At 71.7% G+C, this 57,671-nt stretch carries 50 protein-coding genes and 1 pseudogene (1 of these 51 cut by a window edge); 9 read left to right on the forward strand and 42 right to left on the reverse strand.

Features of this window, described 5'->3' with window-relative positions; translation table 11 throughout:
* From alaS to ABD352_RS35980, 8 genes are all read right to left on the reverse strand, one after another.
* Positions 1-2,650, reverse strand: a 2,650-nt coding sequence (gene alaS, locus ABD352_RS35945) for an alanine--tRNA ligase (RefSeq protein WP_344616998.1), incomplete at its 3' end; no start/stop codon positions are given.
* Positions 2,647-2,913 carry a hypothetical protein gene (locus ABD352_RS35950; protein ID WP_344616999.1) on the reverse strand — a complete coding sequence of 89 codons (267 nt, stop codon included), beginning with the start codon at positions 2,911-2,913 and terminating at the stop codon, positions 2,647-2,649. The genes alaS and ABD352_RS35950, both read right to left, overlap by 4 nt.
* A 39-nt stretch (positions 2,914-2,952) precedes the next feature.
* Entirely contained in the window at positions 2,953-3,399 is a 447-nt protein-coding gene (locus tag ABD352_RS35955; RefSeq protein ID WP_344617083.1) for a DUF948 domain-containing protein, read from the reverse strand.
* A gap of 202 nt (positions 3,400-3,601) precedes the next feature.
* The gene (locus ABD352_RS35960; RefSeq protein WP_344617000.1) at positions 3,602-4,372 is read right to left on the reverse strand and encodes a hypothetical protein; all 771 of its coding nucleotides are present in this window, start codon (positions 4,370-4,372) and stop codon (positions 3,602-3,604) included.
* 2,387 nt (positions 4,373-6,759) lie between these two features.
* Complete coding sequence (locus ABD352_RS35965; protein WP_344617001.1) at positions 6,760-8,193, reverse strand: replication-associated recombination protein A; 1,434 nt, start codon at positions 8,191-8,193, stop codon at positions 6,760-6,762.
* Positions 8,194-8,218: 25 nt separating this feature from the next.
* On the reverse strand, positions 8,219-10,048 hold the full coding sequence (gene aspS, locus ABD352_RS35970; RefSeq protein ID WP_344617002.1) for an aspartate--tRNA ligase: 1,830 nt from the start codon (positions 10,046-10,048) through the stop codon (positions 8,219-8,221).
* Positions 10,049-10,088: 40 nt separating this feature from the next.
* On the reverse strand, positions 10,089-11,465 hold the full coding sequence (gene hisS / locus ABD352_RS35975) for a histidine--tRNA ligase (protein ID WP_344617003.1): 1,377 nt from the start codon (positions 11,463-11,465) through the stop codon (positions 10,089-10,091).
* A gap of 24 nt (positions 11,466-11,489) precedes the next feature.
* On the reverse strand, positions 11,490-12,173 hold the full coding sequence (locus ABD352_RS35980) for an MBL fold metallo-hydrolase (RefSeq protein ID WP_344617004.1): 684 nt from the start codon (positions 12,171-12,173) through the stop codon (positions 11,490-11,492).
* Between the two features lie 202 nt (positions 12,174-12,375).
* Here ABD352_RS35980 and ABD352_RS35985 point away from each other — a divergent pair, with 202 nt between their 5' ends.
* Positions 12,376-13,293 (forward strand): peptidylprolyl isomerase, encoded by a 918-nt coding sequence (locus ABD352_RS35985; protein ID WP_344617005.1) that lies wholly within the window; start codon positions 12,376-12,378, stop codon positions 13,291-13,293.
* 51 nt (positions 13,294-13,344) lie between these two features.
* Entirely contained in the window at positions 13,345-14,217 is an 873-nt protein-coding gene (locus ABD352_RS35990) for a peptidylprolyl isomerase (RefSeq protein WP_344617006.1), read from the forward strand.
* A gap of 75 nt (positions 14,218-14,292) precedes the next feature.
* On the opposite strand, the gene ABD352_RS35995 is transcribed toward ABD352_RS35990, so the two are convergent.
* The 8 genes from ABD352_RS35995 to ruvC form a co-directional block, all read right to left on the reverse strand.
* On the reverse strand, positions 14,293-16,815 hold the full coding sequence (locus ABD352_RS35995) for a RelA/SpoT family protein (protein WP_344617084.1): 2,523 nt from the start codon (positions 16,813-16,815) through the stop codon (positions 14,293-14,295).
* A 136-nt stretch (positions 16,816-16,951) separates the two neighbouring features.
* Positions 16,952-17,476, reverse strand: a complete 525-nt coding sequence (locus tag ABD352_RS36000) for an adenine phosphoribosyltransferase (protein WP_344617007.1) — start codon at positions 17,474-17,476, stop codon at positions 16,952-16,954.
* A gap of 71 nt (positions 17,477-17,547) precedes the next feature.
* Positions 17,548-18,711, reverse strand: a complete 1,164-nt coding sequence (secF, locus tag ABD352_RS36005; RefSeq protein ID WP_344617008.1) for a protein translocase subunit SecF — start codon at positions 18,709-18,711, stop codon at positions 17,548-17,550.
* A 2-nt stretch (positions 18,712-18,713) separates the two neighbouring features.
* Entirely contained in the window at positions 18,714-20,549 is a 1,836-nt protein-coding gene (gene secD / locus ABD352_RS36010; protein WP_344617009.1) for a protein translocase subunit SecD, read from the reverse strand.
* Positions 20,550-20,630: 81 nt separating this feature from the next.
* Positions 20,631-20,987 carry a preprotein translocase subunit YajC gene (gene yajC / locus ABD352_RS36015; protein ID WP_344617010.1) on the reverse strand — a complete coding sequence of 119 codons (357 nt, stop codon included), beginning with the start codon at positions 20,985-20,987 and terminating at the stop codon, positions 20,631-20,633.
* Between the two features lie 123 nt (positions 20,988-21,110).
* A complete protein-coding gene (ruvB, locus tag ABD352_RS36020; protein ID WP_344617011.1) occupies positions 21,111-22,175 on the reverse strand; it encodes a Holliday junction branch migration DNA helicase RuvB in 1,065 nt (354 codons plus the stop codon).
* On the reverse strand, positions 22,172-22,780 hold the full coding sequence (ruvA, locus tag ABD352_RS36025; protein ID WP_344617012.1) for a Holliday junction branch migration protein RuvA: 609 nt from the start codon (positions 22,778-22,780) through the stop codon (positions 22,172-22,174). Before ruvA ends, ruvB begins: the two co-directional genes overlap by 4 nt.
* 67 nt (positions 22,781-22,847) lie before the next feature.
* Entirely contained in the window at positions 22,848-23,360 is a 513-nt protein-coding gene (gene ruvC / locus ABD352_RS36030) for a crossover junction endodeoxyribonuclease RuvC (RefSeq protein WP_344617013.1), read from the reverse strand.
* A 141-nt stretch (positions 23,361-23,501) separates the two neighbouring features.
* Here ruvC and ABD352_RS36035 point away from each other — a divergent pair, with 141 nt between their 5' ends.
* On the forward strand, positions 23,502-24,296 hold the full coding sequence (locus tag ABD352_RS36035) for a 3-hydroxybutyrate dehydrogenase (RefSeq protein WP_344617014.1): 795 nt from the start codon (positions 23,502-23,504) through the stop codon (positions 24,294-24,296).
* 11 nt (positions 24,297-24,307) lie between these two features.
* Positions 24,308-26,197: a helix-turn-helix domain-containing protein gene (locus ABD352_RS36040; RefSeq protein WP_344617085.1), complete on the forward strand. Its 1,890-nt coding sequence runs from the start codon at positions 24,308-24,310 to the stop codon at positions 26,195-26,197.
* 1,130 nt (positions 26,198-27,327) lie between these two features.
* Here ABD352_RS36040 and ABD352_RS36045 read toward each other — a convergent pair.
* From ABD352_RS36045 to ABD352_RS57815, 19 genes and pseudogenes are all read right to left on the reverse strand, one after another.
* Positions 27,328-27,939 (reverse strand): TetR/AcrR family transcriptional regulator, encoded by a 612-nt coding sequence (locus tag ABD352_RS36045; RefSeq protein ID WP_344617015.1) that lies wholly within the window; start codon positions 27,937-27,939, stop codon positions 27,328-27,330.
* Positions 27,940-27,996: 57 nt separating this feature from the next.
* The gene (locus ABD352_RS36050) at positions 27,997-29,598 is read right to left on the reverse strand and encodes an MFS transporter (protein WP_344617016.1); all 1,602 of its coding nucleotides are present in this window, start codon (positions 29,596-29,598) and stop codon (positions 27,997-27,999) included.
* Between the two features lie 112 nt (positions 29,599-29,710).
* Positions 29,711-30,631 carry a branched-chain amino acid ABC transporter permease gene (locus ABD352_RS36055; RefSeq protein ID WP_344617017.1) on the reverse strand — a complete coding sequence of 307 codons (921 nt, stop codon included), beginning with the start codon at positions 30,629-30,631 and terminating at the stop codon, positions 29,711-29,713.
* Positions 30,628-31,500, reverse strand: coding sequence for a branched-chain amino acid ABC transporter permease (locus ABD352_RS36060; RefSeq protein ID WP_344617018.1), 873 nt, complete (start codon positions 31,498-31,500; stop codon positions 30,628-30,630). Before ABD352_RS36060 ends, ABD352_RS36055 begins: the two co-directional genes overlap by 4 nt.
* Before the next feature lie 6 nt (positions 31,501-31,506).
* Positions 31,507-32,748 carry an ABC transporter substrate-binding protein gene (locus ABD352_RS36065; RefSeq protein WP_344617019.1) on the reverse strand — a complete coding sequence of 414 codons (1,242 nt, stop codon included), beginning with the start codon at positions 32,746-32,748 and terminating at the stop codon, positions 31,507-31,509.
* 16 nt (positions 32,749-32,764) lie between these two features.
* Entirely contained in the window at positions 32,765-33,457 is a 693-nt protein-coding gene (locus tag ABD352_RS36070) for an ABC transporter ATP-binding protein (RefSeq protein WP_344617020.1), read from the reverse strand.
* Positions 33,444-34,202, reverse strand: coding sequence for an ABC transporter ATP-binding protein (locus tag ABD352_RS36075; protein WP_344617021.1), 759 nt, complete (start codon positions 34,200-34,202; stop codon positions 33,444-33,446). Before ABD352_RS36075 ends, ABD352_RS36070 begins: the two co-directional genes overlap by 14 nt.
* A gap of 184 nt (positions 34,203-34,386) precedes the next feature.
* On the reverse strand, positions 34,387-35,481 hold the full coding sequence (locus ABD352_RS36080) for a branched-chain amino acid ABC transporter permease (protein ID WP_344617022.1): 1,095 nt from the start codon (positions 35,479-35,481) through the stop codon (positions 34,387-34,389).
* The gene (locus ABD352_RS36085; protein WP_344617023.1) at positions 35,478-36,365 is read right to left on the reverse strand and encodes a branched-chain amino acid ABC transporter permease; all 888 of its coding nucleotides are present in this window, start codon (positions 36,363-36,365) and stop codon (positions 35,478-35,480) included. The genes ABD352_RS36080 and ABD352_RS36085 overlap by 4 nt, the downstream gene beginning before the upstream one ends.
* Complete coding sequence (locus ABD352_RS36090) at positions 36,362-37,081, reverse strand: ABC transporter ATP-binding protein (protein WP_344617024.1); 720 nt, start codon at positions 37,079-37,081, stop codon at positions 36,362-36,364. Before ABD352_RS36090 ends, ABD352_RS36085 begins: the two co-directional genes overlap by 4 nt.
* Positions 37,078-37,821: an ABC transporter ATP-binding protein gene (locus ABD352_RS36095; protein ID WP_344617086.1), complete on the reverse strand. Its 744-nt coding sequence runs from the start codon at positions 37,819-37,821 to the stop codon at positions 37,078-37,080. Before ABD352_RS36095 ends, ABD352_RS36090 begins: the two co-directional genes overlap by 4 nt.
* Before the next feature lie 64 nt (positions 37,822-37,885).
* Positions 37,886-39,094 carry a substrate-binding domain-containing protein gene (locus tag ABD352_RS36100; protein WP_425553799.1) on the reverse strand — a complete coding sequence of 403 codons (1,209 nt, stop codon included), beginning with the start codon at positions 39,092-39,094 and terminating at the stop codon, positions 37,886-37,888.
* A gap of 244 nt (positions 39,095-39,338) precedes the next feature.
* Positions 39,339-40,562: a glycoside hydrolase family 5 protein gene (locus tag ABD352_RS36105; RefSeq protein WP_344617025.1), complete on the reverse strand. Its 1,224-nt coding sequence runs from the start codon at positions 40,560-40,562 to the stop codon at positions 39,339-39,341.
* 138 nt (positions 40,563-40,700) lie between these two features.
* Positions 40,701-41,372, reverse strand: a complete 672-nt coding sequence (locus ABD352_RS36110) for a response regulator (protein ID WP_344617026.1) — start codon at positions 41,370-41,372, stop codon at positions 40,701-40,703.
* On the reverse strand, positions 41,369-42,388 hold the full coding sequence (locus ABD352_RS36115; protein ID WP_344617027.1) for a sensor histidine kinase: 1,020 nt from the start codon (positions 42,386-42,388) through the stop codon (positions 41,369-41,371). The genes ABD352_RS36110 and ABD352_RS36115 overlap by 4 nt, the downstream gene beginning before the upstream one ends.
* A 5-nt stretch (positions 42,389-42,393) precedes the next feature.
* On the reverse strand, positions 42,394-43,860 hold the full coding sequence (locus ABD352_RS36120) for a hypothetical protein (RefSeq protein ID WP_344617028.1): 1,467 nt from the start codon (positions 43,858-43,860) through the stop codon (positions 42,394-42,396).
* Between the two features lie 8 nt (positions 43,861-43,868).
* On the reverse strand, positions 43,869-45,380 hold the full coding sequence (locus ABD352_RS36125; protein WP_344617029.1) for a glycosyltransferase family 39 protein: 1,512 nt from the start codon (positions 45,378-45,380) through the stop codon (positions 43,869-43,871).
* A gap of 85 nt (positions 45,381-45,465) precedes the next feature.
* Positions 45,466-46,767: a glycosyltransferase gene (locus tag ABD352_RS36130; RefSeq protein WP_344617030.1), complete on the reverse strand. Its 1,302-nt coding sequence runs from the start codon at positions 46,765-46,767 to the stop codon at positions 45,466-45,468.
* A gap of 13 nt (positions 46,768-46,780) precedes the next feature.
* Positions 46,781-47,218 (reverse strand): annotated as a pseudogene (locus ABD352_RS57815) (GtrA family protein); the annotation flags it as partial.
* A gap of 66 nt (positions 47,219-47,284) precedes the next feature.
* Between ABD352_RS57815 and ABD352_RS36135 the strand changes: the two are divergent.
* From ABD352_RS36135 to ABD352_RS36150, 4 genes are read left to right on the forward strand one after another with little or no spacing between them, the layout of a single operon-like run.
* Entirely contained in the window at positions 47,285-47,932 is a 648-nt protein-coding gene (locus ABD352_RS36135; RefSeq protein WP_344617031.1) for a response regulator, read from the forward strand.
* Positions 47,929-48,807: a sensor histidine kinase gene (locus ABD352_RS36140; protein ID WP_344617032.1), complete on the forward strand. Its 879-nt coding sequence runs from the start codon at positions 47,929-47,931 to the stop codon at positions 48,805-48,807. The genes ABD352_RS36135 and ABD352_RS36140 overlap by 4 nt, the downstream gene beginning before the upstream one ends.
* A 35-nt stretch (positions 48,808-48,842) precedes the next feature.
* A complete protein-coding gene (locus tag ABD352_RS36145) occupies positions 48,843-50,423 on the forward strand; it encodes an FAD-dependent oxidoreductase (protein ID WP_344617033.1) in 1,581 nt (526 codons plus the stop codon).
* On the forward strand, positions 50,420-51,574 hold the full coding sequence (locus ABD352_RS36150; protein ID WP_344617034.1) for a cytochrome P450: 1,155 nt from the start codon (positions 50,420-50,422) through the stop codon (positions 51,572-51,574). Before ABD352_RS36145 ends, ABD352_RS36150 begins: the two co-directional genes overlap by 4 nt.
* On the opposite strand, the gene ABD352_RS36155 is transcribed toward ABD352_RS36150, so the two are convergent.
* Together ABD352_RS36155 and ABD352_RS36160 are read right to left on the reverse strand one after the other, a co-directional pair.
* A complete protein-coding gene (locus ABD352_RS36155; protein ID WP_344617035.1) occupies positions 51,555-52,232 on the reverse strand; it encodes a response regulator in 678 nt (225 codons plus the stop codon). The genes ABD352_RS36150 and ABD352_RS36155 overlap by 20 nt on opposite strands.
* Positions 52,233-52,311: 79 nt before the next feature.
* Positions 52,312-53,364, reverse strand: coding sequence for a sensor histidine kinase (locus ABD352_RS36160; protein WP_344617036.1), 1,053 nt, complete (start codon positions 53,362-53,364; stop codon positions 52,312-52,314).
* Positions 53,365-53,496: 132 nt separating this feature from the next.
* Here ABD352_RS36160 and ABD352_RS36165 point away from each other — a divergent pair, with 132 nt between their 5' ends.
* Positions 53,497-54,735 carry a hypothetical protein gene (locus tag ABD352_RS36165; protein WP_344617037.1) on the forward strand — a complete coding sequence of 413 codons (1,239 nt, stop codon included), beginning with the start codon at positions 53,497-53,499 and terminating at the stop codon, positions 54,733-54,735.
* A gap of 61 nt (positions 54,736-54,796) precedes the next feature.
* Here ABD352_RS36165 and ABD352_RS36170 read toward each other — a convergent pair whose 3' ends face one another.
* From ABD352_RS36170 to pdxS, 5 genes are all read right to left on the reverse strand, one after another.
* Positions 54,797-55,204: a PIN domain-containing protein gene (locus ABD352_RS36170; protein ID WP_344617038.1), complete on the reverse strand. Its 408-nt coding sequence runs from the start codon at positions 55,202-55,204 to the stop codon at positions 54,797-54,799.
* Entirely contained in the window at positions 55,201-55,443 is a 243-nt protein-coding gene (locus ABD352_RS36175) for a hypothetical protein (RefSeq protein ID WP_344617039.1), read from the reverse strand. The genes ABD352_RS36170 and ABD352_RS36175 overlap by 4 nt, the downstream gene beginning before the upstream one ends.
* 130 nt (positions 55,444-55,573) lie before the next feature.
* Positions 55,574-56,329 (reverse strand): YebC/PmpR family DNA-binding transcriptional regulator, encoded by a 756-nt coding sequence (locus tag ABD352_RS36180; protein ID WP_344617040.1) that lies wholly within the window; start codon positions 56,327-56,329, stop codon positions 55,574-55,576.
* Positions 56,330-56,331: 2 nt separating this feature from the next.
* A complete protein-coding gene (gene pdxT, locus ABD352_RS36185) occupies positions 56,332-56,955 on the reverse strand; it encodes a pyridoxal 5'-phosphate synthase glutaminase subunit PdxT (protein ID WP_344617041.1) in 624 nt (207 codons plus the stop codon).
* A protein-coding gene (pdxS, locus tag ABD352_RS36190; protein ID WP_344617042.1) for a pyridoxal 5'-phosphate synthase lyase subunit PdxS crosses the window boundary here: on the reverse strand, positions 56,952-57,671 show its 3' portion. 180 nt of this gene lie beyond the right edge of the window; 720 of the gene's 900 nt are visible here — the last part of the coding sequence; the start codon falls outside the window, past its right edge; its stop codon occupies positions 56,952-56,954. The genes pdxT and pdxS overlap by 4 nt, the downstream gene beginning before the upstream one ends.

Genomic DNA, 57,671 nt, shown 5'->3' on the forward strand with positions numbered 1-57,671 from the left:
TCTCGACCGCCAGCAGGAGGTTCGGCGCCTCGGCCGCCGGCACGCCGCCGCCCTGAGCCAGGTCAGCGTTGCCGCCGCCCCGCCCGGACAGCGCGCCCTTCACCAGGTCACCCGCGGAGAGGCCGCGCGACTTGCCGGCCGCGTTCACCGCGACGACCAGCGACGCCTTGCCGCCCGCCCGCGAGGTCACCGCGACCACCGCCGGGCGCTCGGCCGGGATGCGGCCCCGGATCTCCTGCACCAGCGTGCGCACCTCGTTGGCCGAGGTGCCCTCGGGCGCCTCGGTGGCCACGAGGGCCACCCCGCGCACGTCCCGGGCCGAGTCGGCCAGGCCGGCCGCGCCGGAGAGGACCAGCTGCGTGCGCAGCTTCTCCAGCTCCCGCTCGGCGTCGCGCAGCTGCGCCACCGTCTGCTCCACCCGGTCGGCGACCTGGTCGCCGGGGACCCGGAAGAGCTCGGCCAGGCGCGAGACGAGGACGTGCTCGCGGGCGAGGTGGCCGAAGGCGTCGAGGCCGACGAGGGCCTCGACCCGCCGTACGCCGGAACCGACCGACGCCTCCGAGAGGATCTTCACCAGGCCGAGCTGCGACGAGCGCTCGACGTGGGTGCCGCCGCACAGCTCGCGGGCGTAGTCGCCGACCTCGACGACCCGGACCTCGTCGCCGTACTTCTCGCCGAAGAGGGCCATCGCGCCGAGCTTGCGGGCCTCCTCCTGCGACGTGATGAACGCGTGCACGAGGAGGTCGCGCAGGAGTACCTCGTTGACCTGCTGCTCCACGTCGTGCAGGACGCTCGCGGGGACCGCGGACGGCGTGTTGAAGTCGAAGCGCAGCCGGCCCGGCGCGTTCAGCGAGCCCGCCTGGGTCGCCGACTCGCCGAGGAAGTTGCGCATCGTCTGGTGGATCAGGTGGGTCGCGGTGTGCGCGCGGGAGACCGCCCGGCGCCGGTCGACGTCGATCTCGGCAAAGGCGGTGTCGCCCGCGCGGACCTCGCCGGCGAGCACCTTCGCGCGGTGCACGACGAGGCCGGGCAGCGGCGACTGCACGTCGAGCACCTCGACCTTGCCGCCGCCGAAGGTGATGACACCCAGGTCGGCGAGCTGGCCGCCGCTCTCGGCGTAGAAGGGGGTGGCGTCGAGGACGATCGAGACCTCTTCGCCCTCGCCGGCGACCGGGGCGCCCAGCAGGGAGCGCACCCGCGTTTCGCGGGAGACCTCGCGGTACCCCGTGAACTCCACCGGGCCGCCCTGCTCCAGCGCCGAGCGGTAGACGGACAGGTCGGCATGGCCGGTCTTGCGCGCCTGCGCGTCGGCCTTGGCGTTGGCCTTCTGCTCGGCCATGAGCCGGCGGAAGCCGTCCTCGTCCACCTGCAGGCCCTGCTCGGCCGCGATCTCCAGCGTCAGGTCGATCGGGAAGCCGTACGTGTCGTGCAGCTGGAACGCCTTGTCGCCGGCGAGCACCTTCCCGCCCTTGGACTTGGCGTCGGTCACCGCCAGGTCGAGGATCGTGGTGCCGGCGCTGAGCGTGGCCAGGAAGCGCTCCTCCTCGCCGTACGCGTACTGCGAGATCCGGTCGTACTCGGCCGCGACCTCTGGGTAGGACGGCGCCATGCAGTCGCGGGCGATCGGCAGCAGCAGCGGCAGCGCCGGCCCCTCCTGCCAGCCCAGGAGGCGCATCGAGCGGATGGCCCGGCGCAGGATGCGACGCAGCACGTAGCCGCGGCCCTCGTTGGACGGGATGACCCCGTCGGAGATGACCATGAGGGCGGTGCGCACGTGGTCGGCGATGACCCGCAGGCGTACGTCGTCCGGGTGGCTCTCCGCGGCGACGTGCGAGACCGCCTGGCCGTACCGCTTGCCGGTCAGCTCCGCCGCCTTGGCCAGGATCGGCTTGACCTCGTCGATCTCGTACAGGTTGTCGACGCCCTGCAGCATGGAGGCGATGCGCTCCAGGCCCATGCCGGTGTCGATGTTCTTGTTGGGCAGGTCACCGACGATGTCGAAGATCTCCTTCGACTTCACGTTGGTGATCTCGTGCTGCATGAAGACGAGGTTCCAGTACTCCAGGTAGCGATCCTCGTCGACCTCCGGCCCGCCCTCCTTGCCGTAGGCGCCGCCCCGGTCGTAGTAGAGCTCGGAGCAGGGGCCGGCCGGGCCCGGGATGCCCATCGACCAGAAGTTGTCCTTCTTGCCGCGGCGCACGATCCGCTCGGCCGGCAGCCCGGTGCGCCGCCAGATGTCGATGGCCTCGTCGTCGTCCAGGTAGACGGTGGCCCAGATGCGCTCCGGGTCGAGCCCGAACCCGCCCTTGTCCGCCGGGTTGGTCGACAGCTCCCAGGCCAGCTTGATGGCGCCTTCTTTGAAGTAGTCGCCGAAGCTGAAGTTGCCGTTCATCTGGAAGAAGGTGCCGTGCCGGCTGGTCTTGCCGACCTCGTCGATGTCGGGCGTGCGGATGCACTTCTGGACGCTGGTGGCGCGGGTGTACGGCGGGGTGCGCTGGCCGAGGAAGAACGGCACGAACTGGACCATGCCCGCGTTGATGAACAGCAGGTTGGGGTCGTCGACGGCGGGCAGCGGGGCGGAGGGCACCACCGTGTGCCCGTTGGCCTCGAAGTGCGCCAGGTAACGTCGCTTGATCTCGGCGGTTCTCATCGGTCCTGCCGGCCTTCCGGGTATAGGTCCTCGTCCAGGGTCAAGCCTTCGGCGAACGCGGCGTGGATCTCGGCCTCGCGCTCTGCCATGCCGTCGCGCACGTCGTCGACGAACCCGCGCACGCTGGCCGCCAGGCCCACAGCCGAGTCGCGCGCCGATGCCGCGATGCCCTGCGGGGTGAAGGCCTGAGCCTTCTTGGTGACGGCCCGCACCACCAGTGCCCCGACGGCGAGTCCGATTCCGAGCCACAGCAGACGCCGCATGGCTCTCGCCCTTTCTACGATATTGGATGTTGTACCGCGTCAGCCCCGCCGGCGACGCTGCTTGATCTGCTCACGCACCTCGGCCTCGTCCGCCTCGCGGCGCCGGTTCGCGGCGGCCTTGCGCACGCCATACCCGAACGCGGCGACCTTCACCAGCGGGTTGGCGGCGGCCGCACTGACCACCGTGGACAGGTTCGCAACGTTCGCGCTCACGTGCGACACGTTTTCGGTGATCGTGTCGATCCGGGCGAGCTGCATGTTGACCCCGTCGAGGGTCGTGTGGACCTGCGTCAGCGCGGTGTTCACGTTGTCGATCGTGGTGTTGACCCGCTCCAGCATCGGCGTGGTCTGGTTGGCGGCGTCGCGCAGCGCATCGGTTGCCGCGTCGATGGTGTGCCGAGCCCGCAGGATCGGCACGGCGAGCACGAGCACGAGCACGAAGAACCCACCCGACGCCACCAGCGCCGCGATACCGCCAAGGGACACGGTCACGCCGTTTCCTCCTTCACCGCATTGACCTTCACCCGTGTGGAAGCGCATTTCCAACGGAGGAACCCTACCCTCCGTGATGCGGGGCCGCGCTTCGACCGGCCGCTGCGGCCGCTTTTCGGCCGCACCGACCCGGTTCTGTAGTCCACTCCCGGCCAATCACACGGGTTGTTCCCCGGTTTCCGGGCTCGCTTCGGGGTCAGGGGCCGTCCTGGCCGCCGCCCCCCGGGTCGTAACTGATCCGGTTGAAGACCTTGATGGTCGTCACCGCGAGCGGGCAGATCGCCGCGGGCGCGGCCGTCCCGCCGTCGCCGTCGCCGGGCGGAGGCGCCGACGGCGAGGGCGCCGCCGCCGAGGAGGCCGCCTTCGTCGGCGGCTTGGCGGTGGCCGACTTCCCGCCGGACGGCACCGGCGCCGGGCTGATCGTGGGCCGCGTCCCCTTCACGTCGCAGACGGCCGCGCGCACCCAGAGGTCGAGCACGTACTCGTCGCGCTGCCAGCACGTCTCGATCCCGTCGACCCCTTCGGCCTGGCAGTCGGGGATGTTCCACTCGATCCACCCGGCGTCGCGCAGCTTCCCGACGAACGCCCGGTTGGTCTCCTCGGGCCCGCGCGCCGACTCCCACGTCCGCTGCCGCGACCGGCACTCCCGGATGCACCACCGGCTCCCGAGCGCCCCGTCGGCCGCGTTCCGCGCCGCCCACTCGGGCAGGTGCAGGTCATCGAGCTCCACGAACACCGGATCGCGGGACAGCTCCCGGATCACGAAGAACATCGCCGGCGCCAGCACCACGGCCAGCACGACGAAGATCACGGTCGCGTACCTGAGCTGCCGCACCCGCTTCGCCTGCGCCCGCTGCAACAGCCCGAACGGCGCGATCTGCGTCGTCGACTCCCAGTCGAAGGCCATCGGCGAACTGGCCGTGCCGCGGTACGTCACCGGGTTGGGATCGAACCGCGCCAGGTCCACGAACGGCTTCGGCGGCGGCCCGTCGCCCGGGAACCGCCCGCCGGGCGTGCGCCCGCCCCCGTACGGACCCGGCCTCCCGCCGGGACCGCCCGGCCCACCCGGTCCACCGGGTCCGCCCGGCCCGCCGCGCTGACCGGGCCCGCCACTCGCGCCGGGTCCGCCGGACCTGCCGCGCTGACCGGGCCCACCACCGGCGCCGGGTCCGCCCGGTCCCCCAGGTCCGCCGCTCGCGCCGCGCCCGCCAGGTCCACCGGGTCCGTCGGGCCGCCCGAGCTCCCCGGAACTGCCGCCGCGACCACCCTGAGCACCGGAAGCGTTGCCGCCCCGCTGCGGGCCGGGACCACGGCCTTCCCCGCTGCGCTCGCCACCGCGCACATCACCCGTGCGCGCGTCACCGCCACGGGGGTCGCCACCGCGCGGCTCGCCACCACGAACGTCGCCCGTACGCGAGCCGCCGCCCCGCACGTCCCCGGTGCGCGCGTCGCCACGGACGTCACCGGTGCGCGCGTCGCCACGGACGTCACCGGTGCGCGCGTCGCCGCCCCGTGCATCACCGCCACGGACATCGCCACTGCGCGGCTCGCCACCACGAACGTCGCCCGTACGCGAGCCGCCGCCCCGTGCATCACCGCCACGGAGGTCGCCACTGCGCGGCTCGCCACCACGAACCTCACCGGTACGCGGGCCGCCGCCGCGGATGTCGCCGCTGTGCAGGTCGCCACTGCGCGGGTCGGGCACGCGGGGTTCGGCGCCGCGGGGAGCGGCTCCCGGGCCGGTGCGGAACGCGGCGGGCTCGTCGGGTTCGGCCGCGCGGCGGCGCCCGCCGCCGGAGGCCCGGCCCGATTCGGCAGCCCGGCCGGCGCCGGCCTGTCCCGGCTCGCCCGAGCGCGGCTCTGGAAGCGCGTGGGCCGCCCGACGGGCGCCGCTCGGCGACTCGTGCTGCTCGTCGTCCCGCGCACGCCGACGCCCGCCGGTGGACGACTCCTGCGCCTCGTCCCCGGACCCACGCCGGCCGGTGGGCGACTCCGCCTCCGGACCGCCGGACGCCCGCCGCCGCCCGCCCGTCGGAGATTCCTGCTCCTGGCCACCAAAAGCACGCCTGCCGCCAGTCGCGGACTCCTGCTCCTGGCCACCGAAAGCACGCCGACCGCCGGTCGCAGACTCCTGCTCCTGGCTACCGAAGGCCCGCCGGGCGCCGGGCGGGGATTCCTGTTCCTGGGCACCGGAGGGTCGCCGGCCGCCGGTGGGTGGCTCCGCCGCGGAGCGCCAGGACTCGGCGTCCTCTCGGGCGGCCCTGCGTCCGCGCCGTGACCCGTCCGGCATACCCGAAATATCGGGCGTGGTGGAAGCGTCCGGCATGCCCGATGCGCCCGCGGACGGTGCGGAAGAATCCCCGGAGGGCCCCGCCAGGCCGCTGAACCGCGTTGCCCCGCCGGACGGGGCCGAGGCACCGCCATAGGAGGCGCCGCCCGAAGCCGACCGACCGGGCGGCACGGCCGCGCCGCCCGAAGCCGACGCACGCCCGGACGCCCCGGCGCCGCCGGAAGCCGGCGCGCGACCGGATCCCCCGGCACCACCGGGCGGAGTGCCCGCGCCGCCGGAAGCCGGCGCGCGACCGGATCCCCCGGCACCACCGGGCGGAGTGCCCGCGCCGCCGGAAGCCGGCGCGCGACCGGAAGCCCCAGCGCCGCCGGGCGGAGTGGCCGCGCCGCCGGAGGCCGACGCGCGACCCGAAGCCGCGGCACCGCCGGGCGGAGTGGCGGCGCTGCCGTATGCGGTGCCGCCGGACGCCGCCGGCGAGCCCCCGCCCGAGGCCGGGCCGCTGGGGGCCGTGCGGCGGGACCCGGCCGGCGACTCGCGCACGGCATCGCGCAGCGCCCGCCAGTCCTGGGGCGGCTGCTCCCCCTCGGGGCCGGGACGGGAACGCTCGCCATCCCGGGGCGGCCGCCAGGCCTGCGGCGGCTCGGCGGCGCCCCGCTGGGGTGCCACCGGCGCGGCCCCCGCACCGGGCGGGCCGGAAGACGCGTCGCGGTCGCCCTTGCGCGGCAGCCGCCAGGCCTGAGTCGGCTCCGCTCGGGGCGGCGGCGGGCCCTCGGGGGCCGGGCCGGACCCGGAGGGGGCCGAAGGAGCGGGCGCCGAAGGCGGACGGCCGAACGGCGGCGGGCCGGGCTGGGCCGGGATCGGGGCCTGCGGCGGCGCCGGGCGCCGCGGGTTCACCTGATCGAGCACGTCGGCGGCGGGCGCGGGGCCGAAGCCGCCCAGGTCGTCGCCGCCGGGCTCGGGGCCCGCGCTGCGCAGCTCCGCCAGCCAGCCCAGGTCCTCGTCGCTCGGGCCCACTTCGGCCTTGCCGCGGCCGCGCCGCTTCTTGGCCTCGTCCCGACCCGATGTCACCGGCGCCGCTCCTCCGTGCTGTTCGGTTCCGAAGCGTCACCCGCCTCGACAGACGCTACGGTCCCCCGCACGATACGCCGCAGCTTGGGCAATCGTTCCGCCACGGCGCGCTCTGCGCCATGGCCCGTAGGGCGGTAGTACTCCCGGTCGCCAAGCCCTTCCGGGGCGTACTGCTGCTGCACCACGCCCATGGGGTGATCGTGCGGGTAGCGGTAGCCCTTCCCGTGCCCCACCCGGCTCGCCCCGCTGTAGTGGGAATCGCGTAAATGCGCGGGAACTGCACCGCCGTGCCCGGCCCGCACGTCGGCCATCGCGGCGTTGATGGCGGCGACGACCGCGTTGGACTTCGGGGCCAGGGCAAGATGGATCACGGCCTGGGCGAGGACGATCTGGACCTCGGGAAGTCCGACGTACTCCACGGCGTGCGCGGCCGCGGTGGCGATCGGCAGCGCGGTCGGGTCGGCCATGCCGATGTCCTCGCTGGCCGAGATGACCATCCGCCGGGCGATGAACCGGGCGTCCTCCCCCGCCGTGATCATGCGGGCGAGGTAGTGCAGGGCGGCGTCGACGTCCGAGCCGCGGATGCTCTTGATGAACGCGCTGACCACGTCGTAGTGCTCGTCGCCGTCGCGGTCGTAGCGCAGCGCGGCCACGTCGACCGCCTTCTCCGCCGTGGCGAGGTCGATGCTCGGGCTGCCCTGCGCGATCGCGGCGCCCGCGGCGGCCTCGAGGGCGGTGAGGGCCTTTCGCACGTCGCCGCGGGCCAGCCGTACCAGATGCGCCTCGGCATCGTCGTCCAGCGTCACGGCGCCGTCCAGGCCCCGCTCGTCGGTCACCGCCCGGCGCAGCAGCGCCCGCACGTCGTCGTCGGTGAGCGGCTGCAACGTGAGCAGCACGCAGCGCGACAGCAGGGGCGAGATGACCGAGAAGTACGGGTTCTCGGTGGTCGCGGCCAGCAGGGTCACCGTGCGGTCCTCGACGGCGGCGAGCAGCGAGTCCTGCTGGGTCTTGCTGAACCGGTGGACCTCGTCGATGAACAGCACCGTCGGCGGGCCGCCACGGCGGCGCTCGCGGCGCGCGGTGTCGATCACCGCGCGGACGTCCTTGACCCCGGCGGACAGGGCCGAGAGGGCCACGAAGCGCCGGTCGGTCGCGCCGGCCACCAGGTGCGCGATGGTCGTCTTGCCGGAGCCGGGCGGGCCCCACAGGATCACCGACATGGGCGAAGCGCCGCCGACGAGCTGGCGCAGGGGCGCGCCCGGGGCCAGCAGGTGCTGCTGGCCGACGAGCTCGTCGAGGCTGACCGGGCGCATCCGCACCGCGAGCGGCGAGTCGGCCGCGACGTCGGTGAAGCCACCGGGTGCGACCGGGTTCTCTTGTGGAGGGACCCAGTCGCCGCCCGGTGGTTGAACTTCAAACAAGCCGTCCACGGGCCCAGACCCTACAGTCCGGAGCTCACTTCGAGCGCTCGACCGGGACCTTGACGTCGGCGGACGCGGGCGCGGGGGCCTTCGGCTTGGCGTCGACGCCCGCCTCGGCCCGCTGCTCGGCCGTGATCGCCGTGGGCGCGCCGGTCAGCGGGTCGTAGCCGCCGCCCGTCTTCGGGAAGGCGATGACCTCGCGGATCGAGTCGGCGCCGGACAGCAGCATGCAGATGCGGTCCCAGCCGAAGGCGATGCCGGCGTGCGGCGGCGGGCCGTACTTGAACGCCTCGAGCAGGAAGCCGAACTTGTCGGCGGCGTCCTCGGCCGTGATGCCGAGCATGTCGAAGACCCGGCGCTGCACGTCGCCGCGGTGGATACGGACCGAGCCGCCGCCGATCTCGTTGCCGTTGCACACGATGTCGTAGGCGTAGGCGAGGGCCTCGCCCGGCGCCTCCTCGAACCGGTCGATCCAGTCCCTGTTGGGCGAGGTGAACGGGTGGTGCACCGCGGTCCAGCCCTTCGCCCCGCCGCCGGTGCCGCCGGCCTCGGGGTCGGTCGGCTCGAACATCGGCGCGTCGACGATCCAGCAGAACGCCCACGCGTTCTCGTCCACCAGGTTGGCCCGCTTGGCGATCTCGACGCGGGCCGCGCCCAGCAGCTCCTGGGCCCCGCGGCGGTCGGTCGAGGCGACGAAGAAGACGGCGTCGCCCGGCTTGGCCCCGACCGCGTCGGCCAGGCCGGCCAGGTGCGCCTCCGAGAGGTTCTTGGCCACCGGGCCGCGGGCCTCGCCGGTCTCGGCGTCGAGGACCACGTAGGCCAGGCCCTTGGCGCCGCGCGCCTTGGCCCAGTCCTGCCAGCCGTCGAGCTCCTTGCGGGTCTGGGCGGCGCCGCCGGGCATCACGACCGCGCCGACGTAGCCGCCCGCGTCGATGGCGCCGGCGAACACGCGGAACTCGGTGCCGCGCAGGTACTCGGTCAGCTCGGTGAGCTCCACGGAGTACCGCAGGTCGGGCTTGTCGGAGCCGTAGCGCGCCATGGCGTCGTGCCAGGTCAGGTGCGGGATCGCGCCGGAGATCTCGTGCCCGGCGAGGTCGGACCAGAGCGCGCGGACGATCGACTCGCCCAGCTCGATGATGTCGTCCTGGGTCACGAACGACATCTCGATGTCCAGCTGGGTGAACTCCGGCTGGCGGTCGGCCCGGAAGCCCTCGTCGCGGTAGCAGCGGGCGATCTGGTAGTAGCGCTCCAGGCCGCCGACCATGAGCAGCTGCTTGAACAGCTGCGGCGACTGGGGCAGCGCATACCAGGTGCCGGGCTGCAGGCGCACCGGCACCAGGAAGTCGCGGGCGCCCTCCGGCGTGGAGCGGGTCAGCGTCGGCGTCTCGACCTCGACGAAGTCGCGCTCGGCGAGCAGGTTGCGGGCGATCTGGTTGGCCCGGCTGCGCAGCTTCATCGCCTTGTGCGGGCCCGAGCGGCGCAGGTCGAGGTAGCGGTAGCGGTAGCGCACGTCGTCGCTGGCCGCCTCGCCGTCGTCGATCGGCAGGGGCAGCGGCGCGGCCTCCGAGAGCACCTCGAGCCCGGTGGCGACCACCTCGACCTCGCCGGTGGGCAGGTCGGTGTTCTCGTTGCCGGCCGGGCGGGCCCGCACGTCGCCGGTGACGAGCACGCAGTACTCGTTGCGCAGCGCGTGCGCGGCCTCCATCTCCTCGCGGAAGACCACCTGGACGACGCCCGAGGCGTCGCGGAGGTCGACGAAGATGACCCCGCCGTGGTCGCGGCGGCGGGCCACCCAGCCGGCCAGCGTCACGGTCGTTCCGGCGTCGGCGCCACGCAGGGTGCCGGACTCATGGGATCGGATCACGGGGTCTCCTTCGGCGAACTACGCAAGACGCCCCATTCTTTCACTGCAGGGTCGGGGCCATGTCCGCGGCCGGGGGGTTCCACTCGCCGCTGTCCGCGGCCACCTGCTCGCCCGAGCGGATGTCCTTGACCTGGTCGCCACCTTCCGCGGAGGCGCTGGCCGGGAACCACACGAACGGGATGCCCCGCCGCTCGGCGTAGCGGATCTGCTTGCCCAGCTTGGCCGGCACGGGCGCGACCTCGGTGGCGATCCCCCGGGCGCGCAGGGCGGCGGCGATGCGGTTGCTGGCCGCCCGCTCCTCCTCGCTCCACAGCGCGACGAGCACCGCGGTCGGCGTGGGCCGGCTCACGGCCAGGGCGTCGCTGTCGAAGAGCAGGCCGAGCAGGCGGGACACGCCGATGGAGATGCCGACGCCGGGGAAGACGTCCTTGCCGGCACTCGCGAGGTTGTCGTACCGGCCGCCGGAGCAGATCGAGCCGTACTGCTCGTAGCCGGCCAGCTCCGTCTCGTACACGGTGCCGGTGTAGTAGTCGAGCCCCCGGGCGATCTTCAGCGTGGCCTCGACCAGCCCCGGCGAGTGCTCGCGGGCGGTCTCCACGACGGCGGACAGCTCCGCGATGCCCTCGTCCAGCAGCGGGTGCTCGACGCCGAGGGCGCGCACGGCGTCGGCGAAGGACGTGTCCTGCGAGCGGATCTCGGCCAGCGCCAGGCAGGCCTTGGCCTGCGACTCGGTCCCGCCGGCCCCGATGATCAGCTCGGCCACGGCATTCGGGCCGATTTTGTCCAGTTTGTCGACTATCCTCAGGATTTCCTCGGGATCCTCCAGGCCGAGGCCACGGTAGAAGCCCTCGCAGAGCTTCCGGTTGTTCACCATGATCCGGACGGCCGGAATCGGCAGCGAGCGCAGCGCGTCACCGATGACCAGGGGGATCTCGGCCTCGTAGTGGGGCGGGAGGGTGTCCCGGTCGACGATGTCGATGTCGGCCTGGAGGAACTCCCGGTAGCGGCCGGCCTGCGGCTTCTCGCCCCGCCACACCTTTTGGATCTGGTACCGCCGGAAGGGAAACTGCAGCTTGCCGGCGTTCTCGAGGACATAACGGGCGAACGGAACGGTCAGGTCGAAGTGCAACCCCAGGCTCACCTCGTCGTCTGCGCCCAGTCTGGCTCCGCCGGGCTCCGCGCTGGCGGACCCGGACTGGGCCCCTTCGACAGCCTGGAGCCGCCGGAGGATGTACACCTCCTTGGAGGTCTCCCCCTTGCGCAGCAGCTGGTCGAGCGGCTCGACCGCGCGGGTCTCCAGCGGCGAGAAGCCGTAGAGCTCGAACGTGCGGCGCAGCCGGTCCAGGACCTGCTGCTCGGCGAGGCGCTCGGCGGGGAGCCACTCCGGGAAGCCGGACAGCGGCGTGGGTCGGGTCATGGGTCTCTACCAGCTCTCTCGGTCTCAGAAGCCCCGCCGGGGCGCCTGCAGCGCCTCACGAAGATACGGGTTGTGGGCCCGCTCACGTCCGATGGTGGTCTCGGACCCGTGGCCGGGCAGGACGACCGTGTCGTCGGGCAGGGTCAGCACCTTGTCGCGCAGGCTCGCCATCATCTGCGCCATGCTTCCGCCCGGCAGGTCGGTGCGGCCGATCGAATCGCGGAAGAGCACGTCGCCGGAGAAGACCAGCCGCTCGCCCTCGTCTTCGCCGCGGAACATCACGGAGCCGCGCGTGTGCCCGGGCGCGTGGTCGACGGTCAGCTCCAGCCCGGCCAGCTTCAGCACGAGGCCGTCGTCGAGCGGCTTGACGTCCTCCGGCTCGCTCCAGGCCAGCCGCCCGCCGAAGAGCGAGGTGAGGTCCGCGCTGAGGCCCTTGGCCGGGTCGGCGAGCATCTCGCCGTCGTCCGGATGGATGTAGGCGGTGATTCCACGGGCCTTGCAGACCGGGGTGACGGAGAACGTATGGTCGAGGTGACCATGCGTGAGCAGCACCGCAACCGGCTGGAGCCGATGCTCGGCGATGACCTCGTCGAGCCGATCGGCGACCCCGATGCCCGGGTCGACGATGACGCACTGCTCTCCCGGCGCGGGGGCCACGACGAAGCAGTTGGTCCCGAACGCCTCGGCGGGGAACCCGGCTATCAGCACGGGGGTGCTCCTCCCTGTCGATGTCCCGCTGACGCCCGGCTGCGACGGGCGTCAAACCAAAGCGGGCAGCAGGTAGACCCTATCCGGAGGTCAGGCACAGCGAACCGTGACCGGGCGGCGACCCGCATTCCGGGTTCTACCCGTACACTCTGGCGGGCGTGTGACGTGGCACCCAAATGTACTTTCCTGGAGGGGAGCACCGGTGGCTTCCAGTAAGAGCCGGCAGCGCGCTTTGGCGCGGGCCAAGGCCGAACGACAGATCGCCCGGCGGGCAGCGGCGGCACGCCGCCGTCGCCAGTGGCAGGCAGGAATTGGCAGCGCCGTGGTGCTCGCGCTGCTCGTCCTGTTGGTGGTCTGGAAGACCGGCGGCTTCTCCTCGACCCCCGCCAGGGTCGCGGACTGCGCATACACCTCCGTGGACGCGGGCAGCGGCGTCACCGACGTCGGCAAGCCGCCGACGAACGACGTGGTCAAGAACGGCGTCAAGACCATGACGATCAGCCTCGGCCAGGGCACCGTGACCGCCAAGCTCGACCCGAGCAAGGCGCCGTGCACGGTCAACAGCTTCACCTACCTGGCCGGCAAGAACTTCTTCAACAACACGACCTGCCACCGGGTGACCGACGCGATCCTGCAGTGCGGCGACCCGTCCGCCACGGGCAGCGGCGGCCCGGCCTACCGCTTCCCGAACGAGAACGTGCCGTCGCCGATGGCCCCGTCGGCGGCCCCGAGCGCGGACGCGGCCCCCTCGGCCGACGCGAGCACCAACGCGCTGTACCCGATGGGCACCATCGCGATGGCGCACTCGGCGCAGCCGGACAGCAACAGCAGCCAGTTCTTCCTGGTCTTCAAGGACGTGCAGTACCCGGCCGACTACACCGTCTTCGGCACCATCACGGGCGGCCTGGACGTGCTGCAGAAGATCGGCCAGACCGGCACCGCCGACGGCTCGGCCGACGGCAAGCCCAAGGAGGACGTGAAGATCAGCTCGCTGACCGTCACCGACACCGCGCCGGACGAGTCCCAGCCGACCCCGGTCCCCTCGACCTCGGCGGCGCCGTCCACGGCGCCCGGCACCTCGGCCGCTCCCTCGGCCGGCACGCCGAGCAGCAAGTCGTAGTCGTAGTCGTAGTCATCCCATCCCTTCCCTGTTGAGCAAGGAGTACAGACCGTGACCACCAACCGGGACCGCCAGCGCGCTGCAGCGCGTGCGCGGCTGGAGCGGGAGATGGGCGTACGCGCCGAGCAGTCCCGGCTCCGGCGGCGTCGGAACACGACGATCGCCGCTGGGGCGGGCGCCCTGATCGTGCTGCTCGCCGCGGCGTGGGTGGTCATCGCGGTGACCAGCAACGGCGACAAGAAGGAACAGGCCGCGGCCGACCCCTCGGCCACGCCGACGACCTGCTCGTTCCTGCCGCTGGCCGACCCGAGCGCCTCCGCCTCGCCGGACCCGGAGACGGCCAAGTACACCAAGGACGTCGGCATGCCCCCCGCCACCGGCGAGGCCCGCACCGGCACCCAGACGATGACGCTGGACACCTCCGTCGGCACCATCAAGGTCGAGGTCGACACCGCCCACGCGCCGTGCGCCGCGGAAAGTTTCACCTACCTGGCGAGCAAGAAGTTCTTCGACAACACGAGCTGCCACCGCCTCGTGCTGCAGCAGGTGTACGTGCTGCAGTGCGGCGACCCGTCCGGCACCGGCTACGGCGGCCCGAGCTACCGCTACGCGCAGGAGAACCTCCCGACGGACAAGCGTCCGGCCTACGGCGAGGGCGTGGTCGCGATGGCGAACAACAGCCAGCCGGCGTCCACGGGCAGCCAGTTCTTCATCGTGTACAAGGACATCGAGGACAGCGCCCAGCTCCAGCCGGCCTACACGGTCATCGGCCGCGTGACCGAGGGCCTCGACCTGGTCAAGAAGGTCGCCGCGGCGGGCGTGCAGGCCGGGCCGTCGGCCGACCCGTCGACCCCGCCCGCCGAGGGCAAGCCGAAGACCGAGGTGAACATCAAGTCCCTGACGATGAGCGCCCCGCAGCCGTAACCAGCTCAGACGAAATGAGGGGCGCCCCCGCGTGGGGGCGGCCCTCATTTCGTCTCAGGCGCCGCAAGCGACGTCTCAGGCGCCGGACGTGACCCGGTAGGCGTCGTAGACGCCGTCGATGCGCCGCACGGCCGCCAGCAGGTGGTTGAGGTGCTTCGGGTCCGCCATCTCGAACGAGAACCGGCTGATCGCCACCCGGTCGCGGGTCGTGGTGACCGTCGCGGACAGGATGTTGACCTTCTCGTCGGACAGCACCCGGGTCACGTCGGCCAGGAGCTTGTGCCGGTCGAGGGCCTCGACCTGGATGGCCACCAGGAAGGTCGACGCGCTCGTCGGCTTCCAGCTGACCTCCAGGACCCGCTCGGGCTGCTCCTTGAGGTCCGCCGCGTTGGCGCAGTCGTCGCGGTGCACGCTGACCCCGCCGGAGCGCGTCACGAAGCCGAACACCGCGTCCCCGGGGACCGGCGTGCAGCAGCGGGCCAGCTTGATCCACACGTCGTCGACGCCGAGGACCTCCACGCCGGGGTCCGAGGCGGCGGTACGCGTCCGGGCCGGTCGAGTGGGAATCGCCGTCTCGGCGATGTCCTCGACCGCACCCTCCTCGCCGCCGTAGCCGGCCACCAGCCGCTGCACGATGGACTGCGCCGAGGCCTGGCCGTCGCCGACCGCGGCGTAGAGGGCGGCCACGTCGGTGAGGTGCAGCTCGCGGGCGATGGTCATCAGCGACTCGGACGTGAGCAGGCGCTGCAGCGGCAGCCCCTGCTTGCGCATCGCCTTGACGATCGCCTCCTTGCCGGCCTCGATCGCCTCCTCGCGGCGCTCCTTGTTGAAGTACTGCCGGATCTTGGTGCGGGCCCGGGGGCTCTTGACGAAGCCCAGCCAGTCCTGCGTGGGGCCGGCGGTCTCCGACTTCGACGTGAAGATCTCGATCACGTCGCCGTTGGACAGGGTGCTCTCCAGCGGCACCAGCTTGCCGTTGACCCGCGCCCCGATGCACTTGTGCCCAACCTCGGTGTGCACCGCGTAGGCGAAGTCGACCGGGGTGGAGCCGGTGGGCAGCGCGATGACGTCGCCCTTGGGCGTGAAGACGTACACCTCCTGGCTGGACAGGTCGAAGCGCAGCGCGTCGAGGAACTCGCTCGGGTCGCTCGCCTCGCGCTGCCAGTCCAGCAGCTGCCGCAGCCAGGTCATCTCGTCGATGTGCGCCGGCGGGCCGGCGATCGTGGCGTTCTTCGTCTCCTTGTAGCGCCAGTGCGCGGCGATGCCGTACTCCGCGGTGCGGTGCATCGCGTAGGTGCGGATCTGCAGCTCGACGGGCTTGCCGGTGGGTCCGATGACCGTCGTGTGCAGCGACTGGTACATGTTGAACTTCGGCATGGCGATGTAGTCCTTGAACCGGCCCGGCACGGGCTGCCAGTTCGCGTGGATCACACCGAGCGCCGCGTAGCAGTCGCGCACCGTGTCGACCAGGATGCGCACGCCGACCAGGTCGTAGATGTCGCCGAAGTCGCGGCCGCGCACGATCATCTTCTGGTACACGGAGTACAGGTGCTTCGGCCGGCCGGTGACCTCAGACTTGATCTTGGCAGCCTTGAGGTCGTTGGCCACCTTCTGGGTCACCGTGCGCAGCAGGGAGTCGCGCTGGGGCGTGTGCTCGGCGATGAGCCGGCTGATCTCGTCGAAGCGCTTGGGGAACAGCGTGCGGAACGCCAGGTCCTCCAGCTCCCACTTGATCGTGTTCATGCCCAGGCGGTGGGCCAGCGGGGCCAGGATCTCGAGCGTCTCCTTGGCCTTCTGCTCCTGCTTGGGGCGGGGCAGGAAGGTCAGGGTGCGCATGTTGTGCAGCCGGTCGGCGAGCTTGATCACCAGCACCCGCGGGTCCTTGGCCATGGCCACGACCATCTTGCGGATCGTCTCGGCCTTGGCCGCGTCGCCCAGCTTGACCTTGTCGAGCTTGGTCACGCCGTCGACGAGCAGCGCCACCTCGCCGCCGAAGTCGACCTGCATGCGCTCGATCGTGTACTCGGTGTCCTCGATCGTGTCGTGCAGCAGGGCGGCGACCAGCGTGGTGGTGTCCATACCCAGGTCGGCGAGGATGGTGGCGACGGCGAGCGGGTGCGTGATGTAGGGGTCGCCGGACTTGCGGTACTGCCCCTTGTGGAAGTGCTCGGCCATGTCGTAGGCCCGCTGGAGCAGGCGCACGTCGGCCTTCGGGTGGCTGGCCTTGTGCTGGGCGATCAGCGGCTCCAGCACCTCGCTGACCGAGGGGCTCTGCCAGGGCGCGTTGAAGCGGGCCAGCCGGGCCCGCACCCGGCGGCCGGTCGGCGCGGCGCCCACGATGCCGGCGACGGCGCCCGTGACGCCCCCGGCCGCATCGGTCAGGTCTTCGGTGTCCTCGCCGAGGATCTCCTCGGGCGGGCGGCGCCCGGCCCCCGACCCGGTCGACCCGCCGGGCCGGTCGGTGGACCGGCGCTGGGGGGTGCCGTTGGGGGCGACGGGGAACTGCAGCACCACGCCGCCCGCCTCCGCCGTCTCCGGCGGGCCAGCTTCGCGGACGTCCTGCGGTTCATCCTGCACGTGGTCGACCGTACCCTCCATGGGGGGTGCGATGTCGCCGGTCACCGGCCGCTCCTCACGCCGACAACGTTTCGAACCGCAAGCTTACCCGGCCCCGCCGGGATTTCCTGTTAGCGGACAGGCCCGCAACTGCGTGGAAACGCCTGAGCAACGCCCCTCAGACGGTCAACAGGGCATGAACCGGGCGCGGGGCAAGCCGGGACCGCCCATCGAGGAACGACAGCTCCAGCACGACGCTGAAGCCGCTGACCCGCCCGCCGGCCTGCTCGATGAGCCCCAGGGTGGCGGCGGCGGTGCCGCCGGTGGCCAGCACGTCGTCGACGAGCAGCACCCGCTCCCCCGCCATGAAGGCGTCGGCGTGCACCTCGAGGGTGGCCTCGCCGTACTCCAGCGCGTAGCTCGCCGACACGGTGTCCCGGGGCAGCTTGCCGGCCTTGCGGATCGGCACCACGCCCCGGCCGGTGGCGTAGGCGATGGCGGCGGCGACCACGAACCCGCGGGCCTCGATCCCGGCCACCACGTCGAAGCTGTCCACCCCCTGCACGGCGATGATCGCGTCGATCGCGGCGGCGAAGGCCGGCCCGTCGGCGAAGAGCGGCATGAGGTCCTTGAACACGATCCCGGGCTTCGGGAAGTCGGGGACGTCCAGCACCTTGCTCGCGACCAGCTCGGCGATCTCCACCCGGGGCTCCTCCCGACAAAAGCGAACGGGCGCCGCATGCGCGGCGCCCGTCGATTCTCACAGCCCTTCGGCTACCGCCGAGCGCCGCCCCCACTGGGACGGCCGCCCGCGCGGGGTCGCTTGCCCTGGCCGGGCCGGGCCGCCGGGCGCGCGCCCGGCCGGGGCGCCGCGCCGGCCAGCTCCGAGCGCTCGACCGCCGCCTTCGCGCCGACCGGCACCCCGTCGCTGTCCAGGGCCGGGCTCTTGGCCCGCTGCGCCTGCTCCTTGGCCTGCGCCACGCGCTTGTTCTGGATCCGGTTGGCGTGCTGCTGCAGCCGCGGCTCGCGGCTCTTGAGCTCGGCCAGCACGGGCGTGGCGAAGAAGATGGACGAGTACACCGCGACGCCCATACCGATGAAGAGCACCAGGCCGAGGTCCTTCAGCGTGCCGGCGCCCAGCAGGCCGGCGCCGATGAAGAGCAGGCCACCGACCGGCAGCAGTGCCACCAGGCCGGTGTTGATGGAGCGCATCAGCGTCTGGTTGACCGCCAGGTTGGCCGCCTCGGAGTACGTCATCGTGCTGGAGCCGGTGATGCCCCGGGTGTTCTCCTGCACCTTGTCGAACACCACGACGACGTCGTAGAGCGCGAAACCGAGGATCGTCAGGAAGCCGATGACGGTCGACGGGGTGACCTCGAAGCCGACCAGCGAATACACGCCGCCCGTCAAGATCAGGTCGAGCAGCAGCGAGGCGACCGCGGCCGCGGCCATCCGCCACTCGAACCGGGCGATGAGGTACACCAGCACGGCGGCGAGGAAGATCGCGAGGCTCAGCGCCGCCTTGTTGGTGACCTGGCCGCCCCACGAGGTGCTCACCGCGCTGTCGCTGATCTGCGACGTGTCGATGTTGAAGTGCTTGGCGACCGAGTCCTTGATCTCCGTCTGCCGGGCGGCGTCGTTGATCAGCTCGGTCTTGATGATGTACTGGCTGTCGCCGACCGTCTGCCCGGTCTTGACCGAGACGCCGGCGTCGGTGAACGCCTGCTCCACCTGGTCCAGCGTGCCGACCTTGACCGGCACGTTGTACTGGTTGCCGCCCTCGAACTCGATGCCGAGGGTGAAGCCGCGGACCAGCATGCTCGCGATCGCGATCGCGATCGCCACGCCGGCGACGATGAACCAGACCTTGCGGCGGCCCACGATGTCGACGCCGGCCTCACCACGGTAGAGCCGGGCTGCGATGCCACTGGCGCTCATCGTCAGGCCTCCTTCGGGCGGTTACGACGGGTCGCGGAGCCCGCGTCGGTCGCCGGGGCGTGCTCCAGCACGCGCCCGAGACCACTGACCCTCGGTGACAAGAATGCCTTGCTGCGAGCGAAGAGCGTCATGATCGGATGGCGGAAGAGGAACACCACCACGAGGTCGAGGATCGTCGCCACGCCCAGGGCGAAGGCGAAGCCCTTGACCGAGCCGATCGAGACGAAGTAGAGGATCGCCGCGGCCATCAGGGTGATCGTGTTGGCCGAGATGATCGTGCGGCGGGCCCGGACCCAGGCGCGCGGCACCGCGCTGCGTGGGCTTCTGCCGTCGCGGATCTCATCTTTGAGCCGTTCGAAGTAGATGACGAACGAGTCAGCGGCCACACCGAGGGAGACGATGAATCCCGCGAAGCCGGCGAGGCTCAGCGTGAAGCCGATCCAGCGGCCCAGGACGATCAGCGCCATGAAGACCAGCACGCCGGAGAGCAGGAGGCTGATCATGATGACGCCGCCGAGCAGCCGGTAGTAGAAGAACGAGTAGAGCACGACCAGCAGCAGGCCGATGCCGGCGGCGAGCAGGCCCGCCTCCAGGTGGGAGCTGCCCAGGGTGGCCGAGATGCTCTGCGCGTCCTGCGACTTGAACGACAGCGGCAGGGCGCCGTAGTTGAGCTGGCTGGCCAGCAGCTGAGCCTCGCTCTTGGTGAACGTGCCGCTGATCTCCGCGTCGCCCGGGATCACGTTCTGGATCGTCGGGGCCGAGACCACATCGTTGTCGAGGACCACGGCGACCTGCTTGCTGTCGGTGCCGTTGTTGTAGGCCTCGCGGGTCAGGTCGGTCCAGCGGTTCTGCCCGTCGCTGTGGAAGGACAGGTTGACCGTCCACTTGCCGTTCTGCGAGTTGATGCCGGAGCTGGCCTTCGACACGTCGGTGCCGAGGACCTTGGCCACGTCGAGCTGGTACTTGACGCCGGGGCCGCAGGCGACGACCTGCTCCTTCTCGCTGCGGATCGAGCCGACGGGCCGGTGGTTGAGCTTGTCGCAGTTGATGTACGGGATGTTGTACTGCATCGAGGTCGGCAGCACGGCGACCTCGTCCGGCGTCAGGTCCTTGAAGCCCTTGTACTGGTCGGCCTTGTCCGGCGCCTGGCTGAAGTCGACGGGCGACTGCTCGGCGAGCGCGGCGGCCCAGACGCTGGCACCGAGCTTCTTCTGCACCGCGGCGCGCTGGGTGGCGACGTCCGGGGCGACCGACTCCGACGCGGAGGCCGAGGCGCCCGCGGCGGCCTCGCTGCCACTAGGCGTCGGGGTGGCCGAGGCCGACGGCGCCGCCGAGCTGGCCGGCGGCTGGGCCGAGGCGGACCCGCTCGGGGAGGCCGGCGCCGAGGCGCTGGGGGAGGCCGGCGTGCTGGGCGAGGCCGACGGGTTGGTCGCGCCGGTGTCGCTGGTCTGGTTGAGCACCGTGCGGAAGCGCAGCTCGGCGGTCTGGCCGATCTGCTTCAGCCGGTCGTCGCTCTTACCGGGCAGGGAGACGACGATGTTGTTGTTGCCCTCGACGACGACCTCGGCCTCGGCGACGCCCAGGCCGTTGACCCGCTGGTCGATGATGCGGCGGGCGGTCTCCATCTGGTCCTGGGTGGGCGGCTTGTTGCCCTCCAGGTTCTGGGCCTGCAGCGTGACCGTGGTCCCGCCGATCAAGTCAAGGCCGAGCTTGGGCTCGAGCCGGTCACGCCATCCGCCCTTGCCGCCGAACCATACGATGGCGGCGAGCACGATGAAGATGGCGGCCAGCACTGCGAGCTGGCGGCTCGGGCGCATCGGTGCCTGAGGTTGTGCCACGGCTGTCGGGTCTCCCTACACGACGCCGGCGGGGTTCGCGCGGCGTGAATGTTTCAACAGAGCGGGCTTACGAGCGGGACTTCAGTCGGCGTCCGTCGTGGAGGAACCCGACTCGTCGGACTCCTCGTCGGCGGTGTCCTCGTCGACGGCCGCCTTCTTGTTGACCTTGCCGATGGCCGCACGGGCGTACTTGGCGGTGACGCCCGGCGCGATCTCCAGGAGCACGGTGTCGTCGACGATCTCGACCACCGTGCCGTACAGCCCGCCGACGGTCACGACCTCGTCGCCGATGCCCATTGCGGACTGCATGTTCTCGACCTCGCGGCGGCGCTTCTGCTGCGGGCGGATCATGAGGAAGTACACGAAGGCCGCGAAGGCGACGACGACGAGGAGCGGAAGTGCGCTGCTGCCGCCCGAGTTGGCGTCGGCGAAAAACACGAGTGGTGGCCTTCCCTGTTCGAGTTGACTGCATCCGCGCAGCGGATCGCGGCGAGTCTAGTCGGTGTGTCGGAGACCACGCAGACCGGCATCTGTCACGGTCGTATCACGACACGCCGGGAGCTAAGGCTCCAAGCTGAACAGATCCGGTGTTTGTGACAAGCCGCTTGCGGGATTTCCGCCCCCGACGGTACCAGCGGGAGCTGGGATTCCAACGTGGCGCCATGCGCTTGCCGTGGCCACACGGCCACGTGGAGTGCGTGCGATGAGGCCCGAACGCAGCAGGAACGGCTCGCAGACCTCCTCCACCGTATCGGGCTGCTCACCGACGGCGACCGCGAGGGTGGACAGGCCGACCGGCCCGCCGCCGGCCCGCAGCAGGGCCATGAGCACGGCGCGGTCCAGCCGGTCGAGGCCGAGATCGTCGACGTCGTACACCCGCAGGGCGGCCCGGGCCGCCCTCAGGTCGACCACGCCGTTGCCGCGCACCTCGGCGTAGTCGCGGACCCGGCGCAGGAGCCGGTTGGCGATGCGGGGGGTGCCCCGGGAGCGCCGCCCGATCTCCACCGCCCCCTCCTCCATGATCGGTACGTCGAGAATCCGCGCCGACCGCGAGATGATCTGCTCCAGCTCCTCGGGCTCGTAGAACTCGAGCTGCCCGACGAACCCGAAGCGGTCCCGCATCGGGCCGGTGAGCAGGCCGCTGCGGGTCGTGGCGCCGACCAGCGTGAACGGCTCGACGTCGAGCGGGATGGCGGTCGCGCCGGGGCCCTTGCCGACCACCACGTCGACCCGGAAGTCCTCCATGGCGCTGTACAGCAGCTCCTCGGCCGGCCGGGCGATGCGGTGGATCTCGTCGATGAACAGCACGTCGCCGTGCTGCAGGCTGGTGAGCACGGCGGCCAGGTCGCCGGCCCGCTCGATGGCCGGCCCGCTGGTCATCCGCAGCCCGGCGCCCAGCTCGGCGGCGACGATCATGGCCAGCGTGGTCTTGCCCAGCCCCGGCGGGCCGGACAGCAGGATGTGGTCGGGCGGACTGCCTCGGCGCAGCGCGCTCTGCAGCAGCAGGTGCAGCTGCTCGCGGACCCGGTGCTGGCCGATCAGCTCGCTCATCCGCTTCGGGCGGACGGACTGGTCGGCGACCGCGTCCTCGTCGGAGGCGAACGCGCTGATCAGGGGGTCGGTCATCGCAGGGTGCCCAGCATCCGGATGGCCTGCTTCAGCAGGACCGGCACGGGCGGCGTGGTCCCCCCGTCGAGCTGCTCGGCGACCGCGGACACCGCCTGGTCGGCCTGGCCGGCGGTCCAGCCGAGCCCGACGAGGGCCTGGCGGACCTGGTCGTGCCACAGCGCGCCGGCCCCGACGCCGACCAGCGCCGCGCCGTCGCCCGGCAGCGCACCGATCTTGTCGCGCAGCTCCAGCACCAGGCGCTCGGCCCCCTTCTTGCCGATGCCGGGGACCCTTGTCAGCGTGGAGGTGTCGCCGCCGGAGATTGCCCGCCGTACGACATCAGGGGTATGGACGGACAGGACGGCCTGGGCGAGGCGGGGCCCGACCCCGGTGGCCGTCTGCAGGAGCTCGAAGAGCTGCCGGGCCTCGTCGTCGGCGAAGCCGTAGAGGGTGAGCGAGTCCTCCCGGACCACCAGCGACGTGGCCAGCCGGGTCTCGGTCCCCACCCGGAGGTCGGCCAGCGTGTGCGCGGAGCACTGCACGAGCAGCCCGACGCCGCCGACCTCGATGACCGCGCCCTCCGGCGACACCGCCATCACCTTGCCGCGAACGCTCGCGATCACCGGGCCCTCCTCAATGCGGCACCCAGGCGCTCGCGCGCCCCGCCCCGCCAGACGCGAACGCTCGCGATCACCGGGCCCTCCTCAATGCGGCACCCAGGCGCTCGCGCGCCCCGCCCCGCCAGACATGACAGATGGCCAAGGCTAAGGCGTCGGCGGCGTCGGCCGGGCGCGGCGCCACCTCGAGTCGCAGCAGCTTTGTCACCATCGCGGTGACCTGTGCCTTGTCGGCGTTGCCGTTGCCGCTGACGGCCGCCTTGACCTCGCTCGGGGTGTACATCTGCACGGGCAGGCCGGCCCGCGCGGCGGCGAGGATGGCCACCGCCCCGGCCTGCGCGGTCCCCATCACGGTGCGCACGTTGTGCTGGCTGAAGACCCGCTCCACGGCGGCGCTCTCCGGCTCGTGCTCGGCCACCACCTCGGCCAGGCGCCGGTCGAGCTTGAGCAGCCGCAGCGACAGGTCCATGTCGGGGTCGCTGCGGACCACCTCGACGTGCACGAGCTTGCAGGGGCGCCCCGGCAGGCCGTCGACCACCGCGACGCCGCACCGGGTCAGCCCCGGGTCGACCCCGAGCACGCGCACCCGACACCCCCTCATACGTGTGTTCGACACCCTAGCGGACGATCGTGAAGGACCTTCGCCACGACACACACACCGAAGGGCCGAAAGGTATGTGGGTGGCCCCCATGGGACGGGCGCGCCAAGCCTCGTACGTTTCCCGCCATGACGACGCCACACCCCGTTTCCCCGCAGCACGTGGTCGCCCTGGACCTCCGGGGACGCACCGCGCTGGTCACCGGGGCCGGCAGCGGCATCGGCCGCAGCGTGGCGGCGCGCCTGGCCGCCGCCGGGGCGCGCGTGGTCGCCGTGGACCGCGACGCGGAGCCGCTCAAGACGCTCGCCGACGAGGCCGGCGTGGTCCCCGTCGTGGCCGACCTGGCCGACCTCGACGAGATCGAGCACCGCCTGGCCGGGCACCTCGACGCCGACGTCCTGGTGAACAACGCCGGCCTGCAGCACGTGGCGCCGCTGGAAGAGTTCCCGCCGGAGCGCTTCGGCTACATCCAGGCCGTGATGGTGGCCGCCCCCTTCCGGCTGGTGCGGGCCGTGCTGCCGCACATGTACGCCGGGAACTGGGGCCGCATCGTGAACATCTCGTCGGTGCACGGCCTGCGCGCCTCCCCCTTCAAGGCCGCGTACGTGACCGCCAAGCACGCCCTGGAGGGCCTGTCGAAGACGGTCGCCCTGGAGGGCGCGCCGCACGGGGTCACCGCCAACTGCATCAACCCCGCCTACGTGCGCACCCCGCTGGTCGAGGGGCAGATCGCCGACCAGGCCCGCACCCACGGCATTCCCGAGTCCGAGGTCGTCGAGAAGATCATGCTGACCAGCGCGGCGGTCAAGCGGCTCATCGAGCCGGCCGAGGTCGCCGAGCTCGTCGCCTACCTCTGCACCGACGTCGCGGGCTTCATCACGGGCACTTCGCTGTCGATCGACGGCGGCTGGACCGCACACTAGGGCGTGTGACGATGCTGGAGTACCTCGAGCTGCTGGCCCGTGAGGCGGCCGCCGTCGAGTTCGAGGGCCCGCTCGTCGCCGCCCGCAGCGCCGGCCTTCCGCCCGATCGGATCGACGAGCTGGAGCAGGCCAAGGTCGTGGCCCTGCGCGTGCGCGCCCTGCTGGAGCGGCGCCGGCGGCGCGAGGAGGAGCTCTCCGGCCTCTTCGACACCGCCAGCGACCTGGCCGGCCTGCGCGACGTTGACGCCGTGCTGGCCGCCATCGTGCACCGCGCGAGGACGCTGCTCGGCGCGGACGTGGCCTACATGACGCTCAACGACGAGGCCCACGGCGACACGTACATGCGGGTGACCGACGGCTCGATCTCCGCCCGCTTCCAGGCCCTTCGCCTGCCCATGGGGGCCGGCCTCGGCGGGCTGGTCGCGCAGACCGGCAGCCCCTACGTGACCGCCGACTATCCGCGCGACGCCCGCTTCCGGCACACCGGCGACATCGACGCCGGCGTGGGCGAGGAAGGGCTGGTGGCGATCCTCGGGGTACCGCTGCGGCTCGGATCCCGGATCATCGGCGTGCTCTACGCGGCCAACCGCTCCGCCCGCCCCTTCGCCCGCGAGGAGGTGTCGCTGCTCGTCTCCCTCGCCGCCAACGCCGCCGTCGCGATCGACACCGCCCGCCTCCTCGGCGAGACCCAGGCCGCCCTGGAGGAGCTGTCCGCCGCCAACGGCGTCATCCGCGCGCACAGCGACTCGGTCGAGCGCGCCGCCGCCGCTCATGATCGAATGACCGCACTCGTACTGCGGGGAGCCGGCGTCGAGGACGTCGCCGCGGTCGTCGTCGAGGTCCTCGGCGGCTCCCTCCTCGTCCTGGACGCCGAGAACCGCACGCTCGCCCTGGTCGGCGAGCTGGCCCAGCCGGACCCCAGCGCGATCGCCGAGGCCCTGGCCGCCTCCCGCACCGAGGGCCGCAGCGTCCGCCGGGGTCAGCTGTGGCTGGCCGCCGTCGTCGCGGGCGCGGAGAACCTCGGCGCCCTGGTCCTGCGCCCCGACAGCTCCCTGGTCGACGCCGACCAGCGCATCCTCGAGCGCGCCGCCGTCGTCACGGCGCTGCTGCAGCTGTTCCGCCGTACCGTCGCCGAGGCCGAAGGCCGGGTCCGCGGCGAACTCCTCGACGACGCCATCACCCGCCCGGTCCGCGACGCCGACGCGCTGCGCGCCCGGGCCAAGCGCCTCGGCGTGGACCTCGACGCCCCGAACGTCCTGGTCGCCATCGGCGCCGAAGCCCTCACCGGCGGCTCGATCCGCCAGCGGGCCGTCTCGTGGGCCCAGACCTACGCCCAGACCCGGTCCGGCCTCGCCGCCGCCCGCGACGGCCACGTGGTGCTGCTCATCCCCGGCGACAACCCTGGCGCCGCCGCCCGCCTGGTCGCCCGCGACCTGGGCAAGCTCCTGGCCCGCCCGGTGACCGCCGGCGCGGGCGGCCCGGCCACCACCCCGGAGGCGATCGCCGCCGCCTACCGCGACGCGGACCGCTGCGTCACCGCCCTGACCGCACTGGGCCGCACCGGCACCGGCGCCAGCACGGCCGAGCTGGGCTTCGTGGGGCTGCTGCTGGGCTCGGCCCCGGACGGACGCGACCGGGACGTGCGCGCCTTCCTCGCCAGCACCATCGGCCCGGTCGTCGACTACGACGCCCGGCGGGGCACGGCCCTGGTGAAGACCCTGGAGTCGTACTTCGGCGTGGGCGGCAGCCTGGCCCGGGCTGCTGAGGTGTTGCACGTCCACGTCAACACGGTCACGCAGCGCCTCGAGCGGATCGCACAGCTCCTCGGCCCGGACTGGCAGAAGCCGGAACGCGCCCTGGAGGTTCAGCTGGCCCTGCGCCTGAACCGGTTGCAGCAATAACGCGGCATCTGTTCGCGTTGCCCGCGCCGACCATTGAGCACCGCCCGCTCCCGAACGCCTCCCACCGCCGCGGGTTTTTCGCCACCGAGCTGCGAATCGCGAGCACGGCCCCGGCCGGGTCATGAAAATGCTCTGCGGCCCGATGCGCCACAGACCACGCTCATCGGCGCGAGGCCCATCGCGACATTGAGTGATCGGCGGTGGAGCGGCCGGGCGCAATAGACAATGGCGTCCTGGCATGCCTGGCATTGTCGAACGACGAGTGCAATGCGTCGGCGGCCGCATCTTGCTGGTCACGGCTGCACGTATTGCCGCGCGCCGCACCGGCGGGTGTGTAGCGCCGTTCGTCTCGTGCGGCGCGGGATGTATGACCTGCTCAGGTGGCATGACAGGCGGCGGCGGCTCGTGTGCTGGGGTGTCGCCACGCACGCGGCGCAGTCGCTCCGCGTGCCGCCTGGCCAAGCCCCAGGCTCGATGTCGAGCATGTTCCTTGCGAAACTGCTCATTTGTCGGAGAATAACGACGCGACCTCGTCCGATCGCGCATGGCAGCCAATTCCGTCTTGGTGAACAATTGCAACTGCCCCATGTACCTAATTGTCCCAGCACCCGGCCGGAATCACCGCCCCGAAGTCCGCGCAGAATGTCAAATGGCGCACGCCCGCTCGCGCGAGGACCATTGTGACAACAAGTGACCGGCCGTTCAGTGGGGGCTGGCGCGCTGAGCTGCGATGTGGGCGCGACACCCGTCCTGCGGGTCGAGGTGGCGCTGACCCCGACCCGCGGAGCGCCAAAGTGGACGACGACGGAGGCCGCCCGGAGGCACACAGACCTACGCCGCGGGCCGAAACCCGCCGGACAGACGCCACAGGCCGCAACAACGCCAACCAGCACCCGCGGGTCAGAACCGCCAGGCCGACGCAGCGGCCCCATGAACGCGGGCCAGCACCCGCGGGGGCAGGACCGCCGGGCCGACGCAGCGGGCCGCAAGAACGCGGGCCAGCAGCCGCGGGGGCAGAACCGCCGGCCCAGCAGCGCCATGCCGGGCCGCAGCGCTGTGCCGGGACGGAATGCGCCGGCCCGGCGCCGCTCGGGAGAGCGGGCCGGGCCGGGGTGCAGGAGAGGACGCGATCAGGCGTGCGCGCCGCGCAGGACGAAGTCCACCAGGCTTTCGGCGAAGTTGTCGTCCGGCACGTTCGGGTTCCAGCGCAGCATGTTCTGAGCCAAGGTCGGCCCCGACAGGACCAGCACCGACATCTCGACGTCCAGGTCGGCGCGTAGCTCGCCCGAGGCGATGCCGCGGCGCAACACCGACCGCATCAGCTCGCGGCGGGGCTCCGCGACGCCCTGGTAGACGCGGTGCATCTCCGGGCTCTTGAACAGCTCGGGCATCAGGCAGGCGGTGGCCTTGCCGTACTGCTCCATGCGCTTGTTGCGCATCGCGGCGACCAGTATCACCAGGTCGTCGCGCGCCGACTCGCCGCGCGGCTCGGGCAGGGGGCCCTTCATGGCCAGTACGGCGTCGATGAGCAGCGCTTCCTTGTTCGGCCAGCGGCGGTAGATCGTCGCCTTGCCGACGCCGGCCTTCGCGGCGACCGCCTCGATCGAGATGCCGTCGGCGCTCTGGCCGGCGCTGAGCAACTCGAACACCGCCTCGACGATCGCCTCGTCGACCCGGGCGCTACGGGGCCGGCCAGGACCCTTTCGGTCCTGGTCAGGCACCGCATCCACGCTGAGCGTCATAGTCTCCATTGTTACCGAGTTTTCACACCGAAGCTACTCACCGGTTTCCTCGCGCCCTCATTCACCGACCGTCACCAGCTCTACACCCTGCTCCTCGGCCAGGCCCTCGGCGCTGGTCGGCGCGGGGGCGGAGGCGGGGCGCTTGCCGGGCAGCCAGACGACGGCCACGACCGCGCCGAGGATGGCGAAGATCGCGGAGCCGACGGCGGCGTTGTGCATGGCCGCGATGAAGGCGTCGTTGGCGTGCTGGATCAGCGCCGGCCCGGCGGACCCGGCGTGTGCCGCCACGCCGTACGCACCGGAGATCGACTCGCCCGCGGCGTCCTTCGCGGCGGCCGGCAGGTTCGCCGTGGCGCTGGAGACGTGGTCGCGGTAGACCGAGGAGACGACGGCCCCGAGGGCGGCCACGCCGAGGGCGCCGCCGACCTGCCGGATGGTGTTGCTGACGGCCGATCCGACGCCGGCCTTCTCCCGGGGAAGCGACGACATGATGGACTCCGTCGCGGGCGGCATCACGTTGGCCATGCCGACGCCCATGAGGAAGAACAGCGCGCCGACGACCCAGATCGGGGTGGTCGCGGTGATGAACATCCACGAGGCCAGGCCGACCGCGACGAGCAGGAGACCGGTGGTGCTGACCGCCTTCGGGCCGAAGCGCTTGACCATCGCGGCGCTGCGCGGGGCGAAGATCATCTGGGCCGCGGCGAACGGGACGAACAGGGCGCCGGAGGCCAGCGGGCCGTAGCCGCGGACCAGCTGCAGGTAGAAGGCGCTGATGAACATGATGCCCATGGCCGCGAAGAAGACCAGGCCGATCATGCCGGTCGAGGCGCTGAACTTGCTGTTGGAGAACAGCCGCACGTCCAGCGACGGGAACTCGATGCGCCGCTCGTAGATCACGAACGCGGCCATCACGACCGCCGAGGCGGCCAGCGTGCCCCAGGCCTCCGGCTTGCCGAAGCCCTTGTCGCCGCCCTCGATCACGCCGTACGTCAACAAGGTGAGGCCGACGATGGACAGCAGCACGCCGACGATGTCGATGCGGCCCGGGCGCGGGTCGCGCGACTCGGGGATGAGCGTGTTGACCAGGATCAGGCCCACGATCACGATCGGGACGTTGATCAGGAAGACCGAGCCCCACCAGAAGTGCTCGAGCAGCAGGCCGCCGACGATCGGGCCGATCGCGACGCCCAGGCCGACGGCGCCGGCCCACACGCCGATGGCGCGGCCGCGCTCGCGCGGGTCGAAGACGTTGGCGATGATCGACAGGGTCGAGGGCATGACCGCCGCGGCGCCGAGGCCCATCAGGGCGCGGGCCCAGATCAGCTGGTCGGGCGAGCCGGAGTACGCCGAGACGAGCGAGGCGATGCCGAACAGCGCCAGGCCCACGGTGAGGGTGATGCGCCGGCCGAGGCGGTCGGCGAGGATGCCGGCGGTGAAGAGCAGGCCGGCGAAGACCAGCGTGTACGAGTTGATCGCCCACTCCAGCTGGCTCTGGGTCGCGCCCAGGCCCTTCTGCGGGTCGGCGATGGTGCGCATGGCCACGTTGAGGACGGTGTTGTCCAACACGACCACGAGCAGGCTGATGACGAGCACGCCGAGGATCGCCCAGCGACGCGGGTGTCCTGTGTTCGGTGCTGCCTGGGTTGCTGCGTCCACGGTGTTGCTCCCCCTGGATTGGAACGCGCGAAAACGATACGGAACAGTTCCGTATCAACGTAGCCCTGGCGACGCCGATACGGAACCGTCTCGTATTGAAAAGTGCGTCCCATCACACGCGGCGCCACCTGCGGAATAAACCGGCGACCGTGCCCCACAGCCCCCGCCGGAACAGCAGCACCACGAGCACGAAGACGCCCCCGGTGACCAGCCCGATCAGGGTGAAGCCGGACTGCGACAGCACGTCCTCCAGGTCGACCATGAGCGCGGCGCCCAGCACCCCGCCCCACAGCGTGCCGATCCCGCCGAGCACGACCAGCACCACGCCCTTGCCCGACGTCGTCCAGTGCACGACGTCGAGGGAGACGAAGCCGTGCGCGACGGCGAAGAGGCCCCCGCCGAGCCCGGCCAGAAAGGCCGAAAGCACGAAGACCAGCAACTTGTACCGCGAGGTCGCATACCCCAGCGCCCGCGCCCGGGCCGGGTTGTCCCGCACCGCGACCAGCACCCGGCCGAACGGCGAGTGCACGATCCGCCAGGCCAGCAGCAGGCCCAGCACGGCGATGGGCAGCGCCGCGTAGTAGAAGTAGTACGGGTCCGACAGGTCCAGCCCGAACAGTTCCCGGGGCACGCTCTGCAGGCCGTTCTCGCCCCCGGTGACCGAGGACCAGGCGTTGGCGACGTAGTAGATCATCTGCGCGAAGGCCAGGGTGACCATCGCGAAGTAGATGCCTGTACGCCGTACCGCCAGGAATCCGATCGGCACGGCCAGCGCGGCGGCGGCGAGGGCCCCGCCCAGCACCGCCACCGGGAAGGGCGCCCCGGCCTTGGCCGCGATCAGCCCGGCGGTGTAGGCCGAGGTACCCCAGAAGGCGGCGTGGCCGAAGGAGAGCAGCCCGCCGTAGCCGAGCAGCAGGTCGATGGCGACCGCGAACAGCGCCCAGCAGAGCATGTCGACGGCCACCGCCGGGTAGATCCCGTTGGGCAGCCAGAGCGCGACCGCGGCGCCAACGGCCAGGAGCACCCATTTCATGCTGCGCTCTCCTCCCGTCCGAAGAGCCCGGCCGGGCGCACCAGCAGCACGAGCGCCATGACCAGGAAGATGAGGGTCTGCGCGAGCAGCGGCGGGGCGTAAGCCTCGCTCCACGCCTGCAGCAGCCCGATGCCGAAGCCGGCCGCGACCGACCCGAAGACCGAGCCCAGCCCGCCGATGACGACGACGGCGAAGACCCCGATGACGAGGTCGCCGCCCATGAGCGGGTTGACCGCCCGCACCGGCGCGGCCAGCACCCCGGCCAGCGCCGCCAGGCCCACGCCGAAGCCGAACACCGGGGCGATCCAGCGCCCGACGTCCACGCCCAGCGCCCGGGTCAGCTCGGGCCGCTCGGTGCCGGCCCGGACCACCAGCCCGACCCTGGTCCGGCTCAGCAGCCACCAGACCAGGACGCACAGCGCCATCGCGACGGCGAAGACGAAGACGCGGTACGCCGGGAAGTCGAACACCCCGAAGTCGACGGTGCCGCGCAGCCCGGCCGGGGCGTCGTACGGCTTGGACTGCGAGCCGTAGCGGGCCTTCACGGCGTCCTGCAGGATCAGCGTCAGGCCGAAGGTGAGCAGGAAGTTGTACAGCGGGTCCAACCTGGACAGCCGCCGCACGACGGTCAGCTCGAGCACCACGCCCAGCAGGCCGAGCACGGGCGGTACGACCAGCAGCGCCAACCAGAACGAGAGCCCGAAGGAATCCAGCAGGAAGAAGGCGCCCACCGCGCCGAGCATGTAGAACGCGCCGTGGGCGAAGTTCACCACGCGCAGCATGCCGAAGATGACGGCCAGGCCGAGGGCGAGCAGCGCGTAGAAGCCGCCCCCGACCAGTCCGTTGAACGTGTGGGTGAGGAAACCCATCGCGGATCAGAGCTTGCAGTCCGCCGACGGCGCGCGGAACGCGTCCTGGGCCGGGATGGTCTTCAGGATCTGCTCGTAGTCCCACGGCTCCTTGACGTCGGCCGAGGGCTTCACCTTGGCCAGGTAGGCGTCGTGCAGCACCCGGTGGTCGGCCGCCCGGAACTCGCCGTTGCGCAGGAAGAAGTCGTCCACCTTCTTGCCCTCCAGCTGCTTGACCACCGCGTCGGCGTCGTCGGTGCCGGCCGCCTGCACGGCCTCCAGGTACTGCATGGCCGCCGAGTAGTTGGCCGCGTGCGCGAACGTGGGGCGCTGCCCGCCGGCCTTGGCCGAGAACTTGTCGGCCCAGGCGCGGTTGCGCTCGTCGAAGTTCCAGTACCAGGCGTCGGTGAACGTGGTGCCGGCCAGCGCGTCCGGGGTCAGCGAGTGGATGTCGGTGAGGAACATGAGGCCCACCGCCAGCCCGACGCCCTTGTCCTTGAGCTTGAACTCGTTGTACTGCTTGACCAGGTTCACCAGGTCGGCGCCGGCCTGCATGGTGCCGAGCACGTCCGGCTTCGGGTTGAGCGTGGGCGCCTTGAGCAGGAAGGTGGAGAAGTTGTCGTTCGGGAACGGGGTCGGGTCGCTGGCCACGACCGTCCCGCCGCCCTTCTGCACCGCCGCCGTGAAGGACTTCTGCATGTCCTGGCCGAAGGCGTAGTCGGGGTAGACGATGTACCAGTTCTTGGCACCGGCCTGGGTGGCCGCGGTGCCGGTGCCGTTGGCCAGCATCGCCGTGTCGTAGGCGTAGTGGAACGTGTACTTGTTGCAGGACTTGCCGGTCAGGTCCGTGGTGGCGCCGGAGATGTTGAAGTACAGCTTCTTGGCCTGCTTGGCGACGTCGGCCACCTTGAGCGCCGCCGAGGACGTGGGCACGTCGAGGATGGCGTCGACGCCCTGGCGGTCGTACATCTCGCTGGCCCGGGTGTTGGCGATGTCGGGCTTGTTCTGGTGGTCGGCGGAGACCACGGTGATGTCCTTGGTGATGGCCTTGTCGCCGTACTTGGCCTTGAAGTCGTCGATGGCCATCTGCACGGCCACGACGGAGTTCTTGCCGGACAGCTGGGCGTAGGTGGCGGACTGGTCGTTGAGCACGCCCAGCACGATCTTGTCTCCGGTGAGCCCGCCGCCGCCCGACTTCTGAGGGCCTCCGCCGCCGCAGCCGGCGAGCGTGACGCACAGGGCGGCGCCGATCGAAATGGCTTTCTTCATTGGGGTGTACCTCCACTCAAATGCCGAGGTGCGCGAGGAACTCGGCCTCGCGGGAGCGCACGTCGGCGTTGTCGAAAGTGCCGGCGATCCGGCCCTCGGCGAGCAGGTAATGGCGGTCGGCGACGGTGGTGGCGAAGCGCAGGTTCTGCTCCACGAGCAGCACGGTGACGCCGGAGTCCCGGGCCCGGCGCAGGATCTCGCCGACCCGGGCGACCAGCAGCGGCGACAGGCCCTCGGTCGGCTCGTCGCACAGCAGGACGGTGGCCCCCATGCGCAGCACCCGGGCCAGCGCGAGCATCTGCTGCTCGCCCCCGGAGAGCTTGGTGGCCGGGCTGTGCCGGCGTTCGTAGAGGTTCGGGAAGGCCTCGTGGATCTCGTCGAGCCCCCAGGGCCGGGGGCCGACCACGGGCGGCAGGGCGAGGTGCTCGGCGACGCTGAGGGTGGCGTAGGCGCCGCGGTCGTCGGGCACCCAGCCCAGGCCGGCGCGGGCCCGGCGGTGGGCCGGGCGGCGGGTCAGGTCCGCGCCGGCCAGCTCGACCGTGCCGGACTGCCCGTCGTGCAGGCCCATGACGCAGCGCAGCAGGGTGGTCTTGCCGGCCCCGTTGCGCCCGGCCAGCGTGACGACCTCGCCCTCGCCGACCTCGAGGTCCACGTCGCGCAGGACGGCGGCCTCGCCGTACCAGGCGGACAGCTTCTCAATGCGCAGCATCGGCGCTCCCCAGGTAGGCCTCGACGACGCGCTCGTCGGCGCGCACCTCGTCGTAGGGGCCCTCGGCGAGCACCCGGCCGGCCTGCAGCACGGTGACCCGGTCGGCCAGCCGCCCGACGACGCTCATGTTGTGCTCGACCAGGACCACGGTCCGGCCGTCGCGGACGGCGCCGATCAGCTCGACGGTCCGCTCGACGTCCTCGACCCCCATGCCGGCGGTCGGCTCGTCCAGCAGCAGGACCTTCGGGTCCAGGGCCAGCGCGATCGCCAGCTCCAGGGCCCGCTTGCGGCCGTAGGCGAGGCTGCCGGCCGGCTCCTCCGCCGCCGCGCTCAGGCCGACCCGCTCCAGCAGCTCGCCGGCCCGGGCCCGGAAGCGGCGCAGCGGCCGCTCCGAGCGCCAGAAGGCCCAGCCGAGCGACGTGCCGCCCTGCAGGGCCAGCTCGACGTGGGTCCGCACGGTCTGCTGCGGGAACAGGCTCGCGATCTGGAATGAGCGGGCCATCCCGAGCCGGGCGACCTTTTCCGGCGCCAGCCCGGTGATGTCCCGCCCGCCGAGCTCGATGCGCCCGGCGCTCGGCGGGAGAAACCCGCTGAGCAGGTTGAACAGCGTCGTCTTGCCGGCCCCGTTGGGCCCGACGAGCGCGTGGACGCTGCCTGCGGCGACGTCGAGATCGACCCCGTCGACCGCGCGGAACCCGCGGAAGTCCCGCGTGAGCCCGCGCGCGACGAGCGCGGAACCGTCCATAGTGGACACCTCCTCTGGCGGATTGGAAGCAAGCTTTGGCGCTCGGCTCCAACGTCGCCATGGAGGTGATCCATACATTTACCTACATGCGCGTGGCGGTCATCGCCACAACCCGACATATCGCCCTAAACACGACGAGTCCGGGCACCACCCAGGGGTGCCCGGACTCGTCGCGCGGAGGCGCTCAGCGGCGCTCGGGGATCCACCTCGCCAAGGGACCCAGGCGGGTGCGAAGGCCGGCCAGGCCTCCCGGGAAGAAGTACACGGCCAGGATGAACACCGTGCCCAGGATGAACAGCGGCTGGGACAGCGGGCCGCGCAGGAAGCCCGGCAGCCCCGACACCGCGTCCGAGTCGCGCAGGGCGACCAGCCGGTAGTCGAGGTACGTGAACAGGAAGCCGCCGAGCAGCGGGCCCCAGCGCGTCCCCGGGCCGCCCAGCACCACCATCACCAGCAGGGTCAGGGTCTGGTCGGAGGCGGCGATGTGCGGGGTGGCGCCGCCGATCAGCAGCGCGTACATCGCGCCGGCCAGGCCGGCCAGGCCGCCGGAGACGGTGAAGGCGAAGAGGCGGTAGCGGTACGGGTCGAGCCCGAGCACGCCGACGCGGCGCTCGTCGTCGCGGACCGCGGCCAGCACGCGCCCGGCCGGGGAGTCGGCGATGGCGTGCACCACGAGGACGGTGATGACCAGGACGGCGACGGCCAGCCAGTACAGGTTGACCGTGTTCGACACGCCGACCAGGAAGTCCGGCACCCGGGCGGTGTCCATCGGCAGGCCCTCCTCGCCGCCGGTCGCGCCGCCCGGGTTGCGGCCGATCGTGATCGCGGCGACCTGGGCGAAGGCGAGCGTCACCATGGCGAAGGCGATGCCGCCGGTGCGCAGGGCGACCGCGCCCAGCAGCGCGGCCAGCGTGGCCGTGCCGACGACCGCGAGCAGGATCGACGTCCACAGGCCGTAGCCGGCCTTGGTGACCAGCATGTCGGTGCCGTACACGCCCGCGGCGAAGTAGAGGGCGTGGCCGAACGACAGCAGGCCGGTGCGGCCGAAGAGCAGGTCGTAGCCCATGGCCAGGGCGCCGAAGACGAGGCACAGGGCCAGCAGCTGCAGCGTGCCGGGCGTGTTAACCGCGTTGTCGAACACGCCGGGGATCTTCAGGCCGCAGTACGGCAGCGCGATGAGCACCACCAGCACCACGAGCGGGCCGAAGCGGGCCAGCGGCACCCGCTTGCGCGGCGGGGCGGCCGCCGTGGCCTTGGGTTGCGCCGTCTGTGTCGTCATGAGGTGGCGACCTTCCCGGTGATCCCTTGCGGACGGACGAGCAGCACCACGGCGAGCAGCGCCACGACGCAGATGTCGCCGAGGCCCGACCAGGTGTAGTTGACGAACTGCTGCAGCAGGCCGACGGCGGCCGCGGCGTAGGCGGCGCCGGTGACCGAGCCCATGCCGCCGATGACGACGACGATGAACCCGAAGATGAGCAGCGAGCTGCCGCCGGTCGGCGAGATCGAGCCGGCGTAGACCCCGCCGAGCGCACCGGCCAGGGCCGCGGCGGCGCCGCCGATGGCGAACACGAGCGTGAAGGACCGCCGCACGTCGATGCCGAGCGCGGTGACCATCGAGCGGTCCTCGACGCCGGCGCGGATGACCAGACCGATCCGGGTGTACTTCAGGAAGGCCAGCAGCCCGGCCAGCACCGCGACGGCCGCCCCGATGAGCAGGAAGCGGTCGTTGGGCACCCGCGCGCCGGCGATCGTGGTGAGCTGCTGCGTCCACTGCGGCCGCGGGTACGTCCGCGGGTCGCTCCCCCACGAGGCCTGCAGCAGCGCCACCCCGGCCAGCGACAGGCCGACGGTGACGAGCACCTGCTCGATGGTGCGCCGGTAGAGCGGCCGGATGAGCACCAGCTCGACCAGCGCGGCGACCACTGTGCCGCAGACCACGCCGAAGACGACCGCGAGCACGAAGCCCCAGCCGCTCGGCCCGGCTCCCGGGAGGTGGTCCGAGGCCCACCAGGTGCCGTACGCCCCGACGGAGAGGAACAGCCCGTGCGCGAAGTTGAGCACGTCCGCGAGCCCGAAGACCAGGGCGAGCCCGGAGGCGACGAGGAAGTACAGGGCGGCGAGCCCGAGCCCCGTCAGCGTGAGCAACACGATGGTGCTCATGTGTGCTCTCCCTTTCCGACGCCCAGCAGCGCCTTGGTCTTCTCGGTGTAGTCCAGGAGGTCCTGGGCGCCGCCGGTGTAGGCGACCTTGCCGTTGGCGATGACCACGGCGTCCCGGGCCAGGCGGCGCACCACGGCCAGGTTCTGCTCGACCAGCAGCATCGGCACCGTCTGGGCCACCGCGTGCAGGGCGGCGGCGACCTCGCCGACCACCTTGGGGGCCAGGCCCTTGGTCGGCTCGTCGATGAACAGCAGCCGGTTGGGGTTGAGCAGCACCCGCCCGATGGCGAGCATCTGCTGCTGGCCGCCCGACAGCGTGCCGGCCCGCTGCTTGCCGCGCCGCTGCAGCTCGGGGAAGAGGCCGTAGACCGTGTTGTAGTCGGGGTCGGCGCCGGGGCGCTCGGCCAGGCGCAGGTTCTCGGCGACGGTCAGGCCGCCGAACACGCCGCGGTCCTCGGGCACGTAGCCGAGGCCGTCGCGGACCAGCCGGTGCGTGGGCTGGCGGGTGATCGGGGCGTCGGCCAGGCGGACCTCGCCGCCCAGCTCGGCCTTCGGCGGCAGCAGGCCGAGCACCGCCTTGAGCGTGGTGGTCTTGCCGACGCCGTTGCGCCCGAGCAGCGCGGTCACGCCGTGCGGCGCGACGCCGAAGGTGACCCCCTGCAGGATGTGCGACCCGGCGATGCGCACGTTGAGGTCACGGATCTCGAGGATGGTCACAGTTTCTCCCCCAGGTACGCCTCCTGGACGGTCCGGTCGGCCATGACCACGTCCGGGGTGTCGCAGACCAGCAGCGCGCCGTGGTGCATGACGGCGACCCGGTCGGCCAGGTCGAGCACGACGTCCATGTGGTGCTCCACCATGAGCACGCTGCGCCGCTCGTCACGGGTCAGCGTGCGGATGAGGGCCACCAGGCCGGGCACGTCCTCGGCGCTGACCCCGGCCATCGGCTCGTCGAGCAGCAGCACCCGGGGCTCGCCGGCGAGCAGCAGCGCGATCTCGAGCTTGCGCTTCTCGCCGTGGGCCAGGGTGCCGGCCAGCGCGCCGGCCCGGTGCTCCAGGCCCACCCGCCACAGCACCCGCTCGGCCCGCTCGGCGATGTCGCGGTCGCGGCCGGGCCACGGGAACGGGCGGATCGAGCCGCCGCGGCGGGCCTGCACGGCCAGCCGGACGTTGGCCGCGACGGTGAGCGAGCCGAACACCGACGAGGACTGGAAGGTACGCCCCAGGCCCAGGCGGGCCCGGCGGTGCGGTGCCAGCCGGGTCACGTCCTGCCCGGCGAGGGAGACCGAGCCGTCGGACGGGCGGCGCAGGCCCGAGATGAGGTTGAACAGCGACGTCTTGCCGGCGCCGTTGGGGCCGATGACGGCGAGGAACTCACCCTCGGCGAGGTCGATCGAGACCCCGTCGACGATGGCGACCCCGCCGATCTTCCAGGTCAGCCGCCGGGTGGAGAGCAGGCCGGTGGCCGGGGCGTCCGCATGGACTCCCCCGGCCACCGGCGTGGTGCCGAGCGACACGAGCTCAGCCCTTCATCTGCGCGACCGGCGGCGAGGCGTCGGCCGGGTCGAGCGCCTTGACCAGCTCCGGCTTGAGGTCGGCGCCGGTGCCGGAGAACTTGCCCTGGAACATCGGCTGCAGCAGGGCGTGGTCCTCCTTGCGGATGGTCAGCTTGCCCTTGACGCCGTCGAAGCTGTAGCCCTCCAGCGCGGTGACCATCTTGTCGACGTCGTCGCCGCCCTCGGTCGCGGCCCGGACCACCATCTGCGCGGCGGTGAAGCCGTCCGGGTGGAACAGGTCGACCTTGCCGCCCTCGACGCCCTTGCGCAGCGCGGCGACGGCCTCGTTGTCGCTGGCCCCGTCGAAGTAGTGGGCCAGCAGCGAGATCTTCGAGCCGGCGGCGCCGAAGGTCGGCCAGGAGGCGCGCTGGTCGATGCCGGTGACCACGAGCGTCGAGCCGAGCACGCCCTGCTGGTCGAGGGCCTGCCACATGGCGGAGGCGGTGGCCCCGGCCCAGGCGACGAAGATCATGTCGGCCTTGGCGTTCTTGGCCTGGACCGCGAAGCCGGTGAAGTCGGTGGCGTTGGCCGGCACGAAGAGGTTCTCGACGGTGGCGCCGGCGCCGCCGACGACCGCCTTGACCGCGTCGGCGTTGGACTTGCCGAAGGCGCCGTCCTGGGTGAAGACGAGGACCTTCTTGCCGGTCGGGGAGGCCAGGTAGGACTTGGCGGCCAGCACGTCCTGGTAGGACTGGCGGCCGGACCGGAAGGTGTACTTGTTGATGCCCGTGATGGCGTCGGTGGCCGCCGGGCCGGAGATGAACAGCACCTTGTTCTGCGCGGCGAGCGGGGCCATCTGGCCTGCGACGCCCGAGGAGGTGCTCCCGGCGATGATCTTGTAGCCCTGGCCGATGAGGTCCTTGCCGGCCGAGACCGCCTTGGCGGCGTCCCCGGCGTCGTCGACCTCCTTGACCTCGATCGGGCGGTTGCCGACCTTGCCGGTGCCCTTCGTGGCGTACGCCAGGCCGGCCTTCCAACCCTCGATGTACTGCTTGCCGTAGCTGGCGAGGGGACCGGTCTGGGAGTAGACGAGCCCGACCTTGATCGGGGCGCCGTCGCCGGCCGGCTCCTGCGCCGCCTCCTTGGGGCTGCTGCACGCAGACGCGAACGTCGCGGCGAGCGAAAGTCCCAGCGCCGCGATCAACACCCGCCGCGGCGCACTTGTCTGCCTGATCAACGCTTCCTCCGTGTGAACGCCTTGTTAAGGCCAGCGCCTGCTGGCGGTGTTCGACACGCTAGGAGTGGCGTCGGGCACGTAGCTATGTGGTCGGCCCACACAGAATGCCGGGAACCCTATGGGGCAATCCGGTCGAGAAAGTCCCTGAGCTGGGGCGATGACCGTTTCAGACATGGTTCGGCCCTCCCTCCGCAGCGATATCGCGAGCGGAGGGAGGGCCGTGCTTCGGACGCCGCCGGAGTTACCGGGCGGCGGCCGCCAGGGGCGCCTGGTAGGTCTTGAGCAGCGCCGCCTTGTCGGCGTCGACCGTCTTCCAGTCGTCCTTCAGGACCCCGCCGGTGTCACCGGAGTTCGGGTTCCAGGACCAGTACGTGTAGCTGAGCCCGTTGTCCTTCATGTAGGCGACGAGGTTTCGCTGCCAGATGCCCTCCAGGTCCTTGTTGCCCTGGGCGTCCTTCTCGGCGACGGAGCGGCCGCCGAACTCGCCGACCAGCACCGGAGCGGTGTTGCTCTTCACCAGGTAGCCGAACTGCTTGTCCCACAGGGCCGGCATGTTCGCCGGGAACGACGGGTCGTTGAACCACTGCTGGGACCAGACCTTCGGGCTGTAGTCGTGCGCGGAGTACACCAGCTTCGTCTGGTCCGACAGCTTGACCGGGTGCGCCTTGGCGCCCTGCAGGTTGCCGCCCCACCAGTAGCCGTCGCTCTGGCCGTCGGCCTTCTTGTAGTTCTCGATGCCCTCGACCACGATCAGCCAGTTGGGGTTGACCTTGAGGATCGCGTCGCCGGCCCGCTGCGCGGCGGCCTGCCAGTCGGTCTTGGCGTTGCCGTCGCCCCAGGTGGCCTCGCCGTGGGGCTCGTTGTGCAGGTCGGCGCCGACCACGAGCGGGTTGTCCTTGTACTGCTTGGCGAGCATCACCCAGTCGGAGATCCAGCGGTCCTCGGACACCTTTTCGGTGTACCAGAGGTTGCTCTGGCCGGACGCGTCCGGGCGGTGCCGGTCGAGGATGACCATCATGCCGCGCTTGGTGGCGCCCTCGACGACCTTGTCCATGATCTGGTGGCCGGTCAGGCCCTTCAGGCCCGGGTTGAGGGCGTAGTCGACGCCGTTGGGCTTGGAGGCCGCGTCGAAGAGCTCGTTGCTGTACGGCAGGCGCATCGAGTTGAAGCCCTGGCCGACCATCTGGTCGAGCATCTCGTCGAGGTTGCGCGACCACAGCCCGTGCGGCGCGAACGTGTTGGTCTCCAGACCGAACCAGTTGACGCCGGTGAACGTCACGGTCTCGCCGCGGGCGTCCACGATCCGGCTGCCCTCGGCATGCAGCGGCATCTGCAGCCGCTGCGTGGAGTCCGACATCGCGGGGTGGACCTTCTTCTCGTGGTGCAGCAGCAGCGGCAGCGTTGCCACGGCAGCGACGGCGAGCGCGACCAGTGCGGAAATCCAGTAAAGGCGCGTGCGACCCATAGAGCTGACCTGTCCTCACGTTTGACGGCGGGGCAGGTCAATACGCTACGGATTACGGGAATATCCAGTCAGCGTACAAATGCCGGATTTGCGTCTCTACCAAATGTAGGAGATTCGGCGCTCCTTCGAGGATCGGTCTCAATGGTCGGTGGGGACGCTCTCCCACTCCGCGGCGCGCACGACGGCCTCGAGCTTCGAGCGGGCGCCCATCTTGCTCAGCAGGTGGCGCACGTGGCTGCGGACCGTGGTGTAGCTGATGCTCAGCTCGCGCGCGATGTCCCGGTTGTCCCGGCCCTCCGCCATCAGGCCGAGGATCTGCCGCTCGCGGGGCGTGAGGGTATCAAGCCGCTGGGCGTGCTCCTGCGACCGCCGGGCCTCTTCCCGACGCCGGGACAACAGCTTGGCCAGCTGGCGGGCCGGCACCAGGATCTCGCCGTCCACGGCTCGGCGCACCGCCTCGGCGACGTCCGCCCCGCCGGCGCTCTTGACGAGGTACCCGGCCGCCCCGGCCTCCAGGGCGGTGAGGATGACCTGGTCGCTCTGGTCGGCGCTGAGGAAGACGACGGCGATGTCCGGCTGGTGCGTCCGCAGCGCCGCCACCGCCTCGGCCCCGGTGCCGTCGGGCAGCCAGAAGTCGCACAGCACCACGTCGAGCCGCTCGACGTCGGCGAGATGTTCGACCTCGCCGACCGAGCCGGCCAGCGCCACCACGCGCAGCTCCGGGTGCTCGTTGAGCAGGGCGGCCAGCCCTTCCGCGACAACCTGGTGGTCCTCGACGATCAGCACGCGGTACGGCGGACGACCACTCACGGGGATGCTCCTTTGGACTCGAGGTCGGCGCCGCGCGGCACCCAGAACGTGACGGTGGTGCCGAGGCCGGGCCCGCTGCTGATCCGGAACCACCCGCCGGCCAGCTCCGCCCGCTCCCGCATGAGCAGCAGCCCGAGGTGGCCCGGGTCGGTGTGCAGGTCCGCCGCGCCAGCCCCGTCGTCGACCACCCGGACCAGGTAGCCGCCCTCCTGCTCGCCGAGGGTCACCGTGCACCGGTCGGCGCCGGCGTGCTTGCCGACGTTGGCCACCGCCTCCTGCAGCATCCGGAACAGCAGCAGCCGCGTCGGCAGCGCCGGCTCCGCGGTGAGCCGGTCCTCGACCGTCACCTGCAGGTCGTGCTGCTCGGCGAGGTCGTCGAGCAGGTCCCCGGTGGCGGCGGCGAGCCCGTCGTCGGACAGCCGGGGCGGGCGGAAGTCGAAGATGAGCCGGCGCAGCCGGGTCGCCGCCTGGACCAGCGACTCCTCCAGCCGGTCCAGGATTTCGAGGTCGGCCGGCTCCCTCAGCCGCCGGCGCAGGTGCTGCAGGCGCAGGGTGGCGGCGGTGATGACCTGCAGGCTGTCGTCGTGCACGCCGGCCGCGATGCGGGCCCGCTCCCGCTCCTGGGTGAGGATCAGGTCGTCGAGCAGCTCGCCCTGCTCGTGCCCGGTCAGCGTGAGCCGGGCGATGCGCTGCTCCAGGCCGGCCTGGCCGCGCCCGGGCCGGCTCTGGTCGTCCACGGCCAGCACCAGCAGGCCGCTGGGATCGCCCTCCAGGGTGCGGGCGCGCACTTCCACGGCCAGCTCCCGCCCGCCGGGCAGGCGGACCGTCGCGGCCACGGGGTGCTCGACGGAGAACGCCGGGTCGCCGGCGAAGAGCTCGGCGACCCGGCGTCCCACGAGGTCTGCGGTCGTGCGCTGGAACAGCGCCTCGGCCGCGCTGCTGGTCAGGCGCACCACCCCGGCGGCGTCGAGCACGATCAACGCCTCCGGAGCGGCACGGAAGGCCTGCCAGTACACCAGCGTCAGTTCTCCAGATCCTTGGGCACGACGTACGGCTTGGCCGGCGGGATGTCGACCGGGCCGCCGGACTTGTCGACCTTGAAGTTGACCGTCGCGGTCGCGTCGCTGCGCTGGCCGTGCAGCTCGAACACCACCGTGTCCTCGGTGTTGCCCGGGATCGTGTACTGCCCGACGGCTCGGGCGGTGCCCTTCGCGTCCACCCGGAACGCGGCCACCAGCTGCGGCGTTGCCCCCTTGGCCGTCCTGACGGTCACGTGCACGGCCTCGTTCGGGGCGAACTGGGTGGCGTAGAAGTTCACCATGGTGCCGGGCAGGCCGCCGTAGGCATTGGTGCGCGCCTGCGGGGTGAACGGCAGGATGGTGAAGCCGGTGGAGACCGCGGCCCGGCTCTGCTCGCCGGTGAACACGAGCGACTGGGCCCCCTTGAGCTGGAACGGCATGATCAGGCCGGCGCCCTTGAACGTGCCGGCGTCGTCGGTGGCGATGGCCATGACGGGCTGCCCGCCGGCCGCGTTGAGCCGCACCAGGACCCGCTCGGACGGGGCGAAGCCGGAGCCCGAGAAGGTGATCTTCTGGGTCGCCTTCACCGCGTACGGCGCCAGCTTGATCGACGGGTACAGCCGCAGCACCTGGAACGGCGCGCTGGCCGCCGCCCCACTCGTCTTGCCCACAACTACCAGACTGGTCGTCCCGACGGCTGTAACCCCAACTCTGATCGGCGTCTTACCCACTGCGCCACCCTCGTCGGCCTTGAGGGTGAGGTTCGGGTCGCCGTTGATCCGCCCCCAGTAGACGTTGAGCTGCTCACCCGGGGAGAAGCCCTTCACCGTCAGGTTGACCGTGTCGCCGGGCTTGCCGACCACCGAGGACAGCGTCGCCTGCCCGGCCCCCTGGGCCACCGAGGCGTCGGCCTTGGCCACCTTGTCGCTGCCGCGCGCCTGGGCGGTCACCTCCTGCACGGGCACGGTCATCTTGTTCGGCATGGTGAAGTTCGCGGTGAACACGCCCCACTTCTTGGCCTTCGCCGTGGCCACCATGTGCGGCTTGGCGTCGGGGCCCGCGCTCTTCGCCGGTTTCTGGCCCGGCTGCGACGACGGCCCGAGGTACACGTCGACCACGGAACCCTGATCGAAGCCGGAACCCTGGACAGTGACGCCGCCGCCCAGCCGCACCAGGCCCGGATTCAGGGTGATCATCGGCGACCCGCCACCCTGCACCATGACGCCGTTGAGGTCGATCGTGGGCGGCGGCGGAGCTTTCGTCTCCACCTCCGTCGGCGTCTCGTCCCCGCCGTGGCCCAGCCCCGGCGCGCTGATCCCCAGCGCCGGCAGCAGCGATCGGCCCACCAGCACCATCAGCAGCGCCGCGGCGCCGGCCAGCAGGACTCGCTTTCCCGACAGCTTGACCTTGCCCCGCTTCCGCCGCCCTTTGCCGCGCGGGATCGCGGGTCGATGCTTGAGCGATTGCATCAGGACTCCTACGACGTATTGCCGATCTTCACGATTGACAGCGAGACGTCGCCCCGGGTGGCCTGCCAGACGGTCTGGCCGTGCTGGTCGATCGCCTCGATGATCCAGGTCTCGCCGCCGCGCTGGAGGGCGTCGCGCATCTTGTTCGACATCACGACGTAGTCCACGTTCTCCCAGCTGGAATGGAAGACCTTGTCCCGCACGTCCGGGTCGGACGTGGCCTTGTAGTGCGGGTGCGCGTTCTTGTACGCCGGCTTGGCGTCATGCAGCGACACCCAGATGTCGTCGTCGATGATGAGCCTGGCGTTCGGCGAGATGTTGTGCCGAATCCAGGCCACCTGCTCTTCCTGCAGCCGCGTGAGCGGCAACCGGTACGCGTCGCTGAACTCCAGTTCGCCCTTCGCGTTGTACTTGACCAGGAACCCGCCCGGCATCACCAGCACCGGCACCAGCAGGCAGGCGACGAGCACCGCCGCGCCGGCCTGTTTGGTGCGCCGGGTGAGCCAGCCGAAGAACATGCCCAGGTTCAGCGCGAAGAGCGGCACCATCGGCGCGATGTAGAAGTCCAGCAGGGCGCTGCGGCTCAGGTAGAACGCGTAGCCGAGCGTCATCAGCCCGCAGGCCAGCATCGGCGTGCGCAGCCGTTTGTTGCGCCGGCCGGAGATGAGCACCAGCACGGTCGCCGCCGCCCCGGCGATGAGCAGATAGCGATCCTTGAACAGCCAGCTCTGCTGCAGCAGGTACGTGAACGACAGGCCGTTGGAGCTGTTGGAGTTGCGGTGCATCTGCCACCAGATGGTGTTCAGCAGCGACACGTGGCCCTTGAGCTGGTTGTTGTCCGGGCTGAACTGGAAGCCCTCCGGGAACAGCTCGTTCTTGATCTGCGCGAACAGCAGGTAGGTGCTCACCGGCACGATCACCGCGAACCACCAGAAGCTGACCCCGAAACGCCGGTTGTTCTGCTCCTTGATCGTCTTGTGCAGCAGGTACGCGCACCCCGGCAGCAGGAAGACCGCGTTCTCCTTGGTCACCAGGGCCAGGCCGAAGCAGAAGCCGGCGCCCATCGCCGTGACGATCCGCCCGTCGCGGCGGGCCAGCAGGTACAGCCCGAGCAGGATCCAGAACATCATGAGGTTGTCCAGCAGGACCTGGCGCTGGTAGTACACCCCGAGCGGGCTCAGGTTGAACACGAAGGTGGCCAGGAACGCCGCCGGCTTGGAGCCCGTGAAGCGCCGGACGATCTCGAACATCAGCAGGACCGACGCCAGGTGGACGATGAGCATGAGCACCCGGCCGGTGTTGAGGGCGTTGCCGAACGCGGAGAACCCGCCCGGCAGGATGCCGACCCAGCCGGCGATGGCCAGCCAGCCCATCGGGGCATGGTCGTAGAAGTATGTGTACGGGGAGAGCTTGCCCTCCTTCAGCACCGCCCAGGCCTGCTCCATGTAGATGCCCTCGTCGGTGAGGTACAGCGGGTACCGGAACATGTTCCAGCCGTGGCTGACCAGCCCGATGAGCATGCACAGGGCGATGAGCGCCTTCGGCGCCTTGTCCGGCCTGCCCGCGGTACCGGATGCGGGCCTTGGCCTTGGTTTGGTAAGGGTGTCAGCCGACATTGGTCAGCTCCGAAACCTCGGTGCGGTGGGCGCCGACGTGGGCCGTCTTCTCCCAGTTGGTCGCGCCCTTGAGCTGGCGGTACAGCGCCCGCGCGGCCGCGTAGGAGAGCACCATCTGGTACGGGAACCAGGTGAGCGCCATCTTGAGCACCGTCCCCGGCCGCGCCTTGAGCCCGTGCGCGGCAGTGAACTCGTACAGCCCGACCACGGACATGACGAAGTGCGCGCCGAGCAGCAGGACCGGCAACCAGGACAGCATCGCCACCGGCACCGGCACGCTGAGCACGAAGGCGCTCAGCAGCGCGACCGGCAGGTAGAAGCCCAGCATCGCCTGGACGTGCGGGAACGCGAGCGTGTACCAGGCCAGGAAGCGCTGCCGCCGGTTGGGCATCAGCTTCCAGGTCCCTTTGCCGAGGGTCTGCATGAAGCCCTGGCACCACCGGGTGCGCTGCTTGATGAAGCTCTGCAGCGTCGGCGGGGTCTCCTCCTTGGTCACGTACCGGTCGTCATAGACCACCCGGACCCTCTCCCCCATGCTGGACACCCGCAGGCCGATGTCGGCGTCCTCGGTGAGGTTGGACTCGTCCCAGCCGCCGAGCCGCTCGATGAGCTCGCGCTTGAAGAAGACCGTGTTGCCGCCGAGGGTGATCGCGCCGTTCTTGGCGTGGTAGTGCAGCCGGCTGCGAAACCAGAAGAAGTACTCCAGCACGTTGAACGTCGAGTACCAGTTGGAGTCGAAGTTCATCAGCTGCACGCCTGCCTGCACGACGCCGACGTCATCGGAGAGCATGATGGTGTTGACAATGTCGAACAGCTCGCGCTGGACCTCGTCCTCGGCGTCGAAGATGGCCACGACGTCGTTGGTGGCGTGGCGCAGTGCCGTGTTCAGGCCGTGCGGCTTGTTGATCGGCCCGTCGTCGAACACGACCACGTCCACGTTGGTCCTCCCGACCGCGCGCAGCGCGTCGACCTGTGCCCGGGCCCGCTCGATGGTGCCGACGTCGTCGGCCGAGCAGACCACCAGGATCTGCACGAGATGGGGCGGGTAGTCAGCGGACGCGGCGCGGGCGATGGTGTGCTGGATGACCTCCTCTTCGTGCCGTGCCGGGAGGATGGCGGTGAAGGAAATTTCCGGCGTAGCACGTTGATCGGGGACGCGTGCCTTGGCGTCCGCTTCCGGCTGATCCCACGTGTAGATCATCAGATACAGGGCGTGGGCTGCCTGCACCGTCAGCACCAGCGAGACCAGGGTGAGCACGGCCAACACCATCTGCTCCATCGGTGCGTTCACTCCAAATCCACTTCGAGCTGACGGCGAAGTTGACCCCGAATCCGGCCGCGATGCCGACCAGGTTGGCGGGGAGGTAGTGCATGCCGAGAGCGACCAGCAGCTGGACCACGATGACGTTGACCGGCATCGCGGCCAAGCCGGCGAGACTGAAGTACGCGAACCGCTGCAGCGACAGGCGGCGGCGCCGGAAGGTCCACACTTCATGCAGGACGTAGTTGGATATGAGGGCGAGCTCGACCGCCGCCACGGTGGCCGGCAGCAGCGCGAGCCCGAGCAGCCCGTGCAGCACGAGCAGGGCGGCGTTGTTGACGACGACACCGCTGACTCCCACCAGGGAGAACCGGCTCAGCCGGTGCAAGTAGGGCGTCACGCTCACAACCGTGCCGACGGGCGGCCCCCCGGCACATCCCGCCGCGGTTCTGCCGGGCCGGCAACCTTCGGTCTCCCCCATTCGGCGTAGTTCGGTTGGCTCCGCCGCTTGCGGTATTGGCGGCCGTTGCGGGGTATACGGCGCCCGATGAGTATCAGGATCTTGATAGCCGACGACCACGCGATGGTCCGCGAGGGGCTGCGCAGCTTCCTGTCGCTCAGCGGCGACCTGGAGACGGTGGGCGCAGCGGCCGACGGGCGGGAGGCCGTGGCGCTGACCCACGAGCTGCGCCCCGACATCGTGCTGATGGACCTGCTCATGCCGGTCCTCGACGGGATCAGCGCGATCGCGGTGATCCGCCGCGAGCTGCCCAGCGTCGAGGTGGTGGCGCTGAGCGGGTACCTCGAGCCGCAGCTGATCGCCGACGCCCTGCACGCCGGAGCGGTCGGCTACCTACTCAAGGACACCGACGCCGAGGAGCTGCACCGGGCCGTGCGGGCCGCGGCCGCGGGCCAGGTCCAGCTCTCCCCGGCGGTGGCCGCCCGGCTGGTCCGCGACGTGCACGTGCCGACCACCCCGCCGCAGCTGACCCGCCGCGAGGAGGAGGTCCTCACGCTGCTGGCCCGCGGCCGGGCCAACGGCCAGATCGCCCGGGAGCTGCACATCGCGCCGCAGACGGTCAAGACGCACGTGAGCAACATCCTGCAGAAGCTCAACGCCGAGAGTCGCACCCAGGCCGCGCTCTACGCGATGCGGGTCGGCCTGGTCCCCGTACACGCGGCGGCCCCTTCATGACCGCCGTGTTCGTGCTCGACGCCCGCGGGTTCGTCCTGACCGGCTCCGGCCCGGAGGACCTGGTGGATCGCGTGGTCGCCCTCGAGGCGATGGCGACCGGGCGGGCGGTGTGCACCGAACGCACGACCTACCTGCCGGTGGCGGGCGGGCTCCTGGCCGTCGGCGGGCGGCGGGCGCCGCGGCCGGACGGCCTGGCCCCGTTCGTGCCGCTGGCCGAGCTCCTGCTGGCCTCGGCGGCGGAGCCGGCCCGGCTGGCCCGGGACCTGCACGACTCGGTGGTGCAGACGCTGTACGGCATCAGCCTCGGCGCCGGCACCGCGGCCGAGCTGCTGCACGGCAACCCGGCGCACGCCGAGGCGTCGCTGGCCTGGATCAAGGAGACCGCCGCGGCCGGCCTGACCGACCTGCGCGGGATCATCCTGCGGCTGCGCCCGGAGACCCTCGTCGGCGCGGGCCTCGCGACCGCGCTCAAGGGCCTGTTCGAGACGCTGCGCAACGCCCCCGGGAACAACGCCGCGCCCGCGGACGGCGCCGCACCGGGCAGCGACACCGGGTGGGGCCTGCAGCTGGACGCCGACCCGTCGGTCAGCCCGCAGGTCGAGGAGGCGCTGTACCGCATCGCGCTGGAGGCCCTGGCCAACGCCGCCCGGCACGCCGAGGCCTCGCAGGTGACCGTGCGGCTGGCCGGCGACGACGCCCACGTCGTGCTCGAGGTGATCGACGACGGCGTCGGGTTCGCCCCGGACGGGCCGCACCCGGGCCGCCTCGGGGTGCGCTCGATGCGCGAGCGGGCCACCCTGCTCGGCGGCACCCTCGACATCCGCAGCGCTCCCGGCATGGGCACCGTGGTCCGCGCGGCCCTTCCCATCGGGTGAGGGGTGCCCGGCCCGGCGCCGGGCACCGTGGATGCATGCACGTGGTTGTCGACCTCACCAAATGCCAGGGGTACGCCCAGTGCGCCTTTCTGGCCCCGTCCGCCTTCCAGCTCCAGGGCGACGAGGCCCTCGTCTACGACCCCGAGCCCGGTGAGGAGCAGCACGAGCGGGTCCGCCGCGCGGCCGCCGCCTGCCCGGTGCAGGCGATCCAGATCGACCGGCTGGCCAGCCAGGACATGCCGCCGGTGCGCGTCGCGGACGGCGCCTCCCGGGTCGTCGTCGTCGGCGCGTCGCTGGCCGGGCTGCGGGCCGCCGAGGCGCTGCGCGAGGAGGGGTACACGGGCACGCTGACCCTCGTCGACGACGAGCTGTGCGGGCCCTACGACCGGCCGCCGCTGTCCAAGCAGGCGCTCAGCGGCCGGATCCGGCCCGACGCCACCGGGCTGCCCCGCCGGCCCGACCTCGACGCCCAGTGGCGCCTCGGGGTGCGCGCCATCGGGCTCGACCTCCCGCTGCGCCGGGTGCAGCTCGGCGACGGCACCTCCGTGCCGTTCGACCGGCTGCTCATCGCCACCGGCGTGCGGTCCAGGCCCTGGCCCGATCCCGTCGAGGCGGCCCTGGACGGGATGTTCGTGCTGCGGACCCGCGACGACGCGGTACGGCTGCAGCAGCGCCTGATGCCCGGAGGGGAGTCCCCGCGGCCGGGCCGGGTGCTGGTGGTCGGGGCCGGGTTCACCGGCTGCGAGGTCGCCTCGACGTGCCGCCAGCTGGGCCTGGACGTCACCCTCGCCGAGGCCGCGGCCACGCCCCTGGCCGGCGCGCTCGGCGGCCTGGTCGGGGGAATCGCCGCCGACATCCACCGCGAGCACGGCGTCGACCTGCGCTGCGGGGTGACCGTCGAGCGGATCGACGGCGACGGCACGCGGGTGCGCCGCGCCCACCTCTCCGACGGCACCGCCCTCGACGTCGACGTGGTGGTCGCCGCGCTCGGCGGCATCCGCAACGTCGAGTGGCTGGAGGGCTCGGGCCTGGCCGTCGGCCCGTGGGGCGTGGCCTGCGACGCCGGCTGCCGCGTGTTCGACGTCAACGGCGTGGTGACCGACGACATCTTCGTGGCCGGCGACGTGGCCCGGGCGCCCAACGCCATGTTCGGCTACCAGTTCCTGGCCCTCGAGCACTGGGGCAACGCGGTCCGCCAGGCCGAGGTGGCCGCGCACAACATCGTCAGCGACGAGTCGGACCGCTGGCCGCACCTGCACATGCCGCAGTTCTGGTCGCTGCAGTTCGGGACGAACATCAAGTCCGTGGGGGTACCGACCTTCGCCGACGAGGTCGTGGTGGCCCAGGGCTCGGTGGCCGAGCGCCGGTTCGTGGCCGTGTACGGGTACAAGGGGCGCGTCACCGGGGCGGTCGCCTTCAACCAGGCCAAGTGGCTGCCGTTCTACCAGCGCCTGATCGAGCAGGCGGCGCCGTTCCCGCCGTCGTTCCCCGCCGTCGACCGCCCCGACGACATCCTGCCCGCGCCGGCCGACGTGCCCTCCCGCACGCTGCTGGCCCGGGACGCCACCGTGGTGGTCACCGGCCACCGCCCGACCACCGTGCGGAGCGCGCTATGACCACTGCCGTCGGGTCCGTCTTCAGCGCGATCCTGGATCCCGTCAACCGCCACGACCCCTATCCGCTGTACACCTCCTTGCGCCGGACCCCCGTCCTGCCCGCGCCGGACGGGTCCTATGTGGTCTCCACGTTCTCCTCGGTCGCGGCCCTGCTGCACGACCCGCGGGTCAGCTCCCTCACCGACGCGCCGGACCTGCTGGGGCTGCCGCCCTCGTTCCTGAAGCTGGACCCACCCTCGCACGACCGGCTGCGGCGGCTGGCGACCCGGCCGTTCGGCCCGCCGCACTCCCCGCACCGGGTGGCCGACATGGAGCCGTGGCTGGCCTCGCTGGCCGCGGAGCTCATCGGCGAGTTCCCGCCGTCCACAGTGGACCTGGTCGACCAGTTCGCCTACCCGCTGCCGGTGCGCGTCATCTGCGGGCTGCTCGGCGTGCCGCTGCAGGACGAGCCGCGCTTCCGGGCCTGGATCGACGAGGCGCTGAACCGCGTCGAACCGGAACGGCAGGCGCTGGGGGATCTCGCGGAGTACCTCGGCGACCTCGTCGACCGCCGCATCGACGACCCGGGCGAGGACATGCTCTCGGCGCTGGCCACCGACAACGGCCCCGACGGCCGGATGACCCGCGCCGAGCTGGTCAGCACCGCCGTGCTGCTGCTCATCGCCGGCCACGAGACGACGGTGAACCTCATCGCCAACAGCTGCCTGGTCCTGCTGCGCCAGCCGCTGTGGCTGGAGCGCCTGATGGCCGAGCCGGGCCTGATCGTGCCCTTCGTCGAGGAGGTGCTGCGCTACGACCCGCCGGTGCAGATGCTGCGCTGGCGGACCGCGCTGGCCGACATCCCGATCGCCGGCACCACCATCCCGCAGGGCGCCCCGATCACCCTCGTCCTGGCCGCCGGCAACCGCGACCCGGAGCAGTTCGCCGACCCGGACCGCTTCGACCCGGGCCGCCGCCCGGCCCAGCACCTCGCCTTCGGCGACGGCATCCACTACTGCTTCGGCGCCCCGCTGGCCCGCCTGGAGGCCCAGCTGGCGGTGTCCGCCCTCGCCCCGGTGCTCATGCGCGCCCGCTTGCTGGAGGACCCGCCGGTGTACCGCACCAGCGCCGTCCTGCGCGGGCCGCGCCACCTCAGGGTTGCCCTGGACTGAACCCTGACCCGGCGCGGACCAGGCCGGACTCGTAGGCGTACACCACCGCCTGGACCCGGTCGCGCAGCCCGAGCTTCATGAGCACCCGGGCCACGTGCGTCTTCACGGTGGCCTCGCCGAGCGTGAGGGCGGCGGCGATCTCGGCGTTGGACTGCCCGCGGGCCATCAGCCGCAGCACGTCGGCCTCCCGCCCGGTCAGCTCGGCCAGCGCGGCCGGCGGGCGCGGCCCCGGCTGCCCGGCGAACGCGGCGATGACCCGGGTGGTCACCGCCGGATCGAGCAGCGCCTCGCCGGAGGCGACCACCCGGATCGCGCTGAGCAGGTGCTCGGGCGAGGAGACCTTGAGCAGGAACCCGCTCGCCCCGGCCCGCAGCGCGTTGTACAGGTTCTCATCGGTGTCGAAGGTCGTCAGCACGACGATCCGCGGCGGCGACGGCGTGGCCAGGAGGGCCCGGGTCGCCGCCAGCCCGTCCTGGCGGGGCATCGCGATGTCCATGAGCACCACGTCGGGCCGCAGCCGCCGGGCCAGCGCCACCGCCTCGACCCCGTCCCCGGCCTCCCCGACGACGGCCATGTCAGGCTCGGTCTCGATCACCATCCGCAGGCCGGCCCGCACCATCTTCTGGTCGTCCGCGACGACCACCTTGATCGGGCTCATGCCGCGCCTCTCCGGCCGTCCGCGCCTCTCCGGCCGTCCGCGCCTCTCCGGTCGTCCGCGACGACCGCCTTGATCGGGCTCATGCCGCCACCGGCAGTCGTGCGTGGACCGCGAACCCGCCGCCGGCCCGCGGCCCGGCCGTCAGGTCCCCGCCGAACAGCGCGGCCCGTTCCCGCATCCCGATCAGCCCCTGCCCGGTCCCGGCCGCCGGTCCACCCGCGCGCCCGCCGTCGTCGGCGACGGTGAGGTGGACGCCGTCGGGGGCGTAGCGCACGCCGACGGTCACGGCCGTCGGCCCCGCGTGCTTGAGCACGTTGGTCAGGGCTTCCTGCACGATGCGGTACGCCGAGAGGTCCGCCGCCGGCGCCAGCGCCACGGGCTCGCCCTCCCGCCGCAGGGTGACCGTCAGCCCGGCCTCCCGCATCTGCGCGAGCAGGTCGTCGAGCCGCTCCAGCCCGACCGGCGGATCGGCCGCGCCCTCCCCGCGCAGGAGCCCGAGCGTGCGCCGCAGTTCCCCGACCGCGTCCCGCCCGGACGCCTCGATGCTGCGCAGCAGCTCCCCGTCCACGGGCAGCCCCGCGTCGAGCCGCCGCCGTACCACGCCCGCCTGGATGACCATGACGGTGACGCTGTGCGCCACCATGTCGTGCAGCTCGCGGGCGATCCGTCCGCGCTCGTCCAGCACCGCCTCCCGGGCGCGCCGGTCGTCGGCCCGGCGTTGCTGTGCCGCCAAGGCCACCCCCAATCCCCAGGGCGCCACCGGGAAGAAGAACGCGCCCATCGGATCGTCGGGGGCGACGCTCCAGAACGTGACAGCGGTACCGAGGACGAGCCCCAGCCCGACCCACTTCCTCCACCCGGACGGGTGCATCCGCCCGGCGGTGAACGCGAAGATGATCATCGCGGCGAGCTGCCACAGCCGGTAGGTCACGACCCCGCCCGGGTACAGCAGCGGATTGGCGTGCACGCAACTGGCCGCGAGCCCGACCAGCGGCGCCCGGCGGCGCAGCGCGACAAGCACGGCGAAGACGGCGAGCGCGAACGGCCACCAGGCCCCCGGCATCCGCACGACGGCCTCTTCGGTCAGCGCGAACGCGACGAAGCCGGCCGTCACCGCCAGGTCAACCCGCATGTCAGTGAAGGTACGGCCCGACGGGTGCGGCGGAACCCATCCGCCGGATGACCGACTCTCCCCCACGCGACGGACCCCGGTTGGCCCGCGCGAGGGGCGACCCCCCGCCCGCGCGCCCCTACCGTCCACGCCATGCGCTACCTGTTGATCTTGGCCTCGCTGGCCCTGCTCGCCGCGACGGCGGCCGACCCCGCCCTCGGCGACGCGTCCCAGGGCTTCGGCATCTACCGCCAGCACCCGGAGGCTCTGCAGTGGCACGCGGTGCTGCTGCACTACGCCTGGGCGTTGTTCGTCCCCGGGCTGCTCGCCCTGCTGGCCCCGATCCGCCGCCGCGGCGCGGTGCTGGCCCGCACGGCTTGGCTGGCCATCGTCGTGGGCCTGTCCACCTTCGCCGCCCTGATGTCCGCCGACCTGTGGCTGCTGGCCATGGAGCAGCTCCTCCCGGACGACGCGGTCCGCCGCGCCAACGAGGCCTTCGAGTCCATGGCGTGGGCCCGGTGGGGCTGGCAGGTCCCCGGCCTGCTCGGCTGGGCGCTGTCGCTGATCCTGGCCCCGCTGGCCGCGGCCCGGGCGCGGGTCATCGACTGGTGGACGGCCGGGGCCGCGCTGCTCGGCACGGCCCTGTACTTCGTCTTCGCCATCTCCGCCCTGCCCCTGTCCCTGATCGGCCCCGCGGTGATGGTGGCCGCCTACACGAGGGCCGCCCTGCGCCTGCGCCGCCCGCCCGCCGAGGAGCCGGACTCCTTCGGCGCCTTCACGTCCGCCGCCGGCCGGGCCTGCCTGGTCCTGGCCCCGGTGCTCTTCGCCGCCGGCCTGGCCACGGTCCCGAACTTCAGCCCGAGCCTGTCCGGCAGCCTGTCCCACCCGACCCTGGCCCAGGCCAGCGCCCTGCTGCTGCACCTGTCCTGGCTGGCGTTCATTCCGGCAGTACTGCACCTGTCCCGCACCGCCCCGACCTGGTCCCGCGCCCTGTCCGTGACGGTGGTGGTGGCCCTGCTGAACTTCTCCGCGCTGATGGTCGGCGACTACACGTCGATCGCCGCCGCGACGACCCTCGACCCGTCCACCGCCACCCGCATCGACGACCGGATGGGCACCTACGCCCTGTTCACCTTCAGCTGGATCGTGCCGGGCATGGCCCTCACGCTGCTGGGCCTGATCGCGGTGGCCGTCGCGGCCGCGATCACCGGCCGGGCGAGGTGGTGGACCCCGGCGCTGACCGCGGCGGGCATTGCCGCCTTCCTGATCCTGGGCGTGGGCCCGCTGAGCCTGCTGAGCCCCGTCCTGCTGCTGTGCGCCCTGGCCCCGCTGGCCCGCCGCCCGCATCCTTCCCCCACGCCGGCACCGACGCCGGCCCCCGCCCACTCTTGACCGACCGCCCCTGACCGACCAGCGCGCCCCCGCGACAGACGGGGGCGCGGCTTGGTCGTCGCTATACGGGCCCGGCGCTGATCCTGCGCTGGCGCAGTTCGGGCACGAACCGGGCCACCGTTTCGTAGTCGTGGTCCTCGTGCAGCACCTCGAGCTTCAGCCGAATCGCCGTCGCCGCGACGACGAGATCGGCCACCGAGAGCCCTTGATAGGCGCTCGGCTCGACCAGCTCGTGGCGGATGGCGTCCACGAGCGGCCAGATGTCGTCCGGGACAGAAGCCCACGGATACAGCCCGCAAATCCTGCTTTCGACGGCGAGATAGCTTTCGCTGTCGGCGATGGCCATCGTTTCGGCAAGCGTCGGTTCGCAGACGGCGATAAGCCCTCGCTCGACGAGATCGTCCCATTCTGCGGGAGCCTGCTCCCGCTGCAGCCGGACGAGAGCGCTGGTGTCCGCCAGATATCTCACTCGTCCACCTCGTCGAGCGCCGCGTAGTTGAACCGGCCCTCGCGGGACATCCTTCGAAGATCTTCGAGTGCCTGTCTTCGCTCGAGGCGCTTCTGCTCGACGAGGAGTCTGAGCCCCTCATTGATGGCCTGGTTCGGCCATGCGTCGCCGAGCTGCCGCTGCGCCTCTGCGAGCAGCTCTGGGTCGATCTCCGGTTCCGCCGCCGGGTGGGCGGCTATTTCGGTCATGGTCATGGTCACCTCCCCTCCATGTAGAGTAATGGCCAGAAGGCCATGTTTCCACCCCACCTCCTGTTTCTCAGGATACGGAGCCATAACGACGAGTGGCGCCGCCCGCCGTAGCGGGGGCGCCACTCGGGCAGCGGTTGAATCAGGCCTCGACCAGGGCCATGACCTCGTCGGAGACGTCGAAGTTGGCGTAGACGTTCTGGACGTCGTCGCAGTCCTCCAGGGCGTCGATGACCTTGAAGATCTTGCGGGCGCCCTCCTCGTCCAGGGGGACGGTGACGCTCGGGACGAAGGAGGACTCCGCCGACTCGTAGTCGATGCCGGCGTCCTGCAGGGCGGTGCGGACCGGGACGAGGTCGGAGGCCTCGGAGATGATCTCGAAGGCCTCGCCCAGGTCGTTGACCTCCTCGGCGCCGGCGTCCAGCACCGCGAGGAGGAGGTCGTCCTCGGTCAGGTCGCCCGCCTTGGGGACGATGACCACACCCTTGCGGGTGAACATGTACGACACGCTGCCCGCGTCGGCCAGCGAGCCGCCGTTGCGGGTCAGGGCGACGCGCACCTCGGTCGAGGCCCGGTTGCGGTTGTCCGTCAGGCACTCGATCAGGATGGCGACGCCGTTCGGGCCGTAGCCCTCGTACATCGCGGTCTGCCAGTCGGCGCCGCCGCCGATCAGGCCGGAGCCGCGCTTCACGGCGTTGTTGATGTTGTCGTTGGGGACCGAGTTCTTCTTGGCCTTCTGAATGGCGTCGAAGAGCGTGGGGTTGCCGGCGGGGTCACCACCGCCGGTGCGCGCGGCCACCTCGACGTTCTTGATCAGGCGGGCGAAGAGCTTCCCACGCTTGGCGTCGATGACCGCCTTCTTGTGCTTGGTGGTCGCCCATTTTGAGTGCCCCGACATGCCTAACCCTCCGTCGTCTTACCCGCCTCGCGCGCCATCTCCACGAAGTACCGATGGACGCGTAGGTCGCCGGTGAGCTCGGGATGGAAGGCGGTAGCGAGCAGGTGCCGCTGCCGAACCGCGACAATCCTACCGGCGGCAGGCCCGTTGTTCACGCGGCCCAGTACCTCAACGGAATCCTCAACCGACTCTACCCAGGGCGCGCGGATAAAGACCGCATGGAACGGGCCACCGTCAATGCCCGAAATGTCCACGGTCCCCTCGAACGAGTCGACCTGGCGGCCGAACGCATTGCGGCGGACCGTCATGTCGATCCCGCCGAAGGGCACCTGGTCGGCACGGCCGTCCAGGATCGTGGAGGCGAGCATGATCATGCCCGCGCACGAGCCGTAGACGGGCATGCCGCCGGCGATCCGCTTGCGGATCGGCTCCAGCAGGCCGAACTCGACCGCCAGCTTGCTCATCGTGGTGGACTCGCCACCCGGGATGATGAGGGCGTCGACCGAGTCGAGCTCGTCGACCCGGCGCACGGGGCGGCCGACCGCGTCGAGCTCGGCCACCGCGTGCAGGTGTTCGCGGGTATCGCCCTGCAGGGCGAGCACGCCAATGATCACGGAGGCGGTCACCAGCCCCGCTCGGCGAGGCGGTGCGGCTGCGGGATCTCGTCGACGTTGATGCCGACCATGGCCTCACCCAGGCCGCGGGAGACCTTGGCCAGGACGTCCGGGTCGTCGTGGAAGGTGGTGGCCTTGACGATCGCGGCGGCGCGCTGCTGCGGGTTGCCCGACTTGAAGATGCCCGAGCCGACGAAGACGCCCTCGGCGCCGAGCTGCATCATCATCGCCGCGTCGGCCGGGGTGGCGATGCCGCCCGCGGTGAACAGCACGACCGGCAGCTTGCCCGTCTCGGCGACCTCCTTGACCAGCTCGTACGGCGCCTGGAGCTCCTTGGCCGCGACGAACAGCTCGTCCTCGGGCAGCGAGGTGAGCCGGCGGATCTCGCCGCGGATCTTGCGCATGTGGGTGGTGGCGTTGGAGACGTCGCCGGTGCCGGCCTCGCCCTTGGAGCGGATCATGGCGGCGCCCTCGTTGATCCGGCGCAGCGCCTCGCCGAGGTTGGTCGCGCCGCAGACGAAGGGCACGGTGAACGCCCACTTGTCGATGTGGTTGGCGTAGTCGGCCGGCGTGAGCACCTCGGACTCGTCGACGTAGTCGACGCCGAGCGCCTGCAGGACCTGCGCCTCGACGAAGTGCCCGATGCGGGCCTTGGCCATGACCGGGATCGAGACGGCGGCGATGATGCCGTCGATCATGTCCGGGTCGCTCATGCGGGACACGCCGCC

Source organism: Dactylosporangium salmoneum, from assembly GCF_039532525.1.
GTDB classification, from domain to species: Bacteria; Actinomycetota; Actinomycetes; order Mycobacteriales; family Micromonosporaceae; genus Dactylosporangium; species Dactylosporangium salmoneum.

What these genes read in the sequence shown, in the direction of transcription:
- ABD352_RS35950 (WP_344616999.1), bottom strand. Translation starts at nt 2,913, where the DNA reads ATGCGGCGTCTGCTGTGGCTCGGAATCGGACTCGCCGTCGGGGCACTG.
- hisS (WP_344617003.1), bottom strand. Translation starts at nt 11,465, where the DNA reads ATGACCCGACCCACGCCGCTGTCCGGCTTCCCGGAGTGGCTCCCCGCC.
- ABD352_RS35995 (WP_344617084.1), bottom strand. Translation starts at nt 16,815, where the DNA reads ATGGAGGGTACGGTCGACCACGTGCAGGATGAACCGCAGGACGTCCGC.
- secF (WP_344617008.1), bottom strand. Translation starts at nt 18,711, where the DNA reads ATGAGCGCCAGTGGCATCGCAGCCCGGCTCTACCGTGGTGAGGCCGGC.
- ruvB (WP_344617011.1), bottom strand. Translation starts at nt 22,175, where the DNA reads ATGACCGACCCCCTGATCAGCGCGTTCGCCTCCGACGAGGACGCGGTC.
- ABD352_RS36035 (WP_344617014.1), top strand. Translation starts at nt 23,502, where the DNA reads ATGACGACGCCACACCCCGTTTCCCCGCAGCACGTGGTCGCCCTGGAC.
- ABD352_RS36040 (WP_344617085.1), top strand. Translation starts at nt 24,308, where the DNA reads ATGCTGGAGTACCTCGAGCTGCTGGCCCGTGAGGCGGCCGCCGTCGAG.
- ABD352_RS36045 (WP_344617015.1), bottom strand. Translation starts at nt 27,939, where the DNA reads ATGACGCTCAGCGTGGATGCGGTGCCTGACCAGGACCGAAAGGGTCCT.
- ABD352_RS36055 (WP_344617017.1), bottom strand. Translation starts at nt 30,631, where the DNA reads ATGAAATGGGTGCTCCTGGCCGTTGGCGCCGCGGTCGCGCTCTGGCTG.
- ABD352_RS36060 (WP_344617018.1), bottom strand. Translation starts at nt 31,500, where the DNA reads ATGGGTTTCCTCACCCACACGTTCAACGGACTGGTCGGGGGCGGCTTC.
- ABD352_RS36065 (WP_344617019.1), bottom strand. Translation starts at nt 32,748, where the DNA reads ATGAAGAAAGCCATTTCGATCGGCGCCGCCCTGTGCGTCACGCTCGCC.
- ABD352_RS36070 (WP_344617020.1), bottom strand. Translation starts at nt 33,457, where the DNA reads ATGCTGCGCATTGAGAAGCTGTCCGCCTGGTACGGCGAGGCCGCCGTC.
- ABD352_RS36075 (WP_344617021.1), bottom strand. Translation starts at nt 34,202, where the DNA reads ATGGACGGTTCCGCGCTCGTCGCGCGCGGGCTCACGCGGGACTTCCGC.
- ABD352_RS36080 (WP_344617022.1), bottom strand. Translation starts at nt 35,481, where the DNA reads ATGACGACACAGACGGCGCAACCCAAGGCCACGGCGGCCGCCCCGCCG.
- ABD352_RS36085 (WP_344617023.1), bottom strand. Translation starts at nt 36,365, where the DNA reads ATGAGCACCATCGTGTTGCTCACGCTGACGGGGCTCGGGCTCGCCGCC.
- ABD352_RS36105 (WP_344617025.1), bottom strand. Translation starts at nt 40,562, where the DNA reads ATGGGTCGCACGCGCCTTTACTGGATTTCCGCACTGGTCGCGCTCGCC.
- ABD352_RS36120 (WP_344617028.1), bottom strand. Translation starts at nt 43,860, where the DNA reads ATGCAATCGCTCAAGCATCGACCCGCGATCCCGCGCGGCAAAGGGCGG.
- ABD352_RS36125 (WP_344617029.1), bottom strand. Translation starts at nt 45,380, where the DNA reads ATGCTCATCGGGCTGGTCAGCCACGGCTGGAACATGTTCCGGTACCCG.
- ABD352_RS36135 (WP_344617031.1), top strand. Translation starts at nt 47,285, where the DNA reads ATGAGTATCAGGATCTTGATAGCCGACGACCACGCGATGGTCCGCGAG.
- ABD352_RS36140 (WP_344617032.1), top strand. Translation starts at nt 47,929, where the DNA reads ATGACCGCCGTGTTCGTGCTCGACGCCCGCGGGTTCGTCCTGACCGGC.
- ABD352_RS36145 (WP_344617033.1), top strand. Translation starts at nt 48,843, where the DNA reads ATGCACGTGGTTGTCGACCTCACCAAATGCCAGGGGTACGCCCAGTGC.
- ABD352_RS36150 (WP_344617034.1), top strand. Translation starts at nt 50,420, where the DNA reads ATGACCACTGCCGTCGGGTCCGTCTTCAGCGCGATCCTGGATCCCGTC.
- ABD352_RS36155 (WP_344617035.1), bottom strand. Translation starts at nt 52,232, where the DNA reads ATGAGCCCGATCAAGGTGGTCGTCGCGGACGACCAGAAGATGGTGCGG.
- ABD352_RS36160 (WP_344617036.1), bottom strand. Translation starts at nt 53,364, where the DNA reads ATGCGGGTTGACCTGGCGGTGACGGCCGGCTTCGTCGCGTTCGCGCTG.
- ABD352_RS36165 (WP_344617037.1), top strand. Translation starts at nt 53,497, where the DNA reads ATGCGCTACCTGTTGATCTTGGCCTCGCTGGCCCTGCTCGCCGCGACG.
- ABD352_RS36180 (WP_344617040.1), bottom strand. Translation starts at nt 56,329, where the DNA reads ATGTCGGGGCACTCAAAATGGGCGACCACCAAGCACAAGAAGGCGGTC.